Annotated in this window: 38 protein-coding genes (1 of these 38 running past the window's edge); 10 read left to right on the top strand and 28 right to left on the bottom strand. The window is 60.5% G+C overall.

The features are described from left to right. From CSZ94_RS13195 to CSZ94_RS13185, 3 genes are all read left to right on the top strand, one after another. Window positions 1-2, top strand: partial view of a TonB-dependent receptor family protein gene (locus CSZ94_RS13195; RefSeq protein WP_102121915.1) — a 2-nt sliver only. It extends 2104 nt beyond the left edge of the window; a 2-nt sliver of its 2106-nt coding sequence is all that appears in the window; the start codon falls outside the window, past its left edge; its stop codon straddles the left edge of the window (only 2 of its three bases are visible, at window positions 1-2). A gap of 330 nt (window positions 3-332) precedes the next feature. Then, complete coding sequence (locus CSZ94_RS13190) at window positions 333-992, top strand: FxDxF family PEP-CTERM protein (RefSeq protein WP_102121928.1); 660 nt, start codon at window positions 333-335, stop codon at window positions 990-992. A 257-nt stretch (window positions 993-1249) separates the two neighbouring features. Beyond that, on the top strand, window positions 1250-1699 hold the full coding sequence (locus CSZ94_RS13185; protein WP_102121914.1) for a hypothetical protein: 450 nt from the start codon (window positions 1250-1252) through the stop codon (window positions 1697-1699). 315 nt (window positions 1700-2014) lie between these two features. Here the strand turns inward: CSZ94_RS13185 and CSZ94_RS13175 are convergent, their stop codons facing one another. The 20 genes from CSZ94_RS13175 to CSZ94_RS13080 form a co-directional block, all read right to left on the bottom strand. Further along, window positions 2015-2398: a hypothetical protein gene (locus CSZ94_RS13175; RefSeq protein ID WP_102121912.1), complete on the bottom strand. Its 384-nt coding sequence runs from the start codon at window positions 2396-2398 to the stop codon at window positions 2015-2017. 149 nt (window positions 2399-2547) lie between these two features. Next, entirely contained in the window at window positions 2548-3120 is a 573-nt protein-coding gene (locus CSZ94_RS13170) for a hypothetical protein (RefSeq protein WP_102121911.1), read from the bottom strand. 168 nt (window positions 3121-3288) lie between these two features. Then, on the bottom strand, window positions 3289-3636 hold the full coding sequence (locus CSZ94_RS13165; protein WP_258000963.1) for an energy transducer TonB: 348 nt from the start codon (window positions 3634-3636) through the stop codon (window positions 3289-3291). A gap of 120 nt (window positions 3637-3756) precedes the next feature. Then, window positions 3757-5511: a methyl-accepting chemotaxis protein gene (locus CSZ94_RS13160; RefSeq protein WP_258000962.1), complete on the bottom strand. Its 1755-nt coding sequence runs from the start codon at window positions 5509-5511 to the stop codon at window positions 3757-3759. A 623-nt stretch (window positions 5512-6134) separates the two neighbouring features. After that, window positions 6135-6494, bottom strand: a complete 360-nt coding sequence (locus CSZ94_RS13155) for a hypothetical protein (RefSeq protein ID WP_102121909.1) — start codon at window positions 6492-6494, stop codon at window positions 6135-6137. Between the two features lie 5 nt (window positions 6495-6499). Further along, entirely contained in the window at window positions 6500-7450 is a 951-nt protein-coding gene (gene dusA / locus CSZ94_RS13150) for a tRNA dihydrouridine(20/20a) synthase DusA (protein WP_374703580.1), read from the bottom strand. Between the two features lie 168 nt (window positions 7451-7618). Next, on the bottom strand, window positions 7619-9451 hold the full coding sequence (gene typA, locus CSZ94_RS13145) for a translational GTPase TypA (protein WP_102121908.1): 1833 nt from the start codon (window positions 9449-9451) through the stop codon (window positions 7619-7621). A gap of 205 nt (window positions 9452-9656) precedes the next feature. Further along, window positions 9657-10592, bottom strand: coding sequence for a tRNA pseudouridine(55) synthase TruB (truB, locus tag CSZ94_RS13140; RefSeq protein WP_102121907.1), 936 nt, complete (start codon window positions 10590-10592; stop codon window positions 9657-9659). Between the two features lie 2 nt (window positions 10593-10594). Continuing rightward, window positions 10595-11017: a 30S ribosome-binding factor RbfA gene (gene rbfA / locus CSZ94_RS13135; protein ID WP_034782531.1), complete on the bottom strand. Its 423-nt coding sequence runs from the start codon at window positions 11015-11017 to the stop codon at window positions 10595-10597. A 116-nt stretch (window positions 11018-11133) separates the two neighbouring features. After that, window positions 11134-13992 carry a translation initiation factor IF-2 gene (gene infB, locus CSZ94_RS13130; protein WP_102121906.1) on the bottom strand — a complete coding sequence of 953 codons (2859 nt, stop codon included), beginning with the start codon at window positions 13990-13992 and terminating at the stop codon, window positions 11134-11136. A 46-nt stretch (window positions 13993-14038) separates the two neighbouring features. Further along, window positions 14039-15604 (bottom strand): transcription termination factor NusA, encoded by a 1566-nt coding sequence (nusA, locus tag CSZ94_RS13125; protein ID WP_102121905.1) that lies wholly within the window; start codon window positions 15602-15604, stop codon window positions 14039-14041. Beyond that, window positions 15601-16089 carry a ribosome maturation factor RimP gene (rimP, locus tag CSZ94_RS13120; RefSeq protein WP_102121925.1) on the bottom strand — a complete coding sequence of 163 codons (489 nt, stop codon included), beginning with the start codon at window positions 16087-16089 and terminating at the stop codon, window positions 15601-15603. Before rimP ends, nusA begins: the two co-directional genes overlap by 4 nt. 341 nt (window positions 16090-16430) lie before the next feature. Next, window positions 16431-18536, bottom strand: a complete 2106-nt coding sequence (rluB, locus tag CSZ94_RS13115) for a 23S rRNA pseudouridine(2605) synthase RluB (RefSeq protein WP_102121904.1) — start codon at window positions 18534-18536, stop codon at window positions 16431-16433. Beyond that, the gene (gene scpB, locus CSZ94_RS13110; RefSeq protein ID WP_102121903.1) at window positions 18529-19311 is read right to left on the bottom strand and encodes an SMC-Scp complex subunit ScpB; all 783 of its coding nucleotides are present in this window, start codon (window positions 19309-19311) and stop codon (window positions 18529-18531) included. Before scpB ends, rluB begins: the two co-directional genes overlap by 8 nt. 398 nt (window positions 19312-19709) lie before the next feature. After that, complete coding sequence (locus tag CSZ94_RS13105) at window positions 19710-20729, bottom strand: glucokinase (RefSeq protein WP_102121902.1); 1020 nt, start codon at window positions 20727-20729, stop codon at window positions 19710-19712. A gap of 390 nt (window positions 20730-21119) precedes the next feature. Beyond that, window positions 21120-22082, bottom strand: coding sequence for a VTT domain-containing protein (locus CSZ94_RS13100; RefSeq protein ID WP_102121901.1), 963 nt, complete (start codon window positions 22080-22082; stop codon window positions 21120-21122). A gap of 27 nt (window positions 22083-22109) precedes the next feature. Next, window positions 22110-23801, bottom strand: a complete 1692-nt coding sequence (locus tag CSZ94_RS13095; RefSeq protein ID WP_102121900.1) for an ABC transporter ATP-binding protein — start codon at window positions 23799-23801, stop codon at window positions 22110-22112. 9 nt (window positions 23802-23810) lie between these two features. After that, entirely contained in the window at window positions 23811-24920 is a 1110-nt protein-coding gene (locus tag CSZ94_RS13090; protein WP_102121899.1) for an ABC transporter permease, read from the bottom strand. Between the two features lie 9 nt (window positions 24921-24929). Next, window positions 24930-25868, bottom strand: a complete 939-nt coding sequence (locus CSZ94_RS13085; RefSeq protein ID WP_070219240.1) for an ABC transporter permease — start codon at window positions 25866-25868, stop codon at window positions 24930-24932. 28 nt (window positions 25869-25896) lie between these two features. Then, window positions 25897-27738 carry an ABC transporter substrate-binding protein gene (locus CSZ94_RS13080; protein WP_258000960.1) on the bottom strand — a complete coding sequence of 614 codons (1842 nt, stop codon included), beginning with the start codon at window positions 27736-27738 and terminating at the stop codon, window positions 25897-25899. 621 nt (window positions 27739-28359) lie between these two features. Here CSZ94_RS13080 and CSZ94_RS13075 point away from each other — a divergent pair. The 3 genes from CSZ94_RS13075 (at window position 28360) to CSZ94_RS13065 (ending at window position 37190) form a co-directional block, all read left to right on the top strand. Further along, window positions 28360-31140 carry a TonB-dependent receptor gene (locus tag CSZ94_RS13075; protein WP_102121897.1) on the top strand — a complete coding sequence of 927 codons (2781 nt, stop codon included), beginning with the start codon at window positions 28360-28362 and terminating at the stop codon, window positions 31138-31140. A gap of 177 nt (window positions 31141-31317) precedes the next feature. Next, the gene (locus CSZ94_RS13070; RefSeq protein ID WP_102121896.1) at window positions 31318-33987 is read left to right on the top strand and encodes a TonB-dependent receptor; all 2670 of its coding nucleotides are present in this window, start codon (window positions 31318-31320) and stop codon (window positions 33985-33987) included. A 356-nt stretch (window positions 33988-34343) separates the two neighbouring features. Continuing rightward, the gene (locus CSZ94_RS13065) at window positions 34344-37190 is read left to right on the top strand and encodes a TonB-dependent receptor (protein ID WP_180977455.1); all 2847 of its coding nucleotides are present in this window, start codon (window positions 34344-34346) and stop codon (window positions 37188-37190) included. Window positions 37191-37274: 84 nt separating this feature from the next. On the opposite strand, the gene aroG is transcribed toward CSZ94_RS13065, so the two are convergent. The 5 genes from aroG to CSZ94_RS27630 all read right to left on the bottom strand — a co-directional run bounded on the left by aroG (window position 37275) and on the right by CSZ94_RS27630 (window position 45541). Further along, window positions 37275-38339 carry a 3-deoxy-7-phosphoheptulonate synthase AroG gene (gene aroG, locus CSZ94_RS13060; protein WP_102121924.1) on the bottom strand — a complete coding sequence of 355 codons (1065 nt, stop codon included), beginning with the start codon at window positions 38337-38339 and terminating at the stop codon, window positions 37275-37277. Between the two features lie 491 nt (window positions 38340-38830). After that, on the bottom strand, window positions 38831-40291 hold the full coding sequence (tldD, locus tag CSZ94_RS13055) for a metalloprotease TldD (protein ID WP_102121894.1): 1461 nt from the start codon (window positions 40289-40291) through the stop codon (window positions 38831-38833). Between the two features lie 19 nt (window positions 40292-40310). Further along, entirely contained in the window at window positions 40311-41111 is an 801-nt protein-coding gene (locus tag CSZ94_RS13050) for a carbon-nitrogen hydrolase family protein (protein WP_102121893.1), read from the bottom strand. Between the two features lie 30 nt (window positions 41112-41141). Next, window positions 41142-45302, bottom strand: coding sequence for a YhdP family protein (locus CSZ94_RS13045; RefSeq protein WP_308410557.1), 4161 nt, complete (start codon window positions 45300-45302; stop codon window positions 41142-41144). Window positions 45303-45325: 23 nt separating this feature from the next. Then, a complete protein-coding gene (locus tag CSZ94_RS27630) occupies window positions 45326-45541 on the bottom strand; it encodes a hypothetical protein (RefSeq protein ID WP_146009801.1) in 216 nt (71 codons plus the stop codon). Between CSZ94_RS27630 and glnE the strand changes: the two genes are divergently transcribed. The 3 genes from glnE (at window position 45540) to CSZ94_RS13030 (ending at window position 49675) form a co-directional block, all read left to right on the top strand. Then, window positions 45540-48320: a bifunctional [glutamate--ammonia ligase]-adenylyl-L-tyrosine phosphorylase/[glutamate--ammonia-ligase] adenylyltransferase gene (gene glnE / locus CSZ94_RS13040; RefSeq protein ID WP_258000958.1), complete on the top strand. Its 2781-nt coding sequence runs from the start codon at window positions 45540-45542 to the stop codon at window positions 48318-48320. The two genes, CSZ94_RS27630 and glnE, sit on opposite strands and share 2 nt — an antisense overlap. 143 nt (window positions 48321-48463) lie before the next feature. Then, complete coding sequence (locus CSZ94_RS13035) at window positions 48464-48883, top strand: cache domain-containing protein (protein ID WP_258000957.1); 420 nt, start codon at window positions 48464-48466, stop codon at window positions 48881-48883. 27 nt (window positions 48884-48910) lie between these two features. Then, window positions 48911-49675: a YoaK family protein gene (locus CSZ94_RS13030; RefSeq protein WP_102121891.1), complete on the top strand. Its 765-nt coding sequence runs from the start codon at window positions 48911-48913 to the stop codon at window positions 49673-49675. A gap of 56 nt (window positions 49676-49731) precedes the next feature. Here the strand turns inward: CSZ94_RS13030 and gap are convergent, their stop codons facing one another. Further along, on the bottom strand, window positions 49732-50742 hold the full coding sequence (gene gap / locus CSZ94_RS13025; protein WP_096234037.1) for a type I glyceraldehyde-3-phosphate dehydrogenase: 1011 nt from the start codon (window positions 50740-50742) through the stop codon (window positions 49732-49734). 78 nt (window positions 50743-50820) lie between these two features. Further along, window positions 50821-52818, bottom strand: coding sequence for a transketolase (gene tkt, locus CSZ94_RS13020; protein WP_102121890.1), 1998 nt, complete (start codon window positions 52816-52818; stop codon window positions 50821-50823). Window positions 52819-53012: 194 nt separating this feature from the next. On the opposite strand from tkt, the gene CSZ94_RS13015 reads away from it, so the two are divergent. Then, complete coding sequence (locus CSZ94_RS13015) at window positions 53013-53738, top strand: 16S rRNA (uracil(1498)-N(3))-methyltransferase (RefSeq protein WP_102121889.1); 726 nt, start codon at window positions 53013-53015, stop codon at window positions 53736-53738. Between the two features lie 106 nt (window positions 53739-53844). Here the strand turns inward: CSZ94_RS13015 and CSZ94_RS13010 are convergent, their stop codons facing one another. Then, a complete protein-coding gene (locus CSZ94_RS13010) occupies window positions 53845-56685 on the bottom strand; it encodes a TonB-dependent receptor domain-containing protein (RefSeq protein ID WP_146009800.1) in 2841 nt (946 codons plus the stop codon). Window positions 56686-57671 lie beyond the last annotated feature (986 nt).

The following is a 57671-nucleotide window of genomic DNA, read 5'->3' as shown; positions in this document are numbered from 1 at the left end:
GAGCGTTGCATACGGCAGTCCCCATCGAGTCGATATGTCGCAGCACCCGCACATATCCTCAAAAAAACCTGCAGCGTTGTTGTTACGATGCAGGTTTTTTGACGTCTCGATGTTACAAAAATACTGTCAGACAAGACGATTCGACGTCGCGCACACCTTACATCACGGCAGTAATTGATTCTCCATGGAAATTAATTGTATTACAGACACAAATGATTTCACAATTGCAAATATTTTTAGTAGGCACTTGTTTTTTGTGTGAGTTTTGGTGATATCATTTAAATGTCATTTGAGAAATTAAATTATCCTATAATCAACTAAATTGGAACACCATGAAAATGCCAGCCACCCTCCTGAAGATTGCCGCATTGGCCACCCTGGCCACCGCTGGTACAGCCAACGCCGCAACCGAACTGGTGGTCAATGGCAGTTTTGAAAACAATGTCATCTCCTCATCCTGGGCTGCACTCAGCAGCGTGACAGGCTGGACCTCTTCAGCCAACGGCAACTCGGCCTTTGAAATCCAGAAAGGCGCCACGCAAGGCGGCCTGGGCGGTTTCAACCCCGTCGCCGCCGACGGCACGCAATACCTGGAACTGAATGCCGCGGGCCTGACGTCCGTGTCGCAATCGCTCGCCACCACGGCCGGCGGCACGTATGCGCTGTCGTTTGCCTACTCGGGCCGTCCCGATACGGCTGGCGGCGCGAACAGCCTGATGAATGTCTACTGGGGTTCGACCCTGCTCACGCCAACGGCACTGGTCGGTACCACCAGCGGCGTCTGGCAAACCTACAGCCAGAATGTGACCGCGCTCGACGCGTCGACCTTGCTGCGCTTTGAGTCGATCGGTCCGGTCTCCGCACCGACCTATGGTTCCTACCTGGATAACGTCTCAGTGCTGGCTGCCGTGCCGGAACCGGAAAGCTACGCCATGATGCTGCTGGGCCTGGGCTTGCTGGGCTTCATGGCACGCCGCAAGACTGCAGCCTGAATCCGGGCCGTCTCGCGCAACAGCCGCCCCGCCAATTGGCCGGGCGGCTTTTTTCATGGGTAAACGGCTGCATTAGCTCAGGAAATGTTGCCAAGAGGAATTAAATTGACGCTACAATAGCGGGGTATCAAGCAATGCCAAGCATCGCTCCGCCAGGGCCCCTACCCCGCCCTGCTCATCAGCACGCATTTTTTGAACAGGATGACTGGCGCTGCCGGTGCCATTTGCGCTACCGGCACGGCCACCACACACGCACCATGTCTGCAGAAAAAAGCATTACCGAAAGCAGTTCCTACGGCAAGGATACGCCCGTGGGACGTCCCGATATCGATGGCCGCGCCGGCATTTTCGTGCCCACGGCGGAATTTGACATCGACAACAACACCACCATCCGCAAGGGCGCGGGCATTGTCGGCTTCGGCAACCTCGATGGCAGCCTGACCGTGTATTTCGAAGCGAACCGCTTCGACGAAAGCAATCTGCACAAATGGGAGCACAAGGCGCGCAAGGCGTATGACCGCATGGTCATGGGCGCGCCCACGGTGTCGAAGGCGAAGATCGATGCGCGCATGCTGGAACAGGTGGGCATCATCGATGGCATGGGCATCAATCTCAAGCATCCGGAACGCCTGACGCACTGGCTGGCGATCTCGAACGTGCCGGACACGGCGCCGGAAGAGCCTGTGGTGCGCTGGAAAAACCGCTAGGCACCGGGAGAGCGAGGCGGGGCGCCAGGCGCGAGGTGTTGTCCTACATTGCGGCGGACATTCATCTGATGCCCAAAAGCATCAACTCAAACTATCATGAAAACCTGAACACACCCCACACCACTCAGGAGTACAACATGTCCCGCCTCATCCCGATCAGCTTTGGTGCCTTGCAAATAGGTCTGGCAGCGGCGGCGATGTATATCCTGTGCTCGGCGGATGTGCTGCATCAGGGTTCGGTCTATTTCCACTGATACAGCATCCCGCCACTGCACGCCATATGATCAGGCGCGCCAGATGAACGCTGACCGATGACTAACGGCGGCCGTGGTAGCGTCCGTGCCCGCCCCAGCCACCACGATGCCCACCGTAGCGTCCAAAACCAAACATGAAGTCCAGCCCGATCGATACAGGTGGATTGTAATAATACGGTTGCGGCGCATACACGGGCGCTGGCACATACACGGGTTGCTGCACGTACACTGGCTGCTGCTGCACGTAGACGGGCTCATTCGTGTATTCCACGCGCGGCTCGCTCATCACACGGCCTGACTGCACCGGTTCGGACGAGACCGTACGCCATTCATACGGATTGTAGGCCGCCTGCGGCGCGCGCGAACCGTAATACGCCGGACCGGGGGGCGCCACAACGCAGCCACCCAAGGCGGCCAGCGAAATTACTGCCAACAGGGTTTTCATCGCACTCTCCTAATGTGTACTACCTTAATTAAGTACTATAAGAAATTAGGCCGTGCTTTGCTGTGCTTTTACCGATTGTTACACGCCGACGCACGCCGCAACATGAAATGTAGCAATGGCGCCACAAGCGGCCCGCGCTGCATGTTTCCTCAAATAAACGGAATCGCGCAGGTATCGATCACCTTGCCGGCCGCATCATAGCGCTGCACGCACACCTGGTAGCGCACGCCGTAATCGAGCTCGACCTGCTCGACCTTGCCATACTTCAATTTCCAGATGGGCTGCACCTGTTGCCTGCCAGCCAGCGCGGCCACATCCTGCGGAATCGCCATCGCCGTTTGCATCTCGTCCTGGCGCGCATCCTGGCGTCGCGCCACGTCGATGGACACGTTCAACGCCAGCTCGACGCCGCCATCCGCAAAGCTCAGCGTGGGCGCGCTGCGCTGCGCCCGCATCACGCCCCAGGCGCAAGGCTTGCCGTCCGCATCGCATTGCTTCAATTGCGCCAACGGAAAATATTCAGAGGCAATCTTGCCATCCTTGATGGGCCAGCTGGTGCGCACGCCGTCGCGCTTGCCCGACAGCGGATTGTCCCAGCTCAGGCTATTCACGACAGCCACGGTCTGCCCCGCCTGCAAGTCCGCAGGCGTGCCCAGCGACGCGCAGGCGGAGAGCAGCAAGCCGGTGGCGGCCAGGGAGGAAAGTGTCAGGATGCGCTGCATGGTAAGCCTCTTGTGGTGGGATTTCCCGAAGGTATGTTTCGAGGGTAACAGAATCGGTGGCGACAGCGCCGTTGGCTGGCGCACATAGCAGAACGGGCGGCACCCTTGCAGGCGCCGCCCGTAGCGGATATGGGCATGCCGGGAGCGACGCTCCCGGCGCTACGTGGATCAGTCCAGCTTCCAGGCGTAATCGACCTTGGTCCAGGTTTGCGCTGCGGCGCCATCCTTGGTGCCTGCCTTGAACTTGCATGCGGACAATGCCTTGATGGCGGCCTTGTCCAGGTTCTTGAAGCCGCTGCTCTTGTCGACTTTCGAATCGGCAACGCTGCCATCGGCATTGACCAGGAAGGACATCGACACGGTGCCCTGCTCTTCGTTCATCAGCGAGGCTTTTGGATAGTCGGCCTTGCAGTTCTTGGCATCAAACGACGCCGGCACCTCGGCCGCGAAAGCGGCGGAAGAAACGGAAACCAGCAAAGCTGCTGCAACACTCATCAAACGCTTATTCTCAAACATGTGCTTCCCCATGATTATCAGATACGGTAATTACAATTTCTTGCCTGCCAAGAAGGCAGGTGCTGCCGGGATGTCAGTCCCCCGGTGCCAGCACCATGCCTCCGTCATGCCGCCTGGTGCTTAAAACTCTTCCCACTCGTCATTACTACTGGCCGCTGCCACCTTGCGTGGCGCCGCAGACGCTGCGGGAGCGGCCGCTTCGGCCTTGCGCGTCAGCGACTTCACCGGGCGCAATGCCGGCGCCGGCTTGCGCACGGCCACGGGTGCAGCGGCCACGGGTGCCGGCACATACGCTGCCGGCTTCTCTTCGCCCTCGACCAGTTTGAAGATGCTGACCACGTGGGCCAGTTCGGCCGCCTGGTCTTGCAGGCTTTGCGCCGCAGCGGCCGCCTGTTCCACCAGCGCCGCATTTTGCTGCGTCATGCCATCCATCTCGATGATCGACAGGTTGACCTGTTCGATGCCGGCGCTTTGTTCCTGGCTGGCACTGGCGATCTCGCTCATGATGTCGGTCACGCGGCGCACGCTGTCGACCACTTCGCCCATCGTCACGCCAGCCTGGCCCACCAGGCGCGTGCCCCGCTCGGTCTTCTCGGCCGAATCGTCGATGAGGATCTTGATTTCTTTCGCGGCGCCAGCGGAACGCTGGGCCAGGTTGCGCACTTCCGAGGCCACCACGGCAAAGCCGCGGCCTTGCTCGCCGGCACGCGCCGCTTCCACGGCCGCATTCAGCGCCAGGATGTTGGTCTGGAAGGCGATGCCATCGATGACGCCGATGATGTCGACAATTTTCTTCGCCGATTCATTGATCGAGCTCATGGTGTCAACCACTTGCGACACCACGGAGCCGCCCTTCAAAGCCACGTCCGAAGCGGTGGCGGCCAGCTTGTTGGCTTCCCGCGCATTGTCCGCATTCTGTTTCACGGTCGATGTCAGCTCTTCCATGGCCGACGCCGTTTTTTCCAGCGCGCTCGCCTGCATTTCCGTGCGCGACGACAGGTCGAGATTGCCGTCGGCGATCTCGCGCGACGCCGTGCCGATGGTTTCCGTACCCACGCGTACCTGGCCGACGATGCCCACCAGGCTGTCGCGCATTTCCTTCATTTCCGCCAGCAGACTGGAGGTATCGGAAGGCTGGGTGTGAATGCCGATCGACAGGTCGCCATTGGCGATGCTGCCGGCGATCGATGCCGTGTAATCAGGCTCGCCGCCCAGCTGTTTCAGCAGGCCGCGGGTAATTACCAGTGCTGCCGCCACGCCCATCGCCACGGCCAGTACGCCGAGGATGATCATGAACAGGCGCGCGCTGTCGAAGGCCTTGCGGGCATCCGATTGCATCTGCTCGTTCAACTTGTCTTCCAGGGCGGCCAGTTGCTCCAGCGCTTCCATCCATTTTTTCTGTACCGGGCGGATTTCCTTGATCATCACGCGCGTGGCGCCTTCGGCATCGTTGGCCATCCACAGTGCCGACGCCTTGGCGATGGCCGGCATGGCTGCCGCCTCGTATTCCTTGATCGAAGCGAGCAAGGTATTTTCTTCGGCAGTCGACTCGATGGCGAATTTCTCTTGGAGCTTTTTCTGCGTTTCCTGATAGGTGCTGGTCTGCGTCTTGATACGCGCCATTTCCGGCTCCATATCGCCCGCGTCGGTCATCAGGGTCAGGATGCGCAGCGAGGTGATGCGGTCGCTGACGTTGCCACGCATGTCGATCACCAGGCGGGTGACGACGTTGTTGACATTGATCACGTGATCGAGACGGTCCTGGATTTGCGCCATGCGCGCGATGCCGAGGACGGTCACGGCCACCAGCAGAACCAGTACCAGGGCGAAACCCAGGCCCAGGCGGGTACCAACCTTCATTTTTGCTAAATTCATTTCGGCTCTTCGTAAATGAAACTATTGATAAGGATTTTTGCCCGGCACGACAAGACGAAGGCTGCGTTACACCGGGTTCCGCCCTTACCCATTGGTATGCTGGCGGTATCCGGCCGCACGCAGCCTGGGGTACTTCCTGATCCACAACAGCCCTGAAAACGCCAGTGACTGCGAATGCAAATTTCTTCCACACACTGAATTTTTGACACTGATGATATTAGATCAACATCAAACATTCATATGAGAAATATTTGTCTATAATCAATTATAGGTGTAAATTTTGCCTCAAAGCAAGCAATAAGTACTTGAATAAATGCCTGATTAACTTTCTTCGGGGAAATGGCAACAATGCCGTTTCTTGCCCCCTAGAAACGCCCCACGACAGTGCGGGCGTGCGCCGAAACAGCGCATTTACAACACATGGCATAGCCATTTAACATCGTTTGTGGCGAGGTGCTCAGAGGAAGGGGAGTGCGGACAATACCATTGCGCCGAGGCGGCGGTATAGACAAGTTGGATCAGCGGTCCCAGCTGCAATGCATTACATAGGCGTGGCACTCTGTGCCAAAGACAAAGACGCTCCAGATGGCGCCCCATTGAGCGGCCAGGCTGCGCTGGCTAGACTATACCAGTTGATACCAGTGCGGCTCGCGGCCCAGCAGCTCGGCCAGTTCGCGCTCGAAACCGTCGAACAAACGCGCGTCGAGCGGCTGCCGATCCGCCTCGTTCATCGGCAGCAAGCGCTCGAGCAGCCACTGGCGCGGCGTACACAAGGCACCGTTGCACACGACCGTCACGATCGGCTGCAGGCGCAAGCCGTCCGGCGCTATCTCCAGCGCGGCGCACAGCGCATCAAAGGACGCCTGCGGCGGCAGCGCGCCCAGATACGAACACCTGAAGAGACTGCCATCATCCTTGAGCGCGCTGACGGCCAGCAGGTAGCCGTCGATCTGGCGCGCAAGGCCGTGGCAGTCGCTGCTCATCAGGATCAGGCAGGCAGCGACAAGCGCGCCGCCGCTTCCAGCAGCAAGCGCGGGTCCCCCGAGGCCAGCTTCTTCGAATCGGACAGGGTCTGGCGGAAGCCGCGCGCGCCGGGCAGGTTTTGCATCAGGCCCAGCATGTGGCGCGTGATGCTGTTCAGCTTCAGCCGCCCCGCCTCTTTTTCCAGCTGCGCACGAATATAGGGAATCATCGCCTCGAGCACCTGCTCGCGGGTTTTCACGGGCGTATCGTCGCCGTAGTAGCGCTGGTCGAACTGCGCCATCACATACGGGTTGTGATATGCCTCGCGGCCCAGCATCACGCCGTCCAGGTGCTGCAAATGCAGGTCGATTTCAGCCAGCGTCTTGATGCCGCCGTTGATAATGAACTCGAATTGCGGAAAATCACGCTTCAAACGGTAGGCATAGTCATACTTAAGGGGCGGCACTTCGCGGTTTTCCTTCGGACTCAGGCCTTTCAGGATGGCGTTACGCGCATGCACAATAAACGTCTTGCAGCCGGCCTCGGCCACGGTGCCGACGAAATCGCGCACGAAGTCATACGATTCGCTGTCGTCGATGCCGATGCGGTGCTTCACCGTGACGTCGATATCGACCACGTCGCGCATGGCTTTCACGCAGTCGGCCACCAGTTGCGGCTCGGCCATCAGGCAGGCGCCAAACGCGCCTTTTTGCACGCGCTCGGACGGGCAGCCGCAATTCAGGTTGATTTCGTCATAACCCCATTGCTGGCCCAGTGTCGCGCTGGTGGCCAGGTCCTTCGGGTCGCTGCCGCCCAGCTGCAGCGCCACCGGGTGCTCTTCCTCGTTGAAGCGCAAATGGCGTTCCACGTCGCCGTAGACCAGCGCGCCCGTCGTCACCATTTCGGTGTACAGCCAGGTGTGGCGCGTGATTTCGCGGTGGAACTTGCGGCAATGGCGGTCGCTCCAGTCCATCATCGGGGCAACGGACAGGCGGCGGGAAGGCAGGGTTGGGACAGTCACAATACGCTCGCTACAAAAAAGGGATGCCAGAACGGCAAACCCGCTGCGTCGCATCACCGCAAGGTTATGCAAGCACAGCGGGTCTGGTTGGCGCGGCGACGCAGCGCCGCACCACTACAACAATTACGCGTCGCGGCCGGCGCGCTTACGCTCGTTTTCTTTCAGGAAGCGCTTGCGCAGACGGATCGATTTAGGCGTGATTTCAACCAGTTCGTCGTCGGCGATGAATTCCACCGCGTATTCCAGCGACATTTGCACTGGTGGTACCAGGCGCACTGCTTCATCGGTACCCGACGAACGCACGTTGGTCAGCTGCTTGCCCTTGATCGGGTTGACGACCAGATCGTTGTCACGCGAGTGAATGCCGATGATCATGCCTTCGTACACTGGATCGTTGTGGACCACGAACATGCGGCCGCGATCTTGCAGTTTCCACAGGGCGTAGGCAACAGCGGCGCCGTCATCTTGCGAGATCAGCACGCCGTTACGACGGCCAGCCATTTCGCCACGGGTGTTGTCGACTGGCGCGTATTCGTTGAATACATGGCTCATCAAGCCGGTGCCGCGGGTCAGGGTCATGAATTCGCCCTGGAAGCCGATCAGGCCACGCGCCGGGATCAGATACTCGAGACGCACGCGGCCCTTGCCATCCGATTCCATGTTTTGCAGGTCGCCACGACGACGGCCCAGCTCTTCCATGACGCCGCCCTGGTTGACTTCTTCCACGTCGACCGACAGGTTTTCAAACGGCTCGTGGCGCACGCCATCGACCATCTTGTAGACCACGCGCGGACGCGATACGGCCAGCTCGAAACCTTCGCGACGCATGTTTTCGATCAGAATCGTCAGGTGCAATTCGCCACGGCCCGATACTTCAAAGATCGTGTCGTCGTCGGTCGGCGCTACGCGCAGAGCAACGTTGGCTTTCAATTCGCGGTCCAGACGGTCACGCAATTGACGCGAGGTCACGAACTTGCCTTCGCGGCCAGCCAGTGGCGAGTTGTTGACCATGAAGTTCATGGTCAGGGTTGGCTCGTCGACGGTCAGCATAGGCAGCGCTTCCGGGGTATCGAGTGCGCACAGGGTCGAACCGATGCCGATTTCGTCGATACCGTTGATCAGGCAGATGTCGCCGGCGACCGCTTCGTCTACCAGCACGCGCTCCAGGCCCTTGAAGTTCAGCACCTGATTGATGCGGCCTTTGACAGGCGTGGCGCCCGGACCGTTGATGACCAGCACGTCCTGGCCGACCTTGACGGTACCGCGGTTGACGCGGCCAATGCCAATCTTGCCGACGTACGACGAGTAGTCGAGCGAGGTGATTTGCATCTGCAGCGGGCCTTCCGGATTGTCATCACGGACAGGCACGTGTTGCAGGATGGCATCGAACATCGGCTTCATGTCGCCGCTGCGCACGTCTTCGGTCAGGCCGGCATAGCCGTTCAGGCCCGAAGCGTAAATGATAGGGAAATCCAGTTGTTCTTCGGTAGCGCCCAGTTTGTCGAACAGTTCGAACGTCTGGTTGATGGCCCAGTCCGGACGTGCGCCCGGACGGTCGATCTTGTTGACGATGACGATAGGCTTCAGACCCAGTGCCAGCGCTTTGCGCGTGACGAAACGGGTTTGCGGCATCGGGCCTTCTTGTGCATCGATCAGCAGCAGAACCGAGTCGACCATCGACAGAACACGTTCCACTTCGCCGCCGAAGTCGGCGTGGCCTGGGGTGTCGACGATGTTGATGTGGGTGCCTTGGTACTCAACAGCGCAGTTCTTCGACAGAATCGTAATGCCGCGCTCCTTTTCCAGGTCGTTCGAGTCCATGACTCGGGTGTCGACCGCTTGGTTTTCACGGAAGGTGCCGGATTGGCGCAGCAGCTGATCCACCAGCGTGGTTTTGCCGTGGTCAACGTGGGCGATAATGGCGATATTACGAATTGCGCGTTTTGTATTTGACATGGTCGTAGTAGTTACTGAAAAACTGCGGAGTGCGTACAAGGTGTACGAGATACCCGAATGCTAATCTATTTCCGGAACCGCGTAGTATAGCATGTTGCGTTGCAACGCTATCTAAAAATGCTGGCGGCTCCCGCAGTCGGGGACGGTTTGTTAAAAAAAGCGACACTGCTTGAAGAGTATCGCTGGGTGATGACATTAAGATGACTTATTGATGCGCCGTGGCAATGAGGCGTTCGGGCGCCAGGATGCTGTATTCCTGCAACTGGCCCGTGCCCAGCAGCTTGCTGTCGTGATACACGCGCACCCTGCCCGGTTCGGCTGGTACGGCGACCTCTTCCTTGCCCAGTGCGATGCGCTGGCCGTGCAGGAAACGCTTGGCCAATTCTTCGGTCAGCTGGACGGCGGGGAAACTCGACAATAATGCATCGACGGGCGCCAGCAAGCTCAGCGGCGCGGCATGCGCCGTCAGCTCGTCCAGGGTGACGACGCCGTCCAACGTCAGGCTGCCCACCTGCGTGCGGCGCAAGGCGTTCAAATGACCGCCGCAACCGAGGGCATGACCGATGTCTTCGCCCAGCACGCGGATATACGTGCCCTTGCTGCACATCACGGACAATTTCAGGAAAGGGGCTTCATAGCCGAGGAACTCAAGCTTGTGGATGGTCACCGGGCGCGCTTCGCGCTCCAGGGTGATGCCGGCCCTTGCATACTCATATAAGGGCTTGCCGTCGCGTTTCAAGGCCGAGTACATGGGCGGCGTCTGCAAAATCGGCCCGCGGAACTGCGCCAGCACGGCTTCGATCTGCTCCGGCGTCACATTCACGTCGCGCGTTTCCAGCACTTCGCCTTCCGTGTCGCCCGTATTCGTCGTCTGTCCCAGGTGCACCAGGGTTTCGTAGGTTTTATCGGCTTCCAGCAAGTCCTGCGAGAACTTCGTTGCCTCGCCAAAGCACAGCGGCAGCAAGCCTGTGGCGAACGGGTCCAGCGTGCCCGTATGGCCCGCTTTTTTCGCGTTCAGCACACGCTTGGCCTTGATCAGGGCGTCGTTGCTGGACCAGCCCACGGGCTTATCGAGCAGCAAGACGCCGTCGACCAGGTCGCGCACCCGCTTGATGCCGGGTGGTTTCTTCGGACCTGCCACTGTTATTGCTCGTCCGCTTTGTCTGCTGGCTTTTCGTCCGGCTCGGCGTCGGCCGCGCGCGTGGCGTTGGCCTTGTCGATCAGCAAGGACATTTCCATGCCGCGCGACGTCGAGCTGTCGTGCACGAAATGCAGCATCGGCAGGGTATGGATGTGCAGGCGCTTGCCCAGCAAGCCACGAATGAAACCAGACGCGGCCATCAAGCCTTCGGTGGTGTTCTTGATGGCTTCCTTGCTGTCTTTCAACATCGTGAAAAACACCTTGGCATGCGCGTAATCGGGCGTGATCTGCACTTCGGTGATGGTGATCATCGTGCCCACGCGTGGGTCTTTCAATTCGTAGGCGACGATTTCAGCCAGATCGCGCTGGATCTGGTCGGCCACGCGCAAGCCGCGCGCTGGCATGGTTTTGCTATGTTTAGCCATGATATATGCTGTCCTAAGTGCCGCAGGGCGCATGAGTCAAACGGTTGCCCGTTGACCAATGCGCCCCACGTGTTTGCGCGGACATCATTATGTCCGCGCCATTGTTCTTGCTGAGATTACAGGGTACGAGCGATTTCCTGGACTTCGAACACTTCCAGCGTGTCGCCAACCTGAATGTCGTTGTAGTTCTTCAACGACAGGCCGCACTCCAGACCGGCGCGAACTTCTTTCGCATCGTCCTTGAAGCGTTTCAGGGAGTCGATCTCGCCGCTCCACACCACGATGTTGTTGCGCAACAGGCGGACGGAAGAAGCACGCTTGACCACGCCATCGGTGACCAGGCAACCGGCAATCGCACCCACTTTCGAGACCAGGATAACCTGGCGGATCTCGACCTGGCCGATGACGGTTTCGCGTTTCTCTGGTGCCAACATGCCGGACAACGCCGATCTGATCTCGTCGATCGCATCGTAAATGATGTTGTAGTAGCGAATGTCCACGCCATTCGACTCGGCCAGCTTGCGTGCCTGGGCATCAGCACGGGCGTTGAAGCCGATGATGACCGCTTTCGAGGCGACTGCCAGGTTGACGTCCGATTCCGTGATGCCGCCGACGGCCGCGTGGACAACTTGTACGCGCACTTCGGAGGTCGACAGTTTCTGCAACGAACCAACCAGCGCTTCTTGCGAACCTTGCACGTCGGTTTTGATGATCAGCGGCAAGTTTTTCACTTCGCCTTCGGCCATCTGGTCGAACATGTTTTCCAGTTTCGCAGCTTGCTGCTTGGCCAGTTTCACGTCGCGGAACTTACCTTGACGGAACAAACCAATTTCACGCGCCTTGCGCTCGTCCGCCATGACGACGACTTCTTCACCGGCAACCGGCACTTCCGTCAAGCCCTGGATTTCGACTGGAATCGAAGGCCCCGCTTCAGCGATGGATTTGCCGTTCTCATCGAGCATGGCGCGAACACGGCCATACGAAGAGCCAGCCAGAATCACGTCGCCGCGTTTAAGGGTACCGGACTGCACCAGGATCGTCGCGACAGGACCACGGCCCTTGTCCAGACGCGCCTCGACAACCAGGCCGCGCGCAGGCGCATCGACCGGTGCCTTCAGTTCCAGCACTTCGGCTTGCAACAGCACTTGTTCCAGCAGATCGTCGATACCCTGACCCGTTTTGGCCGACACTGGCACGAATGGCGATTCGCCACCGTATTCTTCCGGCACGACTTGTTCGGCAACCAGTTCCTGCGTCACGCGGTCCACGTTACCACCCGGTTTGTCGACCTTGTTGATCGCCACCACCAGCGGCACGCCGGCTGCTTTCGCATGGGCAATCGCTTCTTTCGTTTGCGGCATCACGCCATCGTCGGCGGCAACCACCAGAATGACGATGTCGGTTGCCTTGGCGCCACGGGCACGCATCGCGGTAAACGCTTCGTGGCCCGGGGTGTCGAGGAAGGTGATCATGCCGCGTGGCGTATCGACGTGGTAAGCGCCGATATGCTGCGTAATGCCACCCGCTTCGCCGGAGGCAACCTTGGCGCGACGAATGTAATCGAGCAGCGAGGTCTTACCATGGTCGACGTGACCCATGACGGTGACCACCGGTGCGCGTGGCTTGCTTTCGAAGTGCGCGTGTTCGCCCACATCGGCCAGCAGCGCTTCGGGATCGTCCTGTTCGGCGGCAAACGCCTTGTGGCCCATTTCTTCCACCAGAATCATGGCGGTTTCCTGGTCCAGCACCTGGTTGATCGTGCACATCTGGCCCAATTTCATCAAATGCTTGATGACTTCGGAGGCCTTGACGGACATTTTGTGCGCCAATTCGGCCACGGTGATCGTTTCCGGTACGTGCACGTCTTTGACGACGGCTTCCGTAGGTGCCTGGAAGTTCGATTCACGGTCGTCATGGTGCGTCGGGCGACGGCCCTTCGCGCCACCGCGCCAGCTGTCACGACCGCCTGGGCCGCTATTGCCGCGTGGCTTGGGACCACCGGTGGTGCCGCGTTTTTTCGCGTCATCGGACCAGGTGGACGACACATTGGCCGACTTGATGGATTTCCTGTCTGCAACAGCAGGCTTCTTGTCGCCCGGCTTGTCGCCAGCTTTCTTGTCAGCAGGCTTATGCAAGGTGCCTTCCGGCGCCTTCGGCTTCACCGGAACCGGGACCGGTTCAGGTGCCTTGATGGCGCGGCGTGGCGCGTTCATCATGGCCTTGATCTGGGCGACTTCGTCGGCAACAGCCTTGCGTGCACGGTCAGTGGCTTCCGCTTTATCAGCGGCTTCCTTGGCGGCAACAGCAGCGGCAGCGGCTTTCTTCTTCGCTTCTTCAGCGGCAGCAGCTTTTTTCGCTTCAGCAGCGGCGTCGTCAACGACAGGCGCAGCGGCGCTGGCGGCAGGCGCAGCAGCAGCCTTGGCAGCCGCTTTCTTGGCTTCCGCGTCCGCTTCTTTCTTCGCAGCCAATTCAGCCTGTTGCGTGGCTTTCGCCTGGGCTTCTTTTTCCGCGTCGAGCTTGGCCAGACGTTCTTGCTTTTCGCGCAGATCGGCTTCCTGGCGGGCGATCAGTTCAGCCTGTTTACGGGCGTCTTCTTCACGGCGCGCCACGTCGGCGGGATCGATTACCGGTGCGGCAGGCGCGACCGGTTCTGCTGCGACCGGCGCAGCTTCGTCACGCTGGACGAAAGTGCGTTTCTTGCGCACTTCCACCTGGATGGTGCGCGATTTGCCGGTGGCGTCAGCTTGCTTGATCTCAGTCGTTTCCTTGCGGGTCACGGTGATTTTTTTCTTTTCTGTGTCAGCCGCTGCGCCGTGTGTGCGGCGCAGATGATCCAAAAGCTTGTCCTTATCATCTTTCGACAATGGATCTGACGTCGAACTTTTTTCGACGCCGGCAGAACGCAGCTGCGTCAGCAGCAAATCTGCAGGCATCTTCAGTTCGGTGGCAAATTGGGCTACGTTGTTACTCGCCATTCAGTCCTCTTTTCTATGTGTCGCGGAGATGATAAAGATACTCAAATTAAGCCTTTGCGGATTCGGCCAGACTCCATGCCTTGGCTTGCAACGCCTTGGCACGATCGTCATATTTCGAGTCAACCAACTTCATCTCATCGTCGGTCACATCTTTAAATTCACTTGTAATCAGTTCACGCGCACGGTCCGCAGACAAGGCCAGGATTGCGCCAAATTCGTCGTATGCCAGTGCTGCAAATGCTTCAACGGTCTTGATACCAGCCAGACCCAGCTTGCCGGCGGTAATGCGGTCCATGCCTTCCAGACCCACTAACGCCTCGTCCATGCCTTCCAGACCCTCTTCCGAAGCAATCGCTTCGGTCACGAGCGCATCACGCGCACGGGTACGGAGTTCATTGACGGTATCTTCGTCAAACGATTCGATTTCCAGCATTTCGGAAATTGGCACGTAAGCGATTTCTTCCAGACTGGCGAAACCTTCTTCTACCAGAATATCGGCCACTTCCTGGTCGACATCGAGCTTTTCCATGAACAGGATGCGCACGGCAGCCGTTTCCTGGGCAGCTTTGTCAGCCGATTCTTCGGCCGTCATGATGTTGATCTTCCAGCCGGTCAGGTCCGAGGCCAGGCGCACGTTCTGGCCGGAACGGCCGATCGCGATTGCCAGGTTTTCTTCGTCCACGACGACATCCATCGCGTGTTTTTCTTCATCGACCATGATCGACGACACGTTCGCCGGCGCCAGGGCGCCGATGACGAACTGCGCCGGATCTTCCGACCACAGCACGATGTCGACACGTTCGCCACCGAGTTCGCCGGTGACAGCCTGCACGCGCGAACCGCGCATGCCGACGCAAGTACCGATCGGGTCGATGCGCTTGTCGGCCGTGTAGACGGCAATCTTGGCGCGCACGCCGGCATCGCGGGCTGCGGATTTGATTTCCAGCATGCCTTGCTCGATTTCCGGCACTTCCAGTTCGAACAGCTTCATGATGAATTCTGGTGCGGTGCGCGACAGAATCACTTGCGGGCCGCGCATATTGCGGTCGATGCGCAAGATGAAAGCACGGACACGGTCGCCGATACGCAGATTCTCTTTCGGGATCATCTGGTCGCGTGGCAGACGCGCTTCGATCTTGCCCGATTCAACGATGGCGTCGCCACGTTCCATGCGCTTGATGGTGCCGGTGACGAGCGAATCGCCGCGTTCCAGGAAATCGACCAGGATCTGTTCACGTTCGGCGTCACGCACGCGCTGCAGGACGACCTGTTTGGTATCCTGGGCGAAACGGCGGCCGAACTCAACGGATTCGATCGGTTCTTCGATGTGGTCATCGATTTCGATATCGGAAATCTGTTCTTTTGCTTCGAAATGCAGGATCTCCTGATCCGGCAATTGCAGGCCCGCTTCATCGGGCACCACGTGCCAGCGGCGGAACGATTCGAATTCGCCCGTTTCGCGGTCGATCGAAACGCGGATGTCTACCTCACCCTCATACCGTTTCTTCGTGGCTTGCGCCAACGCGAATTCCAGGGCGCCGAAGACGACATCTTTATCGACGTTTTTTTCGCGCGCCAGCGCGTCAACCAATAATAAAACTTCGCGGCTCATGCTTTGCGTCCCTTAAAAACCACCTGCGGCACCAAGCGTGCCTTATCCACATCGGCGAGCGTAAACTCCAACATCGCCGGACCATCCTTACCTTCAAATTCCAACGACAATTTATCGCCCACGGGTTCTTGCAAGAGCCCCTGGAACGATTTCCGGTTGTTCGTACCCGGCATCGCCACAGTCAGCTTGACGATGATTTCCTGGCCTGCGAAACGGACAAAGTCTTCCAGCTTGCGCACCGGACGGTCCAGACCCGGGGAAGAAATCTCGAGACGCTCGTAAGGAACATTCTCTACCGTCAACACATGCGATAACTGGTGACTCACCGCGGCACAGTCTTCGACCGTGATCGGACCTTTTTCAGCGGCATCGGCGGCGCTGAAATCAATAAAGACGCGCAGCAGCCCGCGCTCGGCACGTTCGACATCAACGAGCTCATAGCCCAGACCTATAACTGTCTTTTCAATTAATCCCAACTGCTGCAAGAAATTCTCCAGAAATAAGGCCCGTTTTCGGCATGACAGCGCCATATAGAGCGCCGACAACATGCAAAAACACGCATTCAAGTCATATATGGCCCCTTGCGGAGCCATGACAAACGGTTCAACAAAAAAAAAATGGGCATCTGCCCATCTTTCTGTATTTCCCCAACCAGATAAGCACTTCCCGCCAAACAACCCTGCGGAGAACTTTTATTAGGCTGCAGATTATAACCTCTTATTAACTTCGCCGCAATGCCGCACACAAGGAGCAGCCCGGCTTACAACAGTTACAAGAGCGCACGCCCGCAGCAGATTATCGGGCGCGCAAGAAGAAATTCCCTGAATTAACCTTTGCTGCGACGGCGCGGCATGCCATCCATGCCGCCACGGTCCATGCCGCCACGCGGCTGACCACCGGAACGCGCTTGCCCACCGGCACCGCCCGCATTGCGGCGCGGACCCGTGTTGGCGAAGCCAAAGGTCGTTTGCAGCGGATCGGGCTGGCGCGGACCGCGCTGCGGCGCGCGACCTTCAGCACCGGCCGGACGCCCCTGGCCCTGCCCTGCCGCACGCGGCGGACGGCCCTGGCCTTGCGGCGCGCCTTCGAACGATGCCGACGAGCGCGGCTGGCCACCCTGGAACGGACCTTGCGGCTGACCACGGCCCGGACCACGCGCTTCGCCTGGACGACCGGTGCCACCTGGACGACCCTGGCCTTGCGGACGCGCAAACTGGCCTTGCGGCTGACCACGGCGCGGCGCCACGGGGAAGGGATCGGCGTTGCGGTTGCTCACATCGATGCGGTTGCCATTCGGCTCGTCATCGCGGTCCTTGCGTTCGACCTTGCGCGCTTCGCGGCCCTTGGCGGCACCAGCGGCACGGGGGTCGCCCGATGCCGGCATTTTCTTTTCGATACCGTAGGCGGTCAACAGATCGCGCACGGTATTTTCTTCCATTTCTTCCCAACGGCCGCGCTTCAAGCCGCTTGGCAAGGTCATGGCGCCGTAACGGGTACGGATCAGGCGCGAAACGGTCAGGCCGATGGCTTCGAACATGCGGCGCACTTCGCGGTTACGGCCTTCGCCGATCACCACGCGGTACCACTTGTTGATGCCTTCGCCGCCGCCATCGGCGATCTTCGAGAACTGCGCCAGGCCGTCTTCCAGCTCGACGCCGGCCAGCAGCTTCTGGCGCATGCCTTCTTCCAGCTCGCCCAGGGTACGCACGGCGTATTCGCGGTCGATGCCGTAGCGTGGGTGCATCAGGCGGTTGGCCAGGTCACCGGAGGTGGTAAACAGCAGCAAGCCTTCCGTGTTGAAGTCGAGACGACCAACGGCCAGCCACTTGCCCGCCTTCATGGTCGGCAAGCGGTCAAATACGGATGGACGGCCATCCGGGTCGTTGTGGCTGACGATTTCGCCGGCCGGTTTGTGATACACCAACACTCTTGGCGGCTTCTTGCTGACGCGGCGCTGGATCAACTTGCCATTGATGCGCACGTGGTCGCTTGGCAGAATGCGCTGGCCGATGTGGGCTGGCTCGCCATTCACGGACACGCGGCCCGACATGATCAGGTCTTCCATGTCGCGGCGCGAACCGAGACCCGCTTCGGCCAGCACCTTGTGCAGCTTTGGCGCGTCGTCGTCGGACGTCAGGTCGCGGCGCACGGCCACTTTTTGCACGCGGCCTGTGCCGCCTTCTTCGCTGTCGAACGCGTCGGAGGTAACAAACGAGAACACGGCGTCGGCGTCGCTGAGCTTACCGGGCGCAGCCTGGCGGCCCTTGCCCTTTTTACGGCTCTTGCCGGCATTTTTGCCAGCGCCCGGCACGTCGTTGCGCGGACCGCGCGGCAGGCGCGGGCCGGACACGAGGTTGCCTTCGGCATCGAACACATCGGCGACAGGCGCGGCAGCTTGCTCTGCGGCAGGCGCTGCTGCCACTGCTTCGGCGGCTTGCGGCGCTTCGGCGCGCGGCGGCTGGCGCAGCGCGCGTTCCGCTTGCACGCCACGCATCTGACGCGGACCGCGCGTCGGGCGTGCTTCGGCCGGCTTGTCAGCGACGACTTCCGGCGCCGTTTCAGCGACGGCGGCAGCGGCCTTGGCGGCGGCGCGGGCGCGCGGCGGACGCGGGGCCGGGGCGCTGACAACTTCAGCAACCGCCTCGGCAGCCGCTTCTGCGGCGTCGGCCACGGCCTTCAGGGCTGGCTTGGCGCGGGTTTTCTTAATGGCTGGAGCAGCTTTTGCGGCAGAATCGCCAGCGGCAGCGACGGGCGCGTCGGCGGCCACGTCGGCTTTCGTGCGGCGCTTCGGCTTGGCAGCGACGCTGTCGCCGGCAACCGCAGTTGCAGCCACTGCGTCAGCTTCGATCTGGGCCTTGGTGCGGCGCTTGGGCTTGGCAACGATGGCTTCGTCGCTGGCGGTTACTGTCTCGGGTGTGTTCGGATTATTCATTCTTCGTTTCTTGGCTGTGCTGACCTGGCGCAGCGTCAACCGTTAGTTCTGGCGCAGGGTCGTGAGTGTAGGCTTCGTCCATGGGCGAAGTATCGGGGCCGGCATCAAGGCTTGCTGTCACATCTGTCACAGCCGTATTGCTACCTGCACCAAGCTGGGGGGCAAGCTCATTGCTTGCCTTGTCAAAATTTTCCTGCAGGGCCGCTTCCAGGGCTTCGAGCCCATTGCCCTGCATTTCACTGATTTGCTGCAAAGGCGGCAGCTGGGACAGCGAATGCAAACCCAGGTCATCCAAAAACTGCTTGGTGGTGGCCAGCAAGGCCGGCCGCCCCACCACGTCGCGGTAGCCGATGGCATCGACCCAGCCACGGTCTTCCAGCATCTTGATCGTCTGCGAATTGACGGCAACGCCGCGAATTTCCTCGATATCGCCGCGCGTCACCGGCTGGCGGTAGGCGATGATGGCCAGGGTTTCCAGGGTCGCCCGCGAGTACTTGGGCGGCCGCTCGGGCGTCATGCGATCCAGATACATCTTCATTTCCGGGCGGCTTTGAAAGCGCCAGCCCGAGGCCAGACTGACGATCTCGATGCCGCGCCCATCCCATTCCTGCCGCAATTCTTCCAACAATTGCTTGATCGTGTCGGCACCGACGCCGACACCGCGCACGCCCTCGTCCGCATCGACGAACAGCTTTTTCAGGCTGTGGATCGTCAGCGACTCACGAGCGCACAGCAACGCGGTTTCGAGGACTTTTTTAGCCTCAATTGTATTCATAGCAATTCTGTGCGGATGTGTGTTGCAATTCGTATGCAGAGAAAGAAATCAAAAACGTACATTTCAACGTAACAGATGGCAGACATCACTGATGACGCCGTGCTGGGTTACTAATTGAGGCTGTTTTTCCGACGCCTTGGCCGATGCGCGCAAAGCGGGACTGAAGCGGATGCAGTGAAAGTCCTGTCATCCATGGTGCTGGCCTTAAATAACCAGCAATGAAACGAACTGCGGAGCAGCAGCTTTTCCCGTGGCGAGCAAGCAGCCAGACAGGAGAGCGACTGTCGTCGTTTCATCCAACGATGCCAATTGTACCTGATAAAAAGCGGAAAAGCGCAAAACCGGGTAAAACACGCGTTTTACCCGGCCCTGGCGCGACACATCGCCCGCACCCCGCATCACAGGGAGGCGAGTTTCTCCGAGAGAATGGCCGATGCGCCCAGGAAAGCTGGATACTGCGCCGTGATGACAAAAGTCGGCACTTGCGACACATAATTGGCGAAGCGGCCCTTGCGCTCGAAGCGGGCGCGGAAACCGGAGCGGTCGAAGCGCGGCCCGAGGCGCGGCACGATGCCGCCGCCGATATAAATACCGCCTAGCGCGCCCAGGGTGACGGCGACGTTGCCCGCCACCGTGCCCAGCATGCAGCAGAACGCTTCGATGACGTCGTCGCACAGCTGGGATTCCCCGGCCAGCGCGCGGCGCGTGATTTCCGCCGCCGGCAAGTCTTCTGCCGGCACGCCCGCGCGGTCGGCCAGGGCGCGGTAGATCAGTTCCAGGCCATCGCCCGAAATCAGGCGCTCGGCCGAAACGTGCTCGTATTCGCGCCAGGCGAATTGCAAAATGCTCACTTCCACTTCATTGAACGGCGCGAAGCTGACGTGGCCGCCTTCGCTTTGCAGGGCGATCCAGCCGCCGTGCGACGGAATCAGGCCCGACACGCCCAGGCCCGTGCCGGCGCCAATCAGGCCGATGGCCGTGTTCGGGCGGGCCGTGCCCGCGCCCACCTGGTGCTTTTGCTCGCTCGACAGCTGCGGCAAGGCGCGCGCCAGGGCCGTGAAATCGTTGACCACGTCCAGGGTCGTGAAACCGCACTCTTCGCGCATGGCGCGGATCGAGAACGACCAGTGGTGGTTCGTCATGCTGAGGAAATCGCCGTCGACGGGATTGGCAATGGCGATCATGGCATGGCGCACGGCTTGCCCGCCGGCGGCAGCGATGTGCGGCAGGGCCAGGTAGGCTTGCAGGGCGGCAGACAGGCTCGGGTAATCGGCACAGGGCAGCACTTCCACCAAGGTAATGTGGCCGGCGGCCACTTCCAGGGCGAAACGGGCATTGGTGCCGCCCACGTCGGCCAGCAGGCGCGGTCCATCGGCAAAGGCGGAAGTCGGCAGTACGGGGGAAGACGAAGCGCTCATGATTTTAAATGATGAAGTGGGACGCATGGGACGCCAAGCTTAAAGGATGAAGGCGCCCGGAGGCAAGCAAAGTTTGTAGTTTAAGTACATCAAATCTAGCCTTTATTGGTAGTTCCACTCCAAATGCAACAGGCAGTGCCAAAATTGCTTAGGAATAATGATTTATAGTAAGTACTTGCACTCAACAGGCGCGCGAAAAGCATGCTGCACAGCAGCAGGAATCGCCTTGAAAACAGAGTATGCCGGAGTTTGCGCAAAGACGCTTTGTACGCGGCGCTGCAGGCGTGGCGCTGCCATCCCGGTGGCGCCGCAAAGGTGTTTTCGTATTATTACTACCGGTTTTTACGGCCGGTTTTTACTGGCAAGCTGGCGTGCCAGAGGCAGCGCAAATCAGGATGGCAAGCCTTCGCCCAGCAGGCTGGCAGGCGCCGACTGGTCGGAGCGGTAGGCGGCATTCCACGCATCGAGGCCGCCATGCAGGGGCTTGGCGCGATGAAAGCCGTGCTGGTGCAGCAGCTTGGCCACTTGGGCGGCCGTCACGTCGTTGGGACAGCTGCAATACACGATGATGTGGCGGTCCTTGTCCATGGCAATCATGGCGGGCACGGCTTCCTTGCCATTGAAGAACAAGGCGCCCGGCACGGCAGGTTCAAGCGCCTGCGCCGTGGCGCTGCGCGCATCGACCATCAGCGGCTGCTCGCCCTGCTCTATGAGTTCGAGCAATTCATCGATGCCGATACGCTCGATTTGCAAGGCCTGGCGGAAACGCCGGCGTTCAAGGAATTTGTACAGCAGGAACAAGCCCAGCAAGGCGGCCAGCATCAGCAAGGCCGTGCTGCCCATGGTGCTGAGCAAGTCGAGCACCTGTTGCACGCTGGCGTGAAAGATCACGCCGACGACGATGCCCGTGCCACTCCACAGCAAGGCGCCCAGGCCTGCGTACAGGAAGAACAGGCCCGGCGGCGTGCCCAGCGCGCCCGACATGGGCGCGGCCACGGTATTGAATCCAGGCACAAACTTGGAGACGATCAGGGCTTTCGGCCCCCAGCGCTTGAATTTGTCTTCCGTCTGGCTGACGCAGTAATCGGGCGACAGCGAGATGCGGCACAGCAGCCGCAGGATGCGCTTGCCGAAATGCCTGCCCGCGCGGAACCACGTGAAGTCGCTGATCAGGCAGGCGCCCAGCGCAGCGGCCAGCACCAGCCCCCCATTCATGTCGCCATCGACGGCCAGCGCCCCCGCCACTACGAGGATGGGAAAGGCGGGAATCGGCAGGCCGAGCTGCTCCACCAACACGATGCCGAAGACAATCAGGACACCGTAATGTTCGAGCAGGTAAATGAGGTTGGGCATGGGCACTATCTTACCGTAAAAGTGAATTTAAGCCTGGACGCCTTTCGGGATGGCGCTGAGCAAGGTGCGCGTGTATGGATGCACGGGATTGTGGTACAGCTCATCCGAATCGGCCAGCTCCACCACTTGCCCCTTGTGCATCACCATCACCTGGTCGGCGATGTATTTGACGACGGACAAATCGTGCGAGATGAAGATGTACGACAATCCGAATTCATCCTGCAAATCCTGCAGCAGGTTCAATACCTGCGCCTGCACCGAGACGTCCAGCGCCGACACGGATTCGTCGCAGACGAGGATTTCCGGCTGCATGGTGAGGCAGCGGGCAATCGCGATGCGCTGACGCTGGCCGCCGGAAAACTCATGCGGATAGCGGTGGAAAGCCTGTTCCGGCAGCCCCACCTTGTCGAGCAGCCAGTAGGCCTTGGCGATGCGTTCCTGGTCGTTCACGCCGATCTTGTGGATGCGCATCGGTTCGAGCAAAATCTGCCCCACCGTAAAGCGGGGGTTCAGCGAGGCGTATGGATTCTGGAAGATGATCTGGATGCGGCGTTTGTACGGCAGGTATTCCTTGTTCGGCATGGAAATTAAATCTTTGCCGTGGAACATGGCCGTGCCGCCCGTCGCCTGGTGCAGGCGCAGCAGGGTCAAGCCCACCGTCGTCTTGCCGGAGCCGGATTCGCCCACCACGCCCAACGTTTTGCCGCGCGGTAAAGTGAATGACACATCCTTGACGGCCTGGAACTCGCGCTTGCCGAACAGGCCGACACGCGTGTAAAAGCTTTTACTCAGATTATTCACCACCAGCACGGGCTCGTCGCCCGGCGTATAGCCGCGCGTGCGCTGCTTGACTTCCACGCCGGGGCCGGCCTTGCCTTCCATATAGTCGGCAATCACGGGCAAGCGCCACGGGCGCTGGTCCAAGGACGGGCGGCAATGCAGCAGGGCTTTTGTATAAGCGTCGGTCGGCGCCTCAAATACCTGGCGCACTTCCCCCGTCTCGCGCACCTCGCCGTGGCGCATGACGATCACCTGATCGGCAATTTCTCCCACCAGGCCCAGGTCGTGGGTAATGAACAGCACGGACATTTGATGCTTCTTTTGCAGCGCCGCGATCAAGTCCATGATTTGCTTCTGGATCGTCACGTCCAGCGCCGTCGTCGGTTCGTCGGCGATCAACAGTTTCGGTTCGCAAGCGATCGCCATGGCGATCATCACGCGCTGCTGCTGGCCGCCCGACATCTGGCTCGGGTAGGCGTCGATCTTGGTGGCGGGATCGGGAATGCCCACTTCTTCGAGCAGCGCCAGCGTGCGCGCGCGCGCCTGCTTGCGGTTCATGCCCATGTGCTGGCGTAACACTTCGGCAATCTGGAAACCCACCGTAAACACGGGGTTCAGGGACGACATCGGCTCCTGGAAGATCATCGAGATATCCTTGCCGCACATGGTGCGCCGCTCGGCGATCGACAATTGCAGCAAATCGCGCCCGCCGAAATGGATGCTGGAAGCAGGATCGATGATGGTGTTATCTGGCGGCAACAAGCCCATCACGGCCAGCGAGCTGACGGACTTGCCGCTGCCCGATTCGCCCACCAGGGCGACGGTGCTGTTGCGCGGCACGTTGAACGAGATGCCCTTGACGGCTTCGAACGTGGTCTTCTTGTCCAGGCGGAAGGTGACGCGCAAATCGCGCACTTCCAACAGGTTATTCTGGTCCATGAGCAACTCCTATTTCACTTTGGGGTCGAGCGCATCGCGCAAGGCATCAGTAAACAGCGAGAACGCCGTCACCAGCACGGCCATCGCCGTGGCGGCGGCGGTCAGCTGCCACCATTTGCCCAGGATCAGTTCATTTTGCGCCTCGTTGAGCATGCTGCCCCACGAGACGGTGCCCACCGGCACGCCAAAGCCGAGGAAACTCAGAATCACTTCGGCCTTGATGAAGCCCACCACCAGAATCGACATTTGCACCAGCGCCACGTGGCTGACGTTGGGGAAGATGTGGGAAAACATCTTGCGCCAGTGCGAGGCGCCGATGGCGTCGGCCGCCATCACGTATTCGCGCGCCTTGTGCTTGATGTATTCGGCGCGGATCAAACGGTATGGCCCCGTCCAGCCCGTCAAGCCCAGGATCAGCACGATGGTCAGCACGCCCTTTTGCTGCAGCACGGCCGCCACAGTGAGAATCATCAGGATCGATGGAATCGACGTAAAAATGCTGTAGAACCAGTTGAAGAAATCATCGACCATGCCGCCGAAGTAGCCGGACACGGCGCCAAACAAGGTGCCCAGGACCACGGCCAGCAAGGCTGCCACCAGGCCCACGACGATCGACGTTTCGCCGCCCTTGATGGTTTTCTGGACGATATCGTGGCCCCACTTGTCGGCGCCGAACGGCAGGGTTGCCGCCTTGTGCGCGATCAATTTTTTCGTCTTGCCCATGCCGGCGCGCAAGGCCGTCAAGTCGTCGGCCAGCGGGTCGGTGACGCCGTACATCTCGACGCCAGCCGATGGGTTACTACCCATCTGCGCGCGCAGTTCGGCGATATCGTCGGCCAGCGGATCGAGCACGTTGACGGGTGTGGGCGCGCTGCGCTCGTCCGTCACGGGCATCGCGCCATCGGCGGCGACATCCTTGTCGGCGCCCACAAACGTGGGCGGCGCATAGCTGACGGCCACTTCGTCTTCCCAGTTCGAGGCCACCAGGCCGCTGGCGGACGCCAGCACCAGCAGGAAAAAGGCGCCGACCACGGCCAGCGATACCATTGCAATCTTGTCGCCGCGCAAACGGCGCCACGCCAGGGCCCACAGGCCGGGCGATGTATGAGGTTTCGACATCGTCTCTTTCTACTTCAGTTGTACGCGAGGATCGACCGCCTGGTACAGCAGGTCGGTGAGCAGGTTGAAGAGCATGGTGGCGGCGGCAACATACACGGTGATCGCCTTGATCACCGGAAAGTCGCTGCGCTCGACGGCCAAAATCACTTCACGCCCGATGCCGGGGATGCCGAAAAAGCGTTCCAGCAGGAAAGCGCCGATCAGCAGGGCCGGCAAGTTCGACATCACATAGGTAATGATGGGAATGCCGGCGTTGCGCAGCACGTGCACCCACATGATGCGGCCTTCCTTGAGACCCTTGGCGCGCGCCGTGCGCACGTAATCCTGGTTCGCCTCGTCCAGCACGAAAGTGCGGAACAGGCGCAGGGTCGGCGCGATGGAGACGGCCAGGCCGATCAAAATCGGCAGGGTCGAATAGCGCAGCAGGTTTTCCCAGAAGCTGTCGCCCCAGCCCTGCACGGGGAACAGGCCCAGCTTGTAGGCGAAGCCGTACTGGAAGACGATGATGTAGACGAGGATGGAAATCGACATGCCCACCGTGCAGGCGATCATCACCATGCGGTCCGTCAGCGAACCGCGCACGAAGGCGATGGCCAGCGCCAGCGCGACGCCAAAGAAGGTCTCCAGCACGGTCAGCGGAATCAAGACCATCATCGACGGCCCCAGGCGCGAGGTGATGATGTGCGACACGGATTCCCCCGTCGCCCAGCTCTGGCCGAAGTCAAACGTGACGATCTGCTTGATGAAGATCCACAGTTGCACATAATACGGCTGGTCGACGCCGAGCTGGCGGCGGATGTTGGCGATGCTTTCCGCACTCGACATCTTGCCGGCCAAAATATACGCGGGATCGCCGCCTACCCAGTTGAACAGGATAAACACCAGCAGGACGACGCCCAGCATGGTAGGCAGCATCTGCCACAGGCGGCGCAGGATATAAGCAAACATAATGATTCCTTGTTTTTATAAGCTGCGCTTATTTTTTAGCCGAGTCAGCAGCAGGCGCCACTGGCGTGCCCGTGCTGTCGATATCCATATACGCCCACTCCTGGAACAGGATCGGGTGCTTCTTGTAGCCTTGCACCGTCTTTTGCGCCAGCATGTTGCGGTAGCGCGCATAGCCGATCAGGGCGCCCGCATTCACTTCCAGGCGGCGCGCCATCTTGTGGAACAGCTCATCGCGCTCGGGGCTGGCCGGCATGGCCTGGCTGGCCGCGTACCATTTATCGTATTCCGGGTCCTGGTAGCAGCCATTGTTGTTCTGGTGCGTGTTCGGGCCGTAGAACAGCTGCATGAAATTGTCGCCGTCCGGATAGTCGGCCAGCCACGGCGCCGTGCGCGTCTGCATCTTGCACTGTTTTTCCGTCTTTAAAATGTCGGAAAAGATCATGCGGTCGTTTTCCATGCGGATGCCCAGCGAGTTGTACGTCTTGCGCCACATTTCCGCCTGCAGCACGCCGTTCGCCTCATTGCGCGAAGCGTAGCGGATCAAGAGCGGCTTGCCATCTGGCAAAGTACGCCAGCCATCGGCGCCCTTCTTGTAGCCGAATTTATCCAGCAGTTTATTCGCCAGCACGGGATCGTATTGCAGCAGGGATTTGTAGTGCGGATCGTAGCCGACGACACCGGGCGGTATCGGATAGTCGAGGCGCTTGGCTTGGCCATTCCAGATGATGCGGATTTCTTCATCGATATTGTGCGCCATGGCAATGGCGCGGCGCAGGGCGATCTTTTCCTTGCTGAAGCCACCCAGGGTCGGGTCTTGCATATTCCAGTAGTAATAGCTGATTTCCGGGTCCAGCAGGCGCGACAGTTGCACGCCCTTCTCCGCCAGCTCGGGACGCAGCTTGCCGTTGAGCAGCGCTTTTGGCGCCAGCGGGCCGTCGAGCCAGAACACGTCCGTGCCGCCGCTCTGGAACGACAGCCAGCGCGACTGGTCTTCGATCATCACGGAAATTTCAATGCGGTCGATGGCGGGAATGCGCTTGCCCTGCATCTGGCGCACGATGCGCTGATCATCCGGGTCGTCGCCGGCCATGAAATTCCACGTCTCGGGCAAGTGCTGCGGGTTGCGGTTCAAGACGATGCGGTTGCCGCGCGTCCACTCACCGAGCGTGTAGTAGCCGGTACCGACGGGATTCGAGCCCACTTCGCCCTTCACGTCGCCGTATTTTTCCACCACTTCGCGCGCCACGGCGGCCGTCGGCACGTAGGCGAGGATCATGGGAAAGTTGAAATCGGTCTTGGTCAGCGTGATGCGCAAGGTGTACGGGTCAAGGATTTCCAGGCCCGCCACCTTCTTGTTGAAATCGAGTTTGTTCGTCTTGGCCGCTTCCTTGGCCAGCTCGTCCAGGCCCACTACCTTGCCTTCGAACAGCCAGCTGTGCGGCGAGGCCAGGCGCGGGTCGAACAATCGCTTCCACGAATACACGTAATCGGCCATCGTCAGTTCGCGGCGCTTGCCGCCGAACGCGGCGTCGGGCGTAAACAAAATGCCTTTTTTCAGGCGGATGGTGTAAGTCTTGCCGTCGCTTGATACTTCCGGCATGGCGGCGGCGGCGCCCGGCACCACCTTCACGGGGCGCGCCAGGTAGTCATACGTGTACAGGGTGTCGAAGACGGCCTGCGTGATGTGGTTCGAATACAGGTCGCGCGCGGTAGCCGGATCGAAGCCCGTCTCGGCAGCCGGCAGGATATAGCGCAAGGTTTTCACCGGCGCGGCCGCGGCGGCAGGGGCGGCATCGGCGGCAACGGCCGCCAGCGGCAGGGTGGCCAGGCAGGCGAGCAGCGCCACGCGCCGCATCCATGGTGACTTCATGTAATACCCTTCATCTCGATTATCTGTCGCACCGTATTGGTGCGCTTGTACTGGCTTCCCCCTGGGATACAGGATTCCACCGCCAAAACCAGTCCATCCTCGCAAGATCTGTGCCTTGTTTGTCGCCAGCCTGCCCGCGTACAGACGAGCTGGAAAAAGGCGTAACGATAACGCATATTTTGTTCGCCGGGAGAAAAGCCGCAGCACTGGCGTGACGTGCAGCCACGCTCGCCTGCCTCGAGGGAAGAATTTTCCGCAGCGCAGCATAGGCAAGAGGATGCCATGAGAAATCCACCTGGCGGTAACCCTTACGGCCGCCAATGACAACTGTTTTTATGACAGTACGGAAAATACGCATCGCAGTGCAACATTAAAATAATTGCAAATATTGAAACATATTCACATTATAAAAACACTGTTGTTTCCATGCTGAAAGAGCATACGTACGCGTTGACAAGGTTTCTCGGAAAATGATCTTATCGATGACGGCACCTTATAAAAATGCCTCCTTATCCACAGCGATTGCCGACGCAGCAATCTTTATCACCCTGGCAAAGCTGTGCCGCACGACGGCCAGCCGAGCTTACTTTCGGAGTTCTGAGAATGATGATGGAAACAGTGATGTCCCGCTCCGTACGCCTGATTTTTTCGGGTAGCGTAGCAGCGCTCAGCCTAGGCATGATGGCTGCGCCGGCAATGGCGCAAGACGCCAATGTGCAACGTGTGGAAATTACAGGCTCGAGCATCAAACGGGCCACGGCCGAGACCGCATCACCGGTACAGGTCATCACCCGCGACGACTTGATGAAATCGGGCAAGGCCACCGTCGCCGAATACCTGCAAACCCTCACCGCCGATGGCGCCGGCTCCCTGCCAACGGGTTTCGGCAACGGTTTTGCTGCCGGTTCGACTGCCATCTCGCTGCGCGGCCTAGGCGCCACCTCGACCCTGGTCTTGCTCAATGGCCGCCGCATGGCGCCGTTCGCGCGCGCTGACGATGGTCAGAAAAGCTTTACCGACCTGTCCACCGTGCCGATGCAGATCGTCGAACGCATCGAAATCCTCAAGGATGGCGCTTCGTCGACCTACGGCGCGGACGCCATCGCCGGCGTCGTCAACATCATCCTGCGCAAGGACTTCGAAGGCCTGACCCTGAAGGGCGACACGGGCATCTCCGGCGACAGCGACGCCAAGCAGCACCGTGCCTCGCTGACCTTTGGCAAGGGCAACCTGGATACGGATAAATTCAACGTCGTCGTCAATGCCGAATACAGCAAATCGGACATGCTGATGAACAACGAGCGCTCCGGTCGCAAATGGATAGGCAAGGCTGACCTGCGTCCGTATGGCTATGCGATCAACACCCAGTTCGCCGGCGGTTACATCAACGGCAACAACGATGCGAATGCCTCACCAGCGGGCCTGATCCGCGACCCCGTCACCAACAACTATGTCTCCCTGCCCGGCTGCTCCACCTTGTCCGTGTCTTCACCGCAAGATCCGAAAGGTGGCTGTCTGTGGCACCACGACCAGTTCCGCTCGATGCAGCCGAAGATCGAATCGATCAACCTGTACACGCGCGGCACCTGGCAAGTCAATGCCGATACCCAGGTGTACGCGGAAGCGGGCTATTCGAAGCGCGATACGGCCTTTACCCTGATACCACCGTCCATCACGCCGACCATTGCCTTCCCGCCGAATGCCGCCAGTCCGACTGGCGTCGTCAACTACGGCTCCGGCGCCGGCACCACCATCGTGCTGGCTGCTGGCCACCCGCAAAATCCGTATGGCGTACCGGTGCGCGTGCGCTACCAGGCCTTCGACGTGGGCGCCAGCACGCGCCAGGCCAACAATGAGTTCAACCGCATCGTGCTCGGCGTCAAGGGCAACGCCATGGGCTGGGACTACGATGCCGGCTATACGCATTCGGAATCGAAGCTGCACCTCGATTACAGCAACATGCTCAACATGGCCGTCGTCAAGGATGCCCTGGGCAATCCGAATAGCAAGTATTTCCCATACTACATCGGCGCGCAGGCGAACAAGAATCCGGCCTCGCTGTACGCGGCCATGGTGACCAACGCCACCTCCGATTCCACCACCAAGCTCGACATCATCGACTTCAAGGCGTCGCGCGAGCTGATGCAATTGCCCGGTGGCGCCTTGGGCCTGGCCGTCGGCGCGGAACACCGCCGCGACAAGCTCGACAATCCTTCGCTGTCGGGCACGGAAAACGGCTCCATCAACTCCAGCTATGTCGCCGCCAAGGGCGACAGCAAGGTCTCGGCCGTATTCCTGGAAGTGCTGGCGCCCGTCTTCAAGACGGTTGAACTGTCGGGCGCCTTGCGTTACGACAAATACGACCGTTTCTCGTCGACCACACCGAAACTGGGCGCCAAGTGGACGCCACTGAAAACCTTCGCCGTGCGCGGCACGTATTCGGAAGGCTTCCGTGCTCCAGGACCGGCCGAAAGCAATGCCAACTCGCAATCGACGGGCACCTCGACGGTGAGCGATCCCGTGCGCTGCCCGGGCGGCACCCGCCTGCCGGGCGCCAATGCCAGCGACTGCGAACTGCAAGTGGCGGCCGTCAAGATCGGCGACCCTAGCCTCAAGCCGGAAAAATCCAAGGGCTACACCTTGGGCCTGGTGTGGGATCCGTTCAACGATACCAGTCTGTCGCTCGATGGCTGGAAGATCAAGCGTGAAAACGAGATCAATCCGCTGCCGTACAACGAAGCGGCCGCCCTGCCGACCGCCATCCGCGCCGACAACAATCTGACCATCAATGGCGTCGTCACGCCGAACACGGGCACCTTGCTGATCACCAAGGCGCCGTACCGCAACTCCAGCTTTACGGAGATCAAGGGGATCGACCTGGACATCAAACAGCGCGTGCGCCTGGGCGACTACGGCCGCGCCACGTTCGGCCTGACCTGGACCCACATCGCCTCATGGGTGCGGGCCGAGTCGTCCACCGTGAGCTACCAGTTCGCCGGTACGCATGGCAATTGCGACACCTCCAACTGCGCCGGCACGCCAAAGGACAAGATCAATCTCACCGGCTCGTGGGACCTGGGCAACTGGAACGTCAGCGGCGTGCTGAACTACCGCTCGGACATGAAAAACATTCTGTTTGAAGGCAAGCCGTGCGCTTCCAAGCTGGCCGATGGCAGCGCGGCGCCGAACGGTTGCAAGCTCGCCTCGTTCACCACGCTCGACCTGTCGAGCCGTTGGAACGTCAACAAACAGTTGCAATTATTTGCTTCGATCAACAACGTGACCGACAAGATCGCGCCGCTCGACCCGCTGACCTACGGCGGCATGAGCTACAACCCGATGGATGCCAGTGGCGCCATCGGCCGCTACTTCAAACTGGGCGCCAGCTACAAGTTCTTCTAAGCTGACAGCTGTATCCTGACGCAAGGCGGTGAGCAATCACCGCCTTTTTTCGTCCGTGACTGTGGCGCCAGGTCACTCATCCGCACGCATATTGCGCCAGCGCAAACCTTATCTGCTGCGCACCTGTAAAACTCCCTTGCAAGCCACTTGGCCAAACCCACGCCACAGGAGTGTCAGATGACGCAAACCCGCAGTCCCTCCCCTACCTTACGCCTGCTGTGCGCCGCCTTGCTCGGCGCGTATGGCCATGCGGCCATGGCGCAGGATACCGACGCAGCCGGCACGCCCGCCATGCAGCGGGTCGAAGTCACCGGTTCTTCCATCAAGCGGCTGGTTTCGGAAACAGCCACCCCTCTCTCCATCTTCAAGGCCGAAGACTTTGCCAAGCAGGGCCTGACCACGGCCCAGGAAGTGCTCAGCAAGATACCCTCGAATTCCTCCAGCATGGGCAGCGGCAATGCCGTCGGCGGCAATACCAGCGGCTTGCCCACGGGCGGCCAGGCCAGCGCCGACTTGCGCGGCCTGGGCGGCGACAAGACCCTGGTGCTGCTCAATGGCCGGCGCATCGCCAACCATCCGTATGACGGCGCCAGCGTCGACCTGAACATCATTCCCATCGCCGCCCTGGAGCGCGTCGAAGTGCTGCGCGACGGCGCCTCGGCCATCTACGGCACGGACGCCATCGGCGGCGTCATCAACTTCATCACCAAGCGCTCCGTCAACGTCACGAATATCACCGCCGAAGTCGTCGCGCCCGAGCACAAGGGGGCTGGCGAACACCGCATCAACCTGTCGACGGGCTTCGGCAAGCTCGATACGGACGGCTACAATATTTTTGGCGTGGTCGATTACCACAAGCAGAATGTACTGACCTCGCAAGACCGCGCCTTCTCGGCAACGGGCATCGTCCCCTCGCGCGGCCTGTCGCTCACCAGCGGCACCACTTTCCCCGGCAACTACTTCGATGCCGCAGCCAACGGCGGCAAGGGCCTGGCCGGCAATCCGTATGCGGCCACCGGCTGCAACCCGCCCCTGTCCGTGGCGGCGGCCAACGGCACCTGTCGCCAGGATTACACGCGGCAGATCGACGACCTGCCGGCACAGGAGCAAATGGCATTCTTCGGCAAGGGCGCCTTCAAGCTGGGCGGCGGCCACTTGGCCACCGTGGAATATCTGCATTCGGAAAACAAGGTCAAGGCGCGCACTGCGCCACCGCCACAAATAGGCTTGATCTTGCCCAATACAAGCAAATACTATCCGGGCAATGCGGGCGGCGTGCCGGCCCAGCCGGGCCTGTCCGGCCAGCCTCTGAGCGTCAACTGGCGCCCCGTCGAAGCGGGCCAGCGGCAGATCGATTCCACTGGCAAGGCGGACCGCCTGGTGCTGGCCCTCGAAGGCGAACTGGCGGGCTGGGACTACAAAACGGGCCTGAGCCACGCCATCAGCAAGTCGTCGGAAAAATTTACGGGCGGCTATGTGCAGGATGCGTCGTTTGCAGCCGGTGTGCTCAATGGCATACTGAACCCGTTCGGCATGCAAGACACGGCCGGCAAGACCTACCTCGACAGCACGGCCCTGCGCGGCGAAGTGCAGAACGCCAAAGTCACCACCACGGGCTTCGACATCAAGGGCAGCCGCGAACTGATGCAACTGGCCGGCGGCCCGCTGGCGATCGCACTGGGCGGTGAACTGCGGCGTGAAAAAGCCGACTTCAATGTCAACCGCGATATCGCCAGTCAGGCTACCAGTTCCGGCTTGTCCGGCTCGCTCTCGAAGAGCGGCTCACGCACGATCCAGGCCGTCTTCGGCGAAGTCAACTTGCCATTAATCAAGGATCTGGAAGTGCAGCTGGCCGCCCGCTTCGACCATTACAGCGATGTGGGCAGCACCACCAATCCCAAGCTGGCCCTGCGCTACCAGGCCAGCAGCTCGCTGGTGCTGCGCGGCTCGGCCAGCACGGGCTTCCGCGCTCCCACCCTGTTTGAAAAGAATGCGCCTCCGTCGAAGAACGATACCAACGATTCCTACGACGATCCCATCCTCTGCCCAGGTGGCGTGCCGCAGCCGGGCGCCAATCCCCTGCGCGATTGCGACTTGCAGCAATTCAAGCTGCAAGGCGGCAATGAAAAGCTGAAACCGGAAAAATCTACCACCTTCGCCTTCGGCCTCGTACTCGAACCAGTCAAGGAAGTCACCGTCGCCATCGATTACTGGAACATCCATCTGAAGGACAAGATTTCATCGTTGCCCGAACAGTCGATCTACGGCAACTACGAAAAATACAAGGCCTTGTTCCTGCGCAATCCCGACGGTTCGCCTTTCGCCATCCTGGACTTGAACGACAACCTCGGCGAAGTGAAAACCGACGGCATCGACGTCAGCCTGAATGCGCGCCTGGGCCGTGGCGCGTATGGCGATTTCAGCGTGTCGGTCGACGGCACCTGGACCCACAAGTATGACTACCAGAACGAGCGCGGCGGCGAATTCATCGCCAACGTGGGCCGCTATGCGGACAACAATCCCGTGTTCCGCTGGAAACATACGGCGGCGTTGAACTGGCGCATGGGCAACTGGGGCGCCACCGTGTCGCAATCGTTCAAGTCCGGCTACACGGACCAGAACCAGGTCGATCCGCAATACCGCCACGATGTGCCCTCCTACAGCCTGCTGAACGTGTCGGGCAGCTATGCGTGGAAAGGCATGCTGCTGACGGCCGGCGTGAAAAACCTGCTGGACAAGGAACCGCCGTTCTCGAACCAGGGCACCCTATTCCAGAAAGGCTATGACCCGCGCTACACGGACCCGCTCGGGCGCGCCTACTACTTGCGTGGCAGCTATACGTTTTAAGGGGAATTTTCAGGTCGATAGATAACACAGGCAGCGCTGGCAACAGCGTGCCAGCAACAGAAAAGCGGCGCCATCAGCGATGATGTGCGCCGTTTTATTTTACCCATCTGAGCACGTCTGACAAGGGCTCACGATACTTTATTCCTGAAGCAATGCAAAAAAAATAGCAAAATGTTGCATTTCGTCCAAAAAATCCGCACGAAATTGACAATCTGAATCATGAATGTTTTGATGAAGGCCCTGAAAATTTACAGAATTTTCATTGGTGGATGTTCAAAAAGGAAAATAAATTGTTGGCAAGCAACAAGTTATCTCAAAATAATTGCCGCCTTTATCACAATAACAAGGAATTTCAGATGATGATAGAAAATGTAATATCGCGGTCGCTGCGCCTGATGTTTGCAGGCGGCATGGCCCTGAGCATGCACGCCGCGTATGCGCAAGAAACAACAGATGGCACCATGCAACGCGTGGAAGTCACGGGTTCGAGCATCAAGCGTATCGCTTCCGAAGCGTCGCTGCCCGTGCAGTCGTTCAATCAGAAAGACATCAAGAAAACCGGCGTCACCACGGTCACCGATTTCATCCAGCAAATTCCTGCGATGCAGGGCTTCTCCGTGGCCGCCGATTCGGTGGGCGGCGGCGGCGGTGGCGTCACCACGGCGTCGATCCACGATATTGGCGCAGCCTATACGCTGGTGCTACTGAACGGCCGCCGTCTTGCGCCATCCAATTCCGGCACCACCATCGACCTGAACTCGATTCCACTGGCCGCTATCGAGCGCGTCGAAGTGCTGACGGACGGCGCGTCGGCCTTGTACGGCGCTGACGCCATCGCCGGGGTGGTCAACTTCATCCTGAAAAAAGGCGCATCGCCGCTGGAAATCAATGCCAAGTACTCGCGTCCAGAGGAAAAAGGCGGCGCCAGCAACTCGGTTTCGATCAGCAAGGGCTTCGGCGACATCGACGAAGACGGCTACAGCATTTTCGTGTCGGCCAGCCATGACGAACAAAAATCGCTGAAAGCAGCGCAGCGCAGCTTCGCAAAAAGCGGCATCATCAATTTCAACGATCCGAAGACCGGCAAGGCGCTGCAATTCATCAACGGTTCCTCGCGCTCGGCGCCAGCCAATGCCAGCGTCAACTACAACCGTACCGATGCGAACGGCAATGTGGTGATCAACCCAGAAACCAACAAACCATTTGTCGACAGCGTCAACCTCGCCAATCCGTATGCACTGGCCAATGGCGGCAAGTGCGCGCCTAGCAATATGGACTTCTACGGCGATGGCAATTGCTATTTCGACTCGCCGTCAACCATTGAAATCAATCCGGAATCGAAGCGCGACTCGCTGTTCAGTTCGGGTACCGTCAAGCTGGGCAAGACCGGCTGGCAGGGTTTCTATGACTTCGCCTATACCGAAGCGCGCATCAAGGCCAGTATCGCACCATACCCGGCCGATTTCTCCATTTCCCCGAATTCGCCACTGTTCAGCAAGTACCTGGCCTCGCAGTTGAGCCCATCGCAACTGGCCAATGCCGTGAGCGGCGTCGCCAAATATCGCCTGTCCGAAATGGGCAACCGCGTGTACGACTACGGCACCAAGGCCACCCACCTCGTCGGTGGCGTGGAAGGCAGTGCATTCGGCTGGGATATCAATACGGCCGTGACATACTCGAAAAACAAGCAAACGCAGGACTACGTCAGCGGCTTCCCGCTGTCCGACAAGTTCAACGCCCAGATCGACGCCGGCAATATCGACCCATTCGCCTACCCGGTGGGCTCCATGCCTGACGCCATGCGCCAGGCACTGATGGGCACGGGTTTCAGCGGCACCTACAACACGCAAACCGTGGAAATGAAGGGCGTCGACGGCCGCGCATCGCGTCCCGTGTTCTCGCTGCCGGGCGGCACCGCCATGCTGGGCGTGGGCGCCGACTTCCGCAACACCTCGTACAAGATGCAACAGGCAGACGTCGCCAGACAAGCACAAATCCTGTTTGACAATCAACAAGTCGACAGCGAATACGCACGCGACAATGCAGGCGCATACGCCGAGCTGATGCTGCCGATCTCGAAGAAGCTGGAAATGACGGGCTCGCTGCGTTATGACCAGATTGGCGCCATCGATGACAAGTTGACGGGCAAGACGGTAGGCAAGAAGGAAAACGCCACCACCTGGAAAGTCAGCGGCAAGTATTCCGCGACCAAGAGCCTGATGTTCCGCGCCGCAGCCGGTACCGGTTTCCGCGCCGCCAGCATGCAGGAAATCGCCGGTCCACTGGAAGACTGGGGTGTCACAGGCGGTAACTACCAATGTCCACTGACGGCAGCGAACGGTATGGGCGGCCACCCGCTGGCCGGTTACTGCAGCGGCGTGGGACGCCAGCAGTTTGAAGCCTTCCAGGGCGGCAATCCGGATCTGAAGCCGGAGACGTCGAAGCAGTGGAGCATCGGCACCGTATTCGAGCCGATCAAGAGCCTGTCCATGTCGTTCGACCTGTGGAACGTGGAAATCCGCGACCAGGTAACGTCGGTATCTGAAAGCTTGATCTTCAACAATCCAGCCAAGTACGCCAACCTGTTCACCACCAAGCACATCAGCTCGACGGGCCTCGACGTGCTGGCCATCAAACTGCTGCCTATCAACATCGGCAAGGTGGAAAACCGCGGTATCGACTACGACTTCACCCACAAGATGAAGCTGCTGGACGGCCGCCTGACGACTCGCCTGATGGGTACCTACCTGCTGCGTTCGCGCTACACGACGCCGGGCACCGATGATCAATGGGAAACCAGCCTGAATCGTTACGGTTCGAACGACAAAGTCAGCTTCCGCAACATCATCCGCGCCACCAGCACGTTTGAAACAACCAAGTTCACGCATACGCTGAGCGCCAGCTACCGCAATGGCTACACGGACAAGGAACAGACGGTTGACGATTGCGCCGTGATCGTGGCCGGCAGCCCTGGCGAATGCTATGGCATCCAGCTGGAAGTACCGAGCTATACCACCTTCGACTTCCAGACGGCTTACCGTCCACTGAAGAATGTGGAAATCACGGGCGGCATCCTGAACCTGTTCGATCGCAGTCCGCCGTTCACCCTGCGCAACACGGGTTCGCATCAAGTGGGCTACAACCCATCGTACTCGAGTGCCCTGGGCCGCCAGTTCTACCTGAGCGGTTCCTACAAGTTCTAAGCTGATTGCATCTGCTCCCGGCTAAAAACTGAAAGAGCCCGGAAAGCTTAGCTTTCCGGGCTTTTTTTCATGCTGCGCACCACCTTATTGCGCGTCGCCCTGCAGACGGCGCTGCTTGACGGCCGCCGCCAGGTTTTCCAGCACGGCCACGCTGGCGCTCCAGTCGATGCAGCCATCCGTGACGGACTGGCCATAGATCAATTCCTTGCCCGGGATCAAATCCTGGCGCCCAGCCACCAGATGCGATTCCACCATCACGCCGACGATGCGGCCATCGCCACCGGCCACCTGGCTGGCGATGTCGGCACACACGGGGATCTGGTTCTCCGGTTTCTTCGAGCTATTCGCGTGCGAGGCGTCGATCATCAGGCGCGCCGCCAGGCCTTGCGCGGCGATGGCCTTGCACGCTTCGTCGACGCTGGCTGCGTCATAATTGGGCGTCTTGCCACCGCGCAAGATGATGTGGCAATCTTCGTTGCCATTGGTCGAAACGATGGCCGAGTGGCCGCCCTTCGTGACGGAGAGAAAATGGTGCGGCTGCGAGGCGGCCTTGATGGCTTCCACGGCAATCTTGACATTGCCGTCCGTGCCATTCTTGAAGCCGACGGGACAGGACAGTCCCGAGGCCAGCTCGCGGTGCACCTGCGACTCCGTGGTGCGCGCGCCGATGGCGCCCCAGCTGATCAGGTCGGCGATGTATTGCGGGCTGATGACGTCGAGGAACTCGGTGCCAGCAGGCAAGCCCAGCTCATTGATATTGCGCAACAGTTCGCGCGCCATGCGCAAGCCGTCGTTGATGCGGAAGCTGTTGTCCATGTACGGGTCGTTGATCAGGCCCTTCCAGCCCACCGTGGTGCGCGGCTTCTCGAAGTAGACGCGCATGACGATTTCCAGTTCGCCGGCGAAACGCGCGCGCTCCTTGACCAGCAGGCGCGCATATTCCATCGCCGCCTTGGTATCGTGGATGGAGCAAGGTCCGATCACCACCATCAGGCGGTCATCCTGGCCGTGCAGGATACGGTGCAGGGCAATGCGGGCGCTGGCAGCGGTCTGTTCGGCTTGCTCCGAGCAGGCAAATTCGCGGATCAGGTGGGACGGCGGGGTCAATTCCTTCATTTCGCGAATGCGCAAATCATCGGTGCGGGGCATCATTTTCTCCAAAATTTAAGGAAGGGTAAAACATCTGGGTAAAAAAAAACCGCCATCAGTGGCGGTTTTTTAGAATTTGCTGGGATCTCGTTTTTTGCTGCTACGTGAACCGACCGCTACTCCACCGCCTTTGGGTTGGAATTGCTAAAGTAAAAATAAGCGGTAAAAAAGTGGCGAGCGAACATGCGAGTCATCCCTAAGTGATGAACGACTATAAACCTAAATTGCAAAGATTGGCAAGCATATTTGTCGGCAAAGCCGCATGTTGCAGCCGTTTTACACTGCAATGCGCGTAAAAAAGCATAAAAAGTTGCGTGCTGCGGATGCGCATCGGCTGACTACCAACGCTGTGCACGCCACGCCAGCCGGTTTTGACGCTGGCAAACGACGCACTATCAACGTCTCGACTACGCGGGCGCGGCGGGACGCTTTCTCCGTGCGGAATCGAAGTACACATTATGAGGCGCAGGTGTTTGCGCTTGACCCCTGGTTCAGGCCGTGCCGCCCACCGTGATGCCATCGAGGCGCAGGGTTGGCTGCCCTACGCCCACGGGCACGCTTTGCCCCTCCTTGCCGCACACGCCCACGCCCGAGTCCAGGCGCATGTCGTTGCCGATCATGGAAACGCGGTGGAGCACGTCCGGGCCGTTGCCAATCAGGGTCGCCCCTTTGACCGGGTAGCTGAGTTTGCCGTTTTCTATCATGTACGCTTCGCTGGCCGAGAAGACGAACTTGCCGTTCGTAATGTCGACCTGACCGCCGCCAAAGTTGACGGCATATAAACCGTTTTTGACGGAAGCGAGGATTTCACCCGGGTCCCGGTCGCCTCCCAGCATATACGTGTTCGTCATGCGCGGCATGGGCAGGTGGGCGAACGATTCGCGGCGCGCATTGCCCGTCACGGGCATCTTCATCAGGCGCGCATTCATGGTGTCCTGGATGTAACCCTTCAGGATGCCATCCTCGATCAGGGTCGTGCACTGCGTCGGGTTGCCCTCGTCGTCGATATTCAGGGAGCCGCGCCGGCCAGCCAGGGTGCCGTCGTCGACCACCGTGACGCCCTTGGCAGCCACGCGCTCGCCGATGCACCCGGAAAACGCGGACGAGCCCTTGCGATTGAAATCGCCTTCCAGGCCGTGGCCGATGGCCTCGTGCAGCAGGATGCCGGGCCAGCCTGGTCCCAGCACGATGGTCATGGGACCGGCGGGCGCCGGGCGCGCTTCCAGGTTCACCAGGGCCGAATTGACGGCGTCTGCCGCGTATTGTTCCAGCACGGCATCGCTGAAATAGTCATAGCTGAAACGTCCGCCGCCGCCGGCCGAACCCGTTTCGCGGCGGCCATTCTGTTCCGCGATCACGGTGAGCGAGACGCGTACCAGCGGGCGAATGTCGGCCGCCAGCACGCCGTCGCTGCGCAGCACCAGCACCACGTCGTACTCGCCGGCCAGGCCCGCCATTACCTGCACCACGCGAGGATCTTTCGCGCGCGCCATCTTTTCCACGCGCTCAAGCAGTTGCACCTTGGCCGTGGCGTCCAGCGAAGCGAGCGGGTCGTTGGGCAGGTACAGCGAACGTCCGCCCTGCGCCAGCGTCTGCCTCGCGATCTTGATCTTGCCGGTCCCCGCGCGCGCAATGGTGCGCGTGGCCGCTGCCGCTTCCAGCAGGGCCCGTTCGGAAATCTCGTCGGAATACGCAAAGGCCGTCTTGTCGCCGGACACGGCGCGCACGCCCACGCCCTGGTCGATGGAAAAGCTGCCCGTCTTGACGATGCCCTCTTCCAGGCTCCAGCCTTCGCTCTTGGTCGACTGGAAGTACAGGTCGGCATAATCGACCTTGTGCGTAAACATCGTGCCCAGGGCTTTCAGCAGCTTGTCTTCGTCCAGGCCGAACGGCGTGAGCAGGAGTTCGCGCGCCACGGCCAGGCTGGACAGATTGGGTTCAAATGGGATCATGGCTATCTATTGTTTACATTTACATGGTGCGGTGGGCTAACGCTGGCAAGGATTCGCGCACGCCGGCCAGGAACGCCAGGTCGATCTCGCCGCTCACCACGCCCTCGCCTTCGGGCAACACGGCTTGCACTTCGCCCCAGGGGTCGATCAGCATGCTGTGACCCCAGGTACGCCGGCCGTTCGGATGCAGGCCGCCCTGCGCCGAGGCCAGCACATAGCACTGGTTTTCGATGGCGCGCGCGCGCAGCAGCACTTCCCAGTGGGCGCTGCCCGTCGTATGGGTAAACGCGGCCGGCACGACGATCAGCGCGCAATCGCCCATGGCGCGGTACAGCTCGGGAAAACGCAGATCGTAGCAGATGGACAGGCCGACCCGGCCAAACGGCATCTCGATCGTGCGCACTTGCGCACCGGGCACGATGGTGCGCGATTCATTGTAGGACTCGGTGCCGCGCTTAAAGCCGAACAGGTGGATCTTGTCGTAGCGGCCGGCCGACTCGCCTTGCGGGTCGTACACCAACGTGGTATTCAAGACCTTGCCCTCCGCGCCGGAAATCAGGGGCAAGGTGCCACCGATCAGCCAGATGCCGTGCTGGCGCGCCATCTGCGCCATGCCATCCTGGATGGGTCCGCTGCCAGGCTGTTCCGCATGGGCCAGCTTGTCCGTTTCCTGCTTGCCCATGATGGCCCAGTATTCGGGCAGCACCACCAGCTGCGCGCCACCGGCGGCGGCCTGCGCCACCAGGCGCCGCGCCGTGGCCAGGTTGTCTTCCACGGACGGCGAGGAAATCATTTGTATTGCTGCGACTGTATGCATCATTGCCACCTTTTATCCATTCGAACGCCTCGCCTATTTCGCCACCGCCTCCGCCGCTGAGGCGGCAGGCACGGCGACAGGCTCCAATTTACCACCGTCGAGCTTGGTCACGACGGGCGACTTCCAGGGGCCGGCGATCTGCATGTGGTAGGTGAGCGCCTTCATCACGGGGGCGCGCAGGAACAATTGCGCCAGGAAACTGCCCAGGCCGATGACGGGATTGACGGCCAGCGCATACACGAGCGGCCCCGTGCCCAGGTTAAATTCCGGGATCACCACCACGTGCAAATTCGTCGTTTCATTGGCGATGTCGGCCGTGCCATCCATCAGTACGGTGGCCGCCACGCCGTGCATCTTGAGGTTGTCGGTGGTCACCACGCCGCGCTTGATGTTGGCGTTGGCCGTGATGCCGTCGAAGGCCAGGCCTTCGGAAAACACGTCGTGGAAATCGAGTTTCAGCAAACGGGGCAAGGCTTGCAGGCTGAGCACGCCCAACAGCTTGGCCGCGCCCGGATCCTGCTTGAGGAACTGGCCCGACTCCACATTCATCTCGATCTGCCCCGACAGGGTGGGAATGTCGAGCGAATACGGCAAACCATTCCAGGCGATGTCGCCGCTCAGGCGCCCCTTGCCGCGACGCAGCGTGTCGGCAAAGCCGAAGCGGTCGAGCAACTTGCCCGCATCGACGATATCGAGGCCAAAACGCAGGCTGGTCGTGCTTTGCCCATCCTTGATGACCCATTTGCCATTGCCGCTCAGCGCACCATCAGGATTGGACAGTTGCAGCTTGCCCACGCGCCACTCGCGCCCGCCCGCCGCCATGGTGTTATAGGCCTGCAACTCCAGCCGGCCGATCTTCTTGTTGAACAGCTCAAATTGCTCGGCGATGATATCGAGCGAGGGAATCGACTGGGCGCCACTCTTGCCTTCCAGCAAATTCTTCACATCGTTGGCGGCCGATTCCGGAATGATCAGCGACGACAGACGCGCCGTCATCTTGCCCAGTCCGGACGGCGTTTCCAGCCATGTCACATAGCCCGACACCTGTTTCGCGTCAATATTGGCTTGCCACACATCCTTTTGATGCGTGGCGCCCACCACCACGTTTTCCAGCTTGCGCTCACCCAGCATCAGTTCGCTGGCACGCGCCGCCATCAGGTCCGGCACCACGTATTGTGCGATATCGGGCGCGTCGTCAGCGCTGCCGCCCGCATCGGCTGGCGCCGTGCTGCCGGCAATCTCGCTGCCGACGCCGATCCAGCTGTCTACGTCCAGCGTTTTCATATTCACGTTGAGCATCATGCCGCTGTCCGGTTCCGGCGCCGGCACGTTCACGCCGATGCCGCCGCGCACCAGGCGCCAGGCATCCTTGCCCTGCTTCTGGCGCTGGTAGCGCGCAGCGATGCCCGACCCCAGCGCGATGCGGATATCGTCAGTGCGCAGGCCGGCCCCGTTCGCCGCATTGCCCGTCAGGGTAAATTTCACGGGCAAGCTATCGCCGGCCGGCTTTTTCAGGGGAGCGGGGAAATCCAGACCCAGACCCGTCAGCGGCGACTCGACATTGACCACCACCTGGTGGTCGCGCGCCGTGATCAGGCCGCTATAGCGCGCGCCGCCATTCAAATGTTGCGCCAGGCGCTGCAGCACAGGCGATGGATACGTCTTGCGCAAGCCGTCGATGCTCATGTTGCCGGCAATTTTCACCTGGATGGAATTGTCCGCCTGCGTGCCGCCCGAGATGGCCAGCGGCCCGCCCAGCAGGCTGCCATTCAAGCCATTCAGATTGACGCCCCTCTCGTTGAATTCGATCTTGCCCTGCGTGCCCAGCACGGGCGGCATGTCGTGGAACAACACCACGTCATTGCCCGCCAGCTGCAAGCTGCCCTGCACGGTCGCCTCGATCATGCGCTCTATCGGCAAGTGCAATTTGAGGGCCAGCCTGGCGTTGCCCGTCGCCGTCGTTTCATCCGTGAAATGCTCGATCCAGCCCAGCACGGGGCTGGCCGTCACGTACTTGAGGAATTCCTGCATCGGGCCGGCCGCATTGCCTTCGATATCGAGCAAGGTGTCGAAGACGGTCAGGTCGGGAATCACGGCTTTGACATTCGTCAATGCCACACCGCCCGTGGTGGCCGTGTCGCCGCGAATTTCCATGCGCGCCCGCTCGAAAATAAAACTGCCCTTGATTTTTTCCGCCTGCGGCCAGCGGGGCGCCTTGCCTGCCAGCGGGCCGTTTTCCGCCAATTCGCCGGGCGCATAATTGAGGATGCCATTCTCGATCTTGCCGGCCACGCGGAAGTCGCCACGGCTGCGCTGCGCCGGCGTATCAGCCTTGAACGGGAAATGCTCGAGTTCGCCGCGCATGCGCAGGCTGACATCGCGCGCCACGCCGCCTTCCAGCGCGCCCGTCAGCCAGTGACGCAAATGCTCGGGCGTTTGCAGCGGCAGATAGCGGCCGATGGTGTTGATCTGGAAATTGTCGATCGTGCCCGTCAAGTCCACCTGGCCCAGGTTCTTGCCGTCGAGCGGCATGCGGTGCGTGCCTTGCAAGGCGACGCGCAAACCTTGCTGATTGAAATCGAGCTTATCCAGCCCGACTTGCAGCATATTGTCCGCTTCAAAGGCCCAGCGCGCCTGCATGGCGAATTGTTCGAACGGCAAGGCCGGTTCGCTCAGGTAGGTGGGCAACTGCAGCACCAGGTCTTGCGCATCGATACTGATGCTGCCGCCCTTGTCGTTGGCGTCGATGCTGCCGCTCAGGTGCTCGACGCCGGGAATGGCTGGCGCGGCCGCCTGTGCAGGGCTACTCGCCGTCTTCGCCACGGCCAGGCGCGCCGGCTGCGCATTCAGGCCCAGGTCGATGAGTTTGCCGCGCAAACGGTAGCTGGCGGGCGTGGCCATGTCGCCGTCCCATTGCGCTGAAAAATCCTGCAAACGCCCGCGCGGCGCCAGGGCGTCGAGGCGCTGGCGCTGCTGCTCGCCCAGCGGCAACTTGTCGGCCAGCGCGGCCAGGGTGTGCAAATCGAGGGACTTGGCCGTGATTTCCGTGCGCGCCGGCTTGCGCTTGGTGGCGGCAACAAAGCGTTCGGACAAGGTCGTGGGCGGCAGGCTGAGGCCATCGCGTGTTTCCACCGCAAAATTCGTCAATTCGACCTGGTGTCCATTTGCGCCAAAGGTTGGCTTGCCGTCCGGCACCTGGGCCGACAGCTCTTCCTTGGCCGAAATGCGCCCGCTGACCGACAGCAAGTCGAGCGGAGCGATATGCTGGCCCAGTTGCGCCTGCACATCCTTCAAGCCCACATCGGCAGTGAAGCCGGCCAGGCGTGCGTGATCCAGGCTCAACCAGGCGCGCAGGGCGCCCTTGCCCTGGCTCAGCTCGAACGGATAATCGAGGTAGCGCCGCCAGGCGGCCAGGTCGGCGTTTTTCAGGTCCGCGTACAACTCGCCCTTCCACATCGACACGTCCGAGATGCGCGTGCTGAAGGGCGGATGCGTGAAGTGAGCGCGCACATCGATGGGCGCGGCCAGGCTGGCGGGCGGCGTTGCCTGCAAGCCCAGCCGGTGGCTGCGCCAGCGGTTGCGCAGCAGCAAGTTGACCTGGGACAAAGCCAGCTCGGGTGTGCCGCGCGCTTCATCCGTCCAGCGCACCTTGCCGTCGCGAATGATGATCTCATGCTGCGACAGCAGCCAGTCGGCACCCTTGCCATCGCTGCCCTGCGTGCTATCGATCAATACCCCGGCCACATACAGCTTGCCATCCTTGCTGCGCCGCACGTCCAGGTCGGGCCGGGTGATTTCCAGGGTTTCAAAGCGCACGGAACCGAGCACGCTCCACCACGACACGGTGGCCGAGACGCTCGGCAGGCTCAGCGCCTGGCGACCCGCCTGGTCGCGCAGGCTCACTTCGCCCAGAAAGAGATTCGGCCGCACGCCATGCCACGAAGCATAAATACGCGCGATACTCACAGGGTTGCCCAGCGCGCGGCTGGCCGCCCGCTCGATATCGCCTTTGTAATAGTCGATATTCGGCAAGATGGCGTAGCGCAGGAATAAAAACAGCACGGCGAAGGCGAAATACGCCAGCAGCACCAGTTTGATGGTAAAACCCAGCACATGGTGGGTGGCCAGGTTGGCCATGCGATAGGCGGCACGCAGCCGCTGCCAGCGCAGGGCCAATGGCACATGTTCTGTCACGCTTGCTTCTGGCGGTTTTTGCATCAATAAGCTAATAAACTGGCCCGGCGTAAAATAATGGCAAAAATCGTCTGCATTCGTGGTGCGCGCCTGCATCCTTGCGCTTGCTTCTGAGCAAAGCCTCCCTTACCATCGTCCGGAAGAGCACGCACTGCCGGCGCCATGAGCGCCAGCGGCACAATTTTACCGCATCCCCCGCCGTTCGCAGCCAAGTTAAACAAGAACCATGCAAGCAGCATGCCCGAGACCCTTACCGACACCATGAGCACACAGCCTTTGATCTCCGCCTCCCGTTTCTACCAGCGCTGGCTGGGCGCCGCCCCCGAGCGCGCCGCACAGGTAGCGCAACTGGTGCGCGCGCCGCTCGACGGGCTCGATTTTGCCGCCGCACTGGCCGTTCAAGCGAACGCCGCCACGCCGCCACTGCCGGCCGAGCGGGCCATGCGCCGCCTGCGCAACCTGCTCGTCTGCGGCCTGATCGCGCGCGATCTGGGCGGCCAGGCCGACTTGCACGAAGTCGTGACAGCCATGACGGGCTTTGCCGATTTCGCCATCCGCACGCATGTGGACGCTATCATGGCCGAGATGGTGGCCCTGCACGGCATGCCCGTCGGCGAGGAATCAGGCGAGGAGCAGGCATTGATGGTGCTGGCGATGGGCAAGCAGGGCGGCGGCGAGCTGAACGTTTCGTCGGATATCGACCTGATCTTTGTTTACCCGGAAGATGGCGACACGCAAGTCACCGTGCCTAGCCAGCGCAGCCTGTCGAATCACGAGTTTTTCATTCGCATGGGCAAGAAACTGATCGCCGCCCTGGCCGAGATCACGCAAGACGGTTTTACTTTCCGCGTTGACATGGCGCTACGCCCGAACGGCAATTCAGGCCCGCTGGCGGCCAGCCTGAGCATGGTAGAGCAATACCTGATCGTGCAAGGGCGCGAATGGGAGCGCTATGCCTGGGTCAAGGCGCGCGCCGTGACGGGCAAGCCGGCAGATATCGCCTCGCTCGACGCCATCGTGCGTCCCTTCGTCTTCCGCCGCTACCTCGATTTCGGCGTCATCGATGCCATCCGCACCATGCACGGCCAGATCCGCGCCGAGGTCAACCGCCAGGAGCGGCTGCACCCGGACCGCAGCAACAACGTCAAGCTGGGCCGTGGCGGCATCCGCGAAATCGAATTCCTGGCGCAAGTATTTCAACTGATACGCGGCGGGCGCGACGCCGAGCTGCGTGAGCGCTCTACGCGCGCCACCTTGCGCACGGTGGCAGACAAGGGCTTGCTGGACCCGGCCATCGTGGAACAGTTGCTGGCTTCCTACACTTTCTTGCGCAACCTGGAACACCGGCTGCAATACCTGGACGATGCGCAAACGCATACCTTGCCCGCCAACGAGGCCGATCGCTTCAGCGTGGCGCAGATGATGGGCTTGCCCGACACACCCACCCTGCTGGCCCAGCTGGAAGCGCACCGCGTGTTTGTCGCGGGACAATTTGACGAAATGTTCAGCGACAAGAGCAACGGCATGCCGCCGGCCGACACGGGCATCGATCCGCAGACGTCCAACGATTGCGCCGCCTCCGACCAGCAGGAAGCCATCGAGGCACGCTTTGCCGCCCTGGGTTTCCACGAACCGGCCGCCTGCGCGCGCCGTTTGCTGGCCACATGGCAGGCGCCACGGCTGCAATCCTTGCCCGAGGCGAGCCGCACGCGCCTGGTGGCCCTCGTCAATTCCGCCCTGCCCCTGATCACCGATTGCTCCGTTTCCAACGGTAACGCCAGCCAGCTGGCCACCCTGGGCCGCCTGCTCGACTTTTTGGAAGCCATCGCGCGCCGCTCGGCCTATTTGTCGCTGCTGACGGAATATCCCCATACGCTCGAGCGCGTCGTGCGCATGGTGTGCGCCAGCGGCTGGGCCGCCACCTTCCTCACGCAACATCCTATTCTGCTCGACGAACTGCTCGATGAACGCATCCGCAACACGGTGCCCGATCCAAACGCGCTGGCGCTGGACCTGCAGCGCCAGCTCGACGACGCGCCCGGCGACACGGAGCGGCAGATGGATATCCTGCGAGAAACACACCATGCGCAGCTGTTCCAGTGCCTGGCGCAAGACCTGGCAGGCGACCTTAGCGTGGAAAAGCTGGCCGATTACCTGTCGCAGCTGGCCGACATCATCGTCGCCGCCACCGTCCAAGCCGTCTGGCAAACGTTACCCACGCGCCACCGCGACGTGCCGAAATTCGCCGTCATCGCATATGGCAAGCTGGGCGGCAAGGAACTGGGCTATGTCTCCGACCTGGACGTCATCTTCCTGTTCGACGACGACGACCAGGAAGCGCCCGGCCTGTACGCCAAGCTGGCGCAGCGCTTCATCACCTGGATGACCTCGCACACCTCGGCCGGCATCCTGTTCGACATCGATATCGCCCTGCGCCCCGATGGCGCCTCGGGCATGCTGGTTTCCAGCGTGCAGGCATTCGAGCGCTACCAGGGCAGCGCGGCCTGGGTGTGGGAGCACCAGGCGCTCACGCGTGCGCGCTTCTGCGCCGGCGACGTCAGCATCGGCAAGCACTTCGAACGCATCCGCGACACGATCTTGCGCAAGGAACGCCCGGAAAACGGCCCGCTCAAGGGCGAAGTGGTAGCCATGCGCAAGAAAATGCTGGACGCCCACCCGCCCCGCCACGGCAGCTTTGATTTGAAACAAGATCCGGGCGGCATGATCGACATCGAATTCATGGTGCAATACATGGTGCTGCAGCATGCGGCGCAGTATCCGCAACTGACGGCCAACTCGGGCAATATCGCCCTGCTGCGCCTGTGCGGCGAGCTGGGGCTGATCGACGCCCAACTGGCCGCCCTGGTCGCCGACGCCTACCGCACGCTGCGCAAGCTCCAGCACCAGATGCGCCTGCAGGGGCAAGACCTGGCCCGGGTGGAACCGGAACGGGTGCGCGTGCATGCGGACAATGTGGTGCGACTGTGGCACACGATCTTTGCCGCAACGATTGCATAAGCCCGGCGGCGGCGTATGATACGTACAGGCAATTCCACTTCCCAGTCGTGCCGTACAACAGGCCGCGCCGGGCTTGCCCATCATCCCAGGAGACAGCGTATGAAGACTAGCGTAAAAACGGGCATCCATGCCCTCGTTGCCAGTTGCATCATCTGCGCCATGCCGGCAGCGGCATGGGCAGCGCGGACGAGGCCATCGCCATGACCAAGCGCGCCGTGGCCATGATCAAGGCCGACGGCAAGGAAAAAGCCTTTGCCGCCATTGCCGATGCCGCCAACACCAGTTTCCATGACCGCGACCTGTACATTTATGTGTACGACATGAATGGCGTCACCCTGGCGCACGGCAACAATCCCAAGATGGTCGGCAAGAATCTGATCGACCTGAAGGACAATGAAGGCAAGGCCATCGTCAAGTCGCTGATCGCCACGGCCAGCACGCCGGCCGGACGCGGCTGGGTAGACTTCAAGTGGCCCAATCCGCTGACCAAAGTGGTCCAGCAAAAATCCGGCTACATCGAACGGGTCGACAATATGATTGTCGGTTCCGGCATCTATAAATAAGCGAGAGCACGAGGAAACCGACCCGGCATGCCGTTTCACTATCTGTACCGCCTGAGCGGCGCCCAGCGCGAGACGCGCGCCGACCTTCAACTGGGCTGCGTGCTGGCGCTGGTGGCCGGCGCCGTGAATGCGGGCGGCTTCCTGGCCATCGGCGGTTACACCTCGCACATGACGGGCATCGTTTCCGGCATGGCCGACGACTTGGCATTAGGCAACCTCACCCTCGCGCTGGCCGCCTTGGGCGCCTGGCTGGCCTTCGTCTCCGGCGCGGCCGTCACGGCCATCATGGTCAACTGGGGCCGGCGCCGCCGGCTGCACAGCCAGTATGCCGCCAGCCTGTTGCTGGAAGCGGTGCTGCTGCTGCTGTTTGGCCTGACGGGCAGCTACCTGGCGGCCATGCCGGATGTGCTGGGGCCCGTGACCATCTTGCTGCTGTGCTTTATCATGGGCTTGCAGAACGCCATCATCACCAAGATCTCCGGCGCCACCATCCGCACCACGCACGTGACGGGTTTGTCGACCGATATCGGCATCGAGCTGGGCAAGATGTTGTATTACAACCGGCGCCAGCTGCCCGAGCGCAGCGTCACCGTCAACAGGAGCAAGCTCAAGACGCACAGCCTGCTGATCTCCTGCTTCTTCATCGGCGGCGTCAGCGGCGCCCTCGCCTTCAAGCATATCGGTTTTTCCGCCGCCACCATCCTCCTCGCCTGCGCACTGATCCTGCTGGCTGGCGTGCCCGTGCTGCATGACCTGCGGCTGCTATGGCGCTTCTACCGCCCAAGGCTGTAAGGGGGGAGGACGAAAAAAAACGCCCGCGAGGGCGTTTTTTGTATGTTAGCCAGGAATTACTTGGCCGACATCAGTGCGACGGTGGTGTCGAGCATGCGGTTCGAGAAACCCCACTCATTGTCATACCACGACGATACTTTCACCAAACGGCCCGACACCTTGGTCAGGGTCGAATCGAAGTTCGACGAGGCCGGGTTATGGTTGAAGTCGATCGATACCAGCGGTTCGGTCTGGTACGTCAGGATGCCTTCCAGGGCGCCTTCCGACGCGGCTTTCATCAGCGCGTTGACTTCTTCCACGGTCGTGTCGCGCTTGGCGATGAAGGTCAGGTCGACCAGCGACACGTTGATGGTCGGCACGCGGATGGCGAAGCCGTCCAGCTTGCCATTCAGCTCAGGCAGCACCAGGCCAACGGCGGCGGCAGCGCCCGTCTTGGTCGGGATCATGCTCATGGTGGCCGAACGGGCGCGGCGCAGGTCTTCATGCATCACGTCGGACAGCACCTGGTCGTTGGTGTAGGCGTGCACGGTGGTCATCAGGCCCGTTTCGATGCCGATGGCGTCGTTGAGTGGCTTGACCAGCGGTGCCAGGCAGTTGGTGGTGCACGAAGCGTTCGAGATGACGGTGTCGGTCGATTTCAATACCGAGTGGTTGACGCCGAACACGACGGTCGCATCGACGTCCTTGCCGCCTGGTGCCGAGATGATGACTTTTTTCGCGCCGCCCTTCAGGTGCGCCGAAGCTTTCTCTTTTGTCGTGAAGAAACCCGTGCATTCCAGCACGACGTCCACACCCAGCTCGCCCCATGGAATTTCAGCCGGGTTGCGCTGTGCGAATACGCGGATCGGATCGCCATTGACGATCATGTTGTCGCCTTCGACGGTGACCGTGCCCGGGAACTTGCCGTGCGCGGTGTCGTAGCGCGTCAGGTGGGCATTCGATTTGGCATCGCCCAGGTCGTTGATGGCAACGATCTGGATATCCTGTTTCTTGCCGCCTTCGTAGAAAGCGCGCAACACATTACGGCCGATGCGGCCGTAGCCATTGATTGCAACTTTGATCGTCATACTCTGCTCCTGATTAAAAAAAAGGTATCAGCACAGCACCCCGGTCAGCACACGGCCAGGGTCTGCTCAAAATCAATACTAGCCAGCGATAACGGCTTTCACCTTGGCGACGACGTTCTCGACCGTGAAGCCGAAATGCTTGAACAGCACGCCGGCCGGCGCCGATTCGCCGAACGTGTCGATACCGACCACGGCGCCTTCCAGGCCCACGTATTTGTACCAGAAGCTGGTCACGCCCGCTTCGATGGCCACGCGCGGCACGCCCTTCGTCAGCACGCTGGCCTTGTAAGCGGCGTCCTGGCGGTCATACACGTCGGTCGACGGCATCGACACCACGCGCACGTTGATGCCTTCCGAGGCCAGCGCGCTGGCGGCGGCCACAGCCAGTTCCACTTCGGAACCGGTGGCGATCAGGATCGCCTTCGCATCGTCCACGTCGTTCAGCACATAGCCGCCGCGGTAGATATTTTCAATTTGCTCGCTGGAACGCTCCTGGTATGGCAGGTTCTGGCGCGAGAAGATCAGGGTCGACGGGCCATCCTTGCGGCGCACGGCGGCGCCCCAGGCAGCAGCCGACTCGACGGTATCGCACGGACGCCAGTTGTCCAGGTTCGGGATCAGACGCATCGACGAGACGTGCTCGACCGATTGGTGCGTCGGGCCGTCTTCGCCCAGGCCGATCGAATCGTGGGTGAACACGAAGATCGAACGCAGTTTCATCAGCGCGGCCATGCGCAGGGCATTGCGGCTGTAGTCGGAGAACGTCAGGAACGTGGCGCCGAACGGGATGTAGCCGCCGTGCAAGGTGATGCCGTTCATGATGGCGCTCATGCCGAATTCGCGCACGCCGTAGTTGATGTGGTTGCCTGGCTGGCCCGAACGCACGGCCACGCACTCTTTCCAGTTGGTCAGGTTCGAACCGGTCAGGTCGGCCGAGCCGCCGAGGAATTCCGGCAGCGACGACGCCAGTGCCTGGATGGCGTTCTGGCTGGCCTTGCGGGTGGCGATGTTTTCTTTCTTCTCGACGCAGGAAGCGATGGCGGCGCTCAAGGCCGCTTCGAATGCCTGCGGCAACTCGCCCTGCATGCGGCGGGTCAGTTCAGCGGCTTGCTGCGGGAATTCGCGGGTGTAGGCGGCGAAGCGCTCGTTCCAGTCCGCTTCCAGCAGGGCGCCTTGTTGCTTGGCATCCCAGGCTGAGTACACGTCGGCCGGCATCTCGAACGGTGCGGCATCCCAGCCGATGTACTCGCGCACGGCGGCGATTTCCTTGTCGCCCAGCGCGGCGCCGTGGACCTTGTCGCCGCCTTGCAGGTTCGGCGAACCCTTGCCGATGATGGTCTTGCAGCAGATCAGGGTTGGCTTGCTGGCGGTCTTGGCGGCGGCGATGGCGGCAGCCACGGCGGCAACATCGTGACCATCGACGGCGCGGATGACGTTCCAGCCGTACGCTTCGAAGCGGGCCGGGGTGTCGTCCGTGAACCAGCCTTCGACTTTGCCATCGATGGAAATGCCGTTGTCATCGTACAGGGCGATCAGCTTGTTCAAGCCCAGGGTGCCGGCCAGCGCGCACACTTCGTGCGAAATACCTTCCATCAGGCAACCGTCACCCACAAAAGCGTAGGTGTAGTGATTGACGATGTCATGGCCAGGCTTGTTGAATTCAGCGGCCAGCAATTGCTCCGACAGCGCCATGCCGACGGCGTTGGCGATACCCTGGCCCAGCGGGCCAGTGGTCGTTTCCACGCCTGGCGTGACATCGACTTCCGGGTGGCCCGGGGTTTTCGAATGCATCTGGCGGAAGGCCTTGATGTCATCCATCGACAGCGCGTAGCCCGTCAGGTGCAGCAGCGCGTAGTGCAGCATCGAGCCGTGGCCGTTCGACAACAGGAAACGGTCGCGGTTCTGCCATTTTGGATTCGCGGGATTGTGGCGATAGTGACCACTCCACAGGGCAACTGCGATCTCGGCCATGCCCATCGGCATGCCTGGATGGCCGGAGTTGGCCTTTTGTACAGCGTCCATTGCCAGTGCGCGGATCGCATTGGCCATTTTGGTAGTCGGGAGCGTAGTTGTCATGATGGTGTGGGTCAGTCGCGAGTTTGGGATTCGTTTGCAACAGCACGGACAAGAAAGAACCCAGGCCGGCTGCTTTATGTAGTCAACTATTTTACCAGACTGGGGGGCTGCAAATTAGAATTGCGGCGTACTGGCCCGCCAAATGGCTATACTTTGACGTCTTTCCACCCCACTTACCCCCGTTGAGGATTTGCATGCCGCGTTTTTTCTGCCCCCAGCCGCTCGTTGCCGGCACCACAATCGCCCTGCCGGAGGCTGTCGCCCACCATATCCAGGTCGTGCGCCTGGCGCCGGGCGACCTCATCACCCTGTTCAATGGCGAAGGCGGCGAAGTGCAGGCCAGCCTGGTGGCGGTCGCCAAGCGCAGCGTGACGGCGGAAATACAGGCGCACGTGGCGCGCGAAGCGGAACTGCCGTATGCCGTGACCCTGGCCCAAGCGCTGCCGGAAGCATCGAAAATGGACTGGATCATCGAAAAAGCCATCGAACTGGGCGCCGCGGGCATCGTGCCGCTGGCGGCGCAGCGCTGCGTGGTGCGCTTGTCGAGCGAGCGGGCCGAGAAAAAGCTCGCGCATTGGCAAGGCATCATCGTCTCCGCATCGGAACAATGCGGCCGCAACCGACTGGCCCAGCTGGCGCCATTGCAGGATTTTAGTAGCTGGAGCAGCCAGCAAGATCTGCATAAGCGCATCATTTTGACGCCGCGCGCGGACCAGTCGCTGGCCGACTGGGCGCGCCACCAGCCGCCGCAAGCGATCACCGTGATGGTGGGGCCGGAAGGCGGGTTTACCGAGGCGGAAGAAAAAGCCGCCATCGCGGCTGGCGCCATCGGCTTGGCGATGGGGCCGCGCATCCTGCGCACCGAGACGGCGGGCCTGACGGCGCTGGCCACCCTGGGCGCCTTGTGGGGCGGTATGTAAGAAGCAGCACCTTCTATGAAAAAAGCCACCCGACTACAAAATCGGGTGGCTTTTTTATACCGGACATGCCTGTATGCCGGCGTGCTGACACGCCGGCAGATACTGATTACATGAAGTGGTAGTTGGCACTCACGCGGAAGTAGCGGCCTTGACCGTTGTGCAGTTGGGTGTTGAAGCCTTCCACTGCGTAACGCGGATCGTATGGAGCCTTGATATCAAAGACGTTCTTGACGTTGAACGACAGTGTCAAATCCTTGAAGCCCGTGTACGAATAGGCCAGATTGGTCGTCGTCCAGCTCTTCACGCTGCAGTTGGTGATGTAGTTGCTGAATTTCGGCAAGCCACCCAGTTGATACGCAGTCGATGGCTGTCCCGAGCCGTACTGGCAGTATGGCTTATCGTAAAATACATCGTTGTCGCTGCGGCGCAGCAGCGACACGGCACCCACGAAATCAACCGACGTGGTCAGCGAGTGATCGCCACGCGTCCAATTGGCCGATGCACTAGCGCGGTGCTTCGGATTGTCGCCAACCGACGTTGACCAGTCGGAAATGCCGCCAGCAGAACCCGAGGTGTCGGTCGCTACGTCGCCTGGACGCTCGGCACGCTTGAAGCTCATCAGATAGCTCCAGTTCACATTGGCGGTCAGACGGCCCATGTCGCCCAGCGATTTGCGGAAGGCGACTTCAACGTCGACGCCCTTCACCTCGGTGCTGCCCTGGTTCACATACGAACGGTTGACCTGATAGATCGGGCCGCTATTTGGGATAGGCTTGCCGCTGCCATCGACCAATTGGTTAGCTGCGCTATTGTCGCGCACCACGTTGGCGGGGTAGCGGTCAGCATGGTCGATCATGTACTGTGCGCTGAACAAAGCGGTCTCATCGACCTTTTTGATGCGATAGTAGTCGATCAGCACGTCGATATCCTTGGTCGGCGCGAGGATCAGGCCCAGCGAGTAGCTCTTCGACTTTTCAGGACGCAGGTCAGGCGTTGCCGACGACAGGCTGGAAATACCCTTGGCGCAATCGCCCTTGTCCGCGCCGGGGACCGGATTGACACCGTCCGGGCAGCGCAGCGAATCCGTTACCGTCGAGAATGACTGTACGCCGCCTGGCGACACTTGCGTCAGGGCAGGAGCACGGAAACCTTCCGCGTAGGTGCTGCGGATGGCAATTTTATCGTTGACCGTCAGCTTGCCGCCCACTTTAGGGACGAAATTGCCCTTCAGGTTAGGGTATTTGTCGTAACGGCCAGCAAAGTCCATCTCGAAGTTCTTGGTCCACGGCGTACGCACTTCAAAGAAGGCGGAGCTCACATTGCGGCGACCGTCGGCAACCGAGTTGGCCAGGCCAACGATATCGCCACGCTGCACTGCCATGTCCGGTGTCAGGCCGATTTTTTCTTGACGGAATTCAGCACCAAACGCCACGCCTACCTGGCCGCCGCCCAACTGACCGAAGGCGGTACTGGCTTTGGCATCAACCTGGGCAACCTGCGCAAAACCGCGGTTGGCCAGATCGCGCGTGACGCTAGGATCGGCATTGACCTGTGCCAGGGTCCAACCCTGGGTCATGACTTTTTCCAGGGTCGGGCGGTACAGCATGCCGAACGTCTCTTCCTTGCGCTCGGCACGGTTCCACAGGAAACCGGTTTCCCAGTCCCACTCGCCGACGGTGCCGCGCAAGCCGGTCAGCAAACGGTAGGTTTCATTGGTATTGACTGCGCCACCTTCCGCGCTGACGCGGTAGCCGACTGCGGCGCGCTGCGTCGGAAACGGATTGTCAGGGTGGCCTACCGGCAGAATCATCTGGAATTGCTGGGGCGCAGCGCCCAGCAGGAAGACGGTCGTGGCGGCCGTGCCACGGAATGCCGTTGGAGCACGCAGGTAGGTACGTTCCGAACGGCTATAGCCCGCTTCCGCAAACGCGGTCATGCTCGGCGTGATTTCGTACGTGGCACGCGACAGCACGTTGGCGTCCTTGCCTGCGCTTTGCACTTCCGAATAATCGTTGGTGTTGAAATTACAGAACGTACGGCCCACCAGGGTATCGGTTGCTGTCAGATTATGCGCCACACGGTCGCCCGTAATCTGTTGCGAGGTCGGGCAGTCCAGGCGATTCTTGACCAGGTCGCGCAAAACATAGTTATTGGCGAAGTTCTTGCCGCCTGGCGTACGCTCAGCATAGAAGAAAGGCGAGGTGCTCAGGCTGCTCGAAAACGGGTTCAGGCGGGCGTTGATGTCCGCGTACATGCCTTTTTCGACGTCGTTGACGTTCTTGATCAGGGTACTGTCGCGCTTGGCGATGTCAAAGCTGACGAAAGCGTTGAAACGGTCCTTGCCGAAACCGAAGATACCACTGAGGTTTTGGCGGGCAAACTCGCCGTCATCGTTGGCACTGATGCTGGCTGTCAATTCAGCACCTGTGTAATTAGTTTTGGTAATGAAGTTGACCACACCGGCAATCGCGTCGGAACCGTACACAGCCGAGGCACCATCCTTGAACACCTCAACGCGTTCAATCGCGGAAACCGGGATGCTGTTCAAGTCATACACGGCCGATTTACCCTGGTTCGGGTCGGCGTAAGCGGATGCCGTGATGCGGCGGCCGTTCAACAGGACCAGTGTAGACGAGGAACCCAGGCCGCGCAGGGAAGCCGTGGCTGCACCGCGCGAGAAACCGCCGTCGGTTACGTCCACCGAGGATCCCGAGCCGAAGGCGGGGATCGAGTGCAACAGCTCAGCTACAGTGTTGGCGCCAGTCGCGGCGATCTGTTTGGCATTGAGAGTCTGGACCGGGGAAGAACCTTCCTTTTCGGAACGTTTAATATTCGAACCAGTCACCAGCACCTTTTGCACGGCGGGCTCGGCGGGCACCTCTTGCGCAATCGCCACCATGTGCGACGATGCCAGCGTAAGTGCTACTGCAACAACACTACGTTTCAACACAATTTTCTTAACCAATTTGTTCTCCGTACAAGCCACTCTCACAGCTTGCTCTTATAGAACTGACTGTTGACCAAGGAACTGTGGGTTCAATCCCTTGGCAACCCGATCTAGGATCGCCGTTCACCCCCGGCTTGTTTTTACAAAATGTGATGGACATTTTGCCTAGTGGATACACTAGAACATTTCCTGGCCCAAATTGTCAAATATATCCATAGAAGTTACACTTAATTACAACAGTAAGGATTTTCTACATGTGTCGAACAGGAACAAGCAAGTGGCAGGTGCGCGAAAAGTGGCACCGGGAGATAAGAGCATGAGTGAGCAAATGCGCAAAAGCAGGGACTCGGGCAGCTATCGATACAAGAGTCTTAACAAGCCTTCTAGTTCATCATGAGACTACAACGTTGTCAATAAGAAATGTTGGTTTCATACCTTCACGCACATAAAACAACACAATGAAAGCACCATCCCGGGCTGCACGCACTCCATGCAATTGCGGGCGCGCAGTGGCCATATGGGGAGCACAGGAAACCAGGGCCGGCGGCACGGCGCCAGTGCAACACGGCGGCGGGGTCAGGTCCGCCGTTCAGACACGACTTCAGCCATTCCGATGTCCAAGCCATGACCTACATCGCCACCGCTTTTCAAGGATACTCAGTCGTGCCGTATCGGCATTTAATAAAGCGCAACTTGCCACAAATAAAGATGAGCAAAGCTGAGATCGTGTACGGATGCCGGACCTGACCCTGGCCTCTGCTGGATGCCGGACCTGACCCTGGCCTCTGCTGTCAGTGCCGGCGCCAGGGCGGCGGGGTCAGGTCCGCCGTTCAGACACGACTTCAGCCATTCCGATGTCTGAGGTGTACTGTCAATAGCGGACACTCTTGTTTCAAGCCGCCCGTGTCTGTTTGCTGAATTTTTCAGCGAACAACGCGGGCGGAACATTGCCGAGGCGCGAGTGGCGCCGCTGGCGGTTGTAAAAG

This window comes from Janthinobacterium sp. ROICE36 (assembly GCF_002869965.1).
Classification (GTDB): domain Bacteria; phylum Pseudomonadota; class Gammaproteobacteria; order Burkholderiales; family Burkholderiaceae_D; genus Janthinobacterium.
The sequence above is the reverse complement of the archived record's forward strand: the minus strand, read 5'-3'. Positions and strand labels throughout refer to the sequence as shown.

Coding starts and splice junctions, on each gene's coding strand:
- CSZ94_RS13085 (WP_070219240.1), bottom strand. CDS start 25,868: ATGTTTGCTTATATCCTGCGCCGCCTGTGGCAGATGCTGCCTACCATG.
- tldD (WP_102121894.1), bottom strand. CDS start 40,291: ATGATCCCATTTGAACCCAATCTGTCCAGCCTGGCCGTGGCGCGCGAA.
- CSZ94_RS13070 (WP_102121896.1), top strand. CDS start 31,318: ATGACGCAAACCCGCAGTCCCTCCCCTACCTTACGCCTGCTGTGCGCC.
- CSZ94_RS13080 (WP_258000960.1), bottom strand. CDS start 27,738: ATGAAGTCACCATGGATGCGGCGCGTGGCGCTGCTCGCCTGCCTGGCC.
- CSZ94_RS13015 (WP_102121889.1), top strand. CDS start 53,013: ATGCCGCGTTTTTTCTGCCCCCAGCCGCTCGTTGCCGGCACCACAATC.
- CSZ94_RS13090 (WP_102121899.1), bottom strand. CDS start 24,920: ATGTCGAAACCTCATACATCGCCCGGCCTGTGGGCCCTGGCGTGGCGC.
- CSZ94_RS13075 (WP_102121897.1), top strand. CDS start 28,360: ATGTCCCGCTCCGTACGCCTGATTTTTTCGGGTAGCGTAGCAGCGCTC.
- CSZ94_RS13065 (WP_180977455.1), top strand. CDS start 34,344: ATGATGATAGAAAATGTAATATCGCGGTCGCTGCGCCTGATGTTTGCA.
- tkt (WP_102121890.1), bottom strand. CDS start 52,818: ATGACAACTACGCTCCCGACTACCAAAATGGCCAATGCGATCCGCGCA.
- CSZ94_RS13165 (WP_258000963.1), bottom strand. CDS start 3,636: ATGTTTGAGAATAAGCGTTTGATGAGTGTTGCAGCAGCTTTGCTGGTT.
- CSZ94_RS13095 (WP_102121900.1), bottom strand. CDS start 23,801: ATGGACCAGAATAACCTGTTGGAAGTGCGCGATTTGCGCGTCACCTTC.
- CSZ94_RS13100 (WP_102121901.1), bottom strand. CDS start 22,082: ATGCCCAACCTCATTTACCTGCTCGAACATTACGGTGTCCTGATTGTC.
- rbfA (WP_034782531.1), bottom strand. CDS start 11,017: ATGGCTAAACATAGCAAAACCATGCCAGCGCGCGGCTTGCGCGTGGCC.
- CSZ94_RS13160 (WP_258000962.1), bottom strand. CDS start 5,511: ATGAATTTAGCAAAAATGAAGGTTGGTACCCGCCTGGGCCTGGGTTTC.
- rluB (WP_102121904.1), bottom strand. CDS start 18,536: ATGAATAATCCGAACACACCCGAGACAGTAACCGCCAGCGACGAAGCC.
- CSZ94_RS13030 (WP_102121891.1), top strand. CDS start 48,911: ATGCCGTTTCACTATCTGTACCGCCTGAGCGGCGCCCAGCGCGAGACG.
- infB (WP_102121906.1), bottom strand. CDS start 13,992: ATGGCGAGTAACAACGTAGCCCAATTTGCCACCGAACTGAAGATGCCT.
- CSZ94_RS13175 (WP_102121912.1), bottom strand. CDS start 2,398: ATGAAAACCCTGTTGGCAGTAATTTCGCTGGCCGCCTTGGGTGGCTGC.
- CSZ94_RS13155 (WP_102121909.1), bottom strand. CDS start 6,494: ATGAGCAGCGACTGCCACGGCCTTGCGCGCCAGATCGACGGCTACCTG.
- CSZ94_RS13185 (WP_102121914.1), top strand. CDS start 1,250: ATGTCTGCAGAAAAAAGCATTACCGAAAGCAGTTCCTACGGCAAGGAT.
- CSZ94_RS13105 (WP_102121902.1), bottom strand. CDS start 20,729: ATGAGCGCTTCGTCTTCCCCCGTACTGCCGACTTCCGCCTTTGCCGAT.
- CSZ94_RS27630 (WP_146009801.1), bottom strand. CDS start 45,541: ATGCTGCTTGCATGGTTCTTGTTTAACTTGGCTGCGAACGGCGGGGGA.
- aroG (WP_102121924.1), bottom strand. CDS start 38,339: ATGCCCCGCACCGATGATTTGCGCATTCGCGAAATGAAGGAATTGACC.
- CSZ94_RS13050 (WP_102121893.1), bottom strand. CDS start 41,111: ATGATGCATACAGTCGCAGCAATACAAATGATTTCCTCGCCGTCCGTG.
- CSZ94_RS13170 (WP_102121911.1), bottom strand. CDS start 3,120: ATGCAGCGCATCCTGACACTTTCCTCCCTGGCCGCCACCGGCTTGCTG.
- CSZ94_RS13190 (WP_102121928.1), top strand. CDS start 333: ATGAAAATGCCAGCCACCCTCCTGAAGATTGCCGCATTGGCCACCCTG.
- typA (WP_102121908.1), bottom strand. CDS start 9,451: ATGTCAAATACAAAACGCGCAATTCGTAATATCGCCATTATCGCCCAC.
- dusA (WP_374703580.1), bottom strand. CDS start 7,450: ATGATGGACTGGAGCGACCGCCATTGCCGCAAGTTCCACCGCGAAATC.
- gap (WP_096234037.1), bottom strand. CDS start 50,742: ATGACGATCAAAGTTGCAATCAATGGCTACGGCCGCATCGGCCGTAAT.
- glnE (WP_258000958.1), top strand. CDS start 45,540: ATGCCCGAGACCCTTACCGACACCATGAGCACACAGCCTTTGATCTCC.
- scpB (WP_102121903.1), bottom strand. CDS start 19,311: ATGAATACAATTGAGGCTAAAAAAGTCCTCGAAACCGCGTTGCTGTGC.
- nusA (WP_102121905.1), bottom strand. CDS start 15,604: ATGAGCCGCGAAGTTTTATTATTGGTTGACGCGCTGGCGCGCGAAAAA.